51 protein-coding genes (1 of these 51 running past the window's edge) are annotated in these 56,809 nt (G+C 64.1%); 27 read left to right on the top strand and 24 right to left on the bottom strand.

Going from position 1 to position 56,809, the window contains the following annotated elements; all coding sequences use genetic code 11:
- Positions 1 to 218: 218 nt before the first annotated feature.
- The gene (locus B5V03_RS38630) at positions 219 to 1,370 is read left to right on the top strand and encodes a methionine ABC transporter ATP-binding protein (RefSeq protein WP_206736242.1); all 1,152 of its coding nucleotides are present in this window, start codon (positions 219 to 221) and stop codon (positions 1,368 to 1,370) included.
- A complete protein-coding gene (locus B5V03_RS38625) occupies positions 1,360 to 2,025 on the top strand; it encodes a methionine ABC transporter permease (RefSeq protein ID WP_129275641.1) in 666 nt (221 codons plus the stop codon). The genes B5V03_RS38630 and B5V03_RS38625 overlap by 11 nt, the downstream gene beginning before the upstream one ends.
- 6 nt (positions 2,026 to 2,031) lie before the next feature.
- On the opposite strand, the gene B5V03_RS38620 is transcribed toward B5V03_RS38625, so the two are convergent.
- The gene (locus B5V03_RS38620; RefSeq protein WP_129275640.1) at positions 2,032 to 3,015 is read right to left on the bottom strand and encodes a helix-turn-helix domain-containing protein; all 984 of its coding nucleotides are present in this window, start codon (positions 3,013 to 3,015) and stop codon (positions 2,032 to 2,034) included.
- Positions 3,016 to 3,192: 177 nt separating this feature from the next.
- Between B5V03_RS38620 and B5V03_RS38615 the strand changes: the two genes are divergently transcribed.
- Together B5V03_RS38615 and B5V03_RS38610 are read left to right on the top strand one after the other, a co-directional pair.
- The gene (locus B5V03_RS38615) at positions 3,193 to 4,383 is read left to right on the top strand and encodes a serine hydrolase domain-containing protein (RefSeq protein WP_129275639.1); all 1,191 of its coding nucleotides are present in this window, start codon (positions 3,193 to 3,195) and stop codon (positions 4,381 to 4,383) included.
- A gap of 15 nt (positions 4,384 to 4,398) precedes the next feature.
- On the top strand, positions 4,399 to 6,381 hold the full coding sequence (locus tag B5V03_RS38610; protein ID WP_129275638.1) for a primary-amine oxidase: 1,983 nt from the start codon (positions 4,399 to 4,401) through the stop codon (positions 6,379 to 6,381).
- Here B5V03_RS38610 and B5V03_RS38605 read toward each other — a convergent pair.
- Complete coding sequence (locus B5V03_RS38605; RefSeq protein ID WP_164988571.1) at positions 6,378 to 6,803, bottom strand: cupin domain-containing protein; 426 nt, start codon at positions 6,801 to 6,803, stop codon at positions 6,378 to 6,380. The genes B5V03_RS38610 and B5V03_RS38605 overlap by 4 nt on opposite strands.
- Before the next feature lie 506 nt (positions 6,804 to 7,309).
- Between B5V03_RS38605 and B5V03_RS38600 the strand changes: the two genes are divergently transcribed.
- The 3 genes from B5V03_RS38600 to B5V03_RS38590 all read left to right on the top strand — a co-directional run bounded on the left by B5V03_RS38600 (position 7,310) and on the right by B5V03_RS38590 (position 11,501).
- Positions 7,310 to 9,298, top strand: a complete 1,989-nt coding sequence (locus B5V03_RS38600) for a TonB-dependent siderophore receptor (RefSeq protein ID WP_164988570.1) — start codon at positions 7,310 to 7,312, stop codon at positions 9,296 to 9,298.
- Between the two features lie 13 nt (positions 9,299 to 9,311).
- The gene (fsrB, locus tag B5V03_RS38595; RefSeq protein ID WP_129275635.1) at positions 9,312 to 10,604 is read left to right on the top strand and encodes a siderophore utilization protein FsrB; all 1,293 of its coding nucleotides are present in this window, start codon (positions 9,312 to 9,314) and stop codon (positions 10,602 to 10,604) included.
- Positions 10,605 to 10,685: 81 nt separating this feature from the next.
- Complete coding sequence (locus tag B5V03_RS38590; protein WP_129275634.1) at positions 10,686 to 11,501, top strand: hypothetical protein; 816 nt, start codon at positions 10,686 to 10,688, stop codon at positions 11,499 to 11,501.
- On the opposite strand, the gene B5V03_RS38585 is transcribed toward B5V03_RS38590, so the two are convergent.
- The 3 genes from B5V03_RS38585 to B5V03_RS38575 are packed head-to-tail and all read right to left on the bottom strand — an operon-like array spanning position 11,498 to position 14,274.
- Complete coding sequence (locus B5V03_RS38585) at positions 11,498 to 12,394, bottom strand: SMP-30/gluconolactonase/LRE family protein (RefSeq protein ID WP_129275633.1); 897 nt, start codon at positions 12,392 to 12,394, stop codon at positions 11,498 to 11,500. The genes B5V03_RS38590 and B5V03_RS38585 overlap by 4 nt on opposite strands.
- On the bottom strand, positions 12,391 to 13,563 hold the full coding sequence (locus tag B5V03_RS38580; protein WP_129275632.1) for a M24 family metallopeptidase: 1,173 nt from the start codon (positions 13,561 to 13,563) through the stop codon (positions 12,391 to 12,393). Before B5V03_RS38580 ends, B5V03_RS38585 begins: the two co-directional genes overlap by 4 nt.
- Positions 13,564 to 13,614: 51 nt before the next feature.
- Positions 13,615 to 14,274, bottom strand: coding sequence for a GntR family transcriptional regulator (locus tag B5V03_RS38575; RefSeq protein WP_129275631.1), 660 nt, complete (start codon positions 14,272 to 14,274; stop codon positions 13,615 to 13,617).
- A 226-nt stretch (positions 14,275 to 14,500) separates the two neighbouring features.
- On the opposite strand from B5V03_RS38575, the gene B5V03_RS38570 reads away from it, so the two are divergent.
- From B5V03_RS38570 to mdoH, 9 genes are all read left to right on the top strand, one after another.
- Positions 14,501 to 15,520 carry a TRAP transporter substrate-binding protein gene (locus B5V03_RS38570; protein WP_129275630.1) on the top strand — a complete coding sequence of 340 codons (1,020 nt, stop codon included), beginning with the start codon at positions 14,501 to 14,503 and terminating at the stop codon, positions 15,518 to 15,520.
- Positions 15,521 to 15,591: 71 nt separating this feature from the next.
- Positions 15,592 to 16,101 (top strand): TRAP transporter small permease, encoded by a 510-nt coding sequence (locus B5V03_RS38565; protein WP_129275629.1) that lies wholly within the window; start codon positions 15,592 to 15,594, stop codon positions 16,099 to 16,101.
- A 61-nt stretch (positions 16,102 to 16,162) separates the two neighbouring features.
- Complete coding sequence (locus B5V03_RS38560) at positions 16,163 to 17,443, top strand: TRAP transporter large permease (RefSeq protein WP_129275628.1); 1,281 nt, start codon at positions 16,163 to 16,165, stop codon at positions 17,441 to 17,443.
- A 37-nt stretch (positions 17,444 to 17,480) separates the two neighbouring features.
- Positions 17,481 to 17,963 (top strand): type II 3-dehydroquinate dehydratase, encoded by a 483-nt coding sequence (locus B5V03_RS38555; protein ID WP_129275627.1) that lies wholly within the window; start codon positions 17,481 to 17,483, stop codon positions 17,961 to 17,963.
- A 13-nt stretch (positions 17,964 to 17,976) separates the two neighbouring features.
- Entirely contained in the window at positions 17,977 to 18,633 is a 657-nt protein-coding gene (locus tag B5V03_RS38550) for a hypothetical protein (protein WP_129275626.1), read from the top strand.
- On the top strand, positions 18,633 to 19,451 hold the full coding sequence (locus B5V03_RS38545) for a sugar phosphate isomerase/epimerase family protein (protein ID WP_129275625.1): 819 nt from the start codon (positions 18,633 to 18,635) through the stop codon (positions 19,449 to 19,451). Before B5V03_RS38550 ends, B5V03_RS38545 begins: the two co-directional genes overlap by 1 nt.
- Before the next feature lie 18 nt (positions 19,452 to 19,469).
- The gene (locus B5V03_RS38540) at positions 19,470 to 21,194 is read left to right on the top strand and encodes an FAD-dependent oxidoreductase (protein WP_129275624.1); all 1,725 of its coding nucleotides are present in this window, start codon (positions 19,470 to 19,472) and stop codon (positions 21,192 to 21,194) included.
- A gap of 253 nt (positions 21,195 to 21,447) precedes the next feature.
- Positions 21,448 to 22,959 (top strand): glucan biosynthesis protein G, encoded by a 1,512-nt coding sequence (locus B5V03_RS38535; RefSeq protein ID WP_129275758.1) that lies wholly within the window; start codon positions 21,448 to 21,450, stop codon positions 22,957 to 22,959.
- Complete coding sequence (gene mdoH, locus B5V03_RS38530; protein WP_129275623.1) at positions 22,947 to 25,091, top strand: glucans biosynthesis glucosyltransferase MdoH; 2,145 nt, start codon at positions 22,947 to 22,949, stop codon at positions 25,089 to 25,091. Before B5V03_RS38535 ends, mdoH begins: the two co-directional genes overlap by 13 nt.
- Before the next feature lie 89 nt (positions 25,092 to 25,180).
- On the opposite strand, the gene B5V03_RS38525 is transcribed toward mdoH, so the two are convergent.
- Positions 25,181 to 26,377, bottom strand: coding sequence for a M24 family metallopeptidase (locus B5V03_RS38525; protein ID WP_129275622.1), 1,197 nt, complete (start codon positions 26,375 to 26,377; stop codon positions 25,181 to 25,183).
- A gap of 141 nt (positions 26,378 to 26,518) precedes the next feature.
- The gene (locus tag B5V03_RS38520) at positions 26,519 to 27,496 is read right to left on the bottom strand and encodes a LysR family transcriptional regulator (protein WP_129275621.1); all 978 of its coding nucleotides are present in this window, start codon (positions 27,494 to 27,496) and stop codon (positions 26,519 to 26,521) included.
- Positions 27,497 to 27,725: 229 nt separating this feature from the next.
- Between B5V03_RS38520 and B5V03_RS38515 the strand changes: the two genes are divergently transcribed.
- From B5V03_RS38515 to B5V03_RS38490, 6 genes are all read left to right on the top strand, one after another.
- Positions 27,726 to 28,934 carry an ABC transporter substrate-binding protein gene (locus tag B5V03_RS38515; protein WP_129275620.1) on the top strand — a complete coding sequence of 403 codons (1,209 nt, stop codon included), beginning with the start codon at positions 27,726 to 27,728 and terminating at the stop codon, positions 28,932 to 28,934.
- Positions 28,931 to 29,746: a nitroreductase gene (locus B5V03_RS38510; RefSeq protein WP_245502478.1), complete on the top strand. Its 816-nt coding sequence runs from the start codon at positions 28,931 to 28,933 to the stop codon at positions 29,744 to 29,746. Before B5V03_RS38515 ends, B5V03_RS38510 begins: the two co-directional genes overlap by 4 nt.
- Positions 29,670 to 30,209 (top strand): DUF4863 family protein, encoded by a 540-nt coding sequence (locus tag B5V03_RS38505; protein WP_129275619.1) that lies wholly within the window; start codon positions 29,670 to 29,672, stop codon positions 30,207 to 30,209. The genes B5V03_RS38510 and B5V03_RS38505 overlap by 77 nt, the downstream gene beginning before the upstream one ends.
- Positions 30,210 to 30,715: 506 nt before the next feature.
- A complete protein-coding gene (locus B5V03_RS38500) occupies positions 30,716 to 31,747 on the top strand; it encodes a TRAP transporter substrate-binding protein (protein ID WP_129275618.1) in 1,032 nt (343 codons plus the stop codon).
- A 15-nt stretch (positions 31,748 to 31,762) separates the two neighbouring features.
- Positions 31,763 to 33,652 (top strand): TRAP transporter large permease, encoded by a 1,890-nt coding sequence (locus B5V03_RS38495; protein ID WP_129275617.1) that lies wholly within the window; start codon positions 31,763 to 31,765, stop codon positions 33,650 to 33,652.
- 21 nt (positions 33,653 to 33,673) lie between these two features.
- Entirely contained in the window at positions 33,674 to 35,323 is a 1,650-nt protein-coding gene (locus B5V03_RS38490) for an acyl-CoA synthetase (protein ID WP_164988569.1), read from the top strand.
- Positions 35,324 to 35,337: 14 nt separating this feature from the next.
- Here B5V03_RS38490 and B5V03_RS38485 read toward each other — a convergent pair whose 3' ends face one another.
- From B5V03_RS38485 to B5V03_RS38460, 6 genes are read right to left on the bottom strand one after another with little or no spacing between them, the layout of a single operon-like run.
- The gene (locus B5V03_RS38485) at positions 35,338 to 36,135 is read right to left on the bottom strand and encodes an MBL fold metallo-hydrolase (protein WP_129275615.1); all 798 of its coding nucleotides are present in this window, start codon (positions 36,133 to 36,135) and stop codon (positions 35,338 to 35,340) included.
- Between the two features lie 13 nt (positions 36,136 to 36,148).
- Complete coding sequence (locus B5V03_RS38480; RefSeq protein WP_129275614.1) at positions 36,149 to 36,925, bottom strand: TatD family hydrolase; 777 nt, start codon at positions 36,923 to 36,925, stop codon at positions 36,149 to 36,151.
- Positions 36,926 to 36,938: 13 nt separating this feature from the next.
- A complete protein-coding gene (gene metG, locus B5V03_RS38475) occupies positions 36,939 to 38,945 on the bottom strand; it encodes a methionine--tRNA ligase (RefSeq protein ID WP_129275613.1) in 2,007 nt (668 codons plus the stop codon).
- Positions 38,946 to 38,989: 44 nt separating this feature from the next.
- Complete coding sequence (locus B5V03_RS38470; protein WP_129275612.1) at positions 38,990 to 40,036, bottom strand: DNA polymerase III subunit delta'; 1,047 nt, start codon at positions 40,034 to 40,036, stop codon at positions 38,990 to 38,992.
- Positions 40,033 to 40,719: a dTMP kinase gene (tmk, locus tag B5V03_RS38465; RefSeq protein WP_129275611.1), complete on the bottom strand. Its 687-nt coding sequence runs from the start codon at positions 40,717 to 40,719 to the stop codon at positions 40,033 to 40,035. Before tmk ends, B5V03_RS38470 begins: the two co-directional genes overlap by 4 nt.
- Positions 40,720 to 40,721: 2 nt before the next feature.
- Positions 40,722 to 41,984, bottom strand: a complete 1,263-nt coding sequence (locus tag B5V03_RS38460) for a D-alanyl-D-alanine carboxypeptidase family protein (RefSeq protein ID WP_164988568.1) — start codon at positions 41,982 to 41,984, stop codon at positions 40,722 to 40,724.
- 152 nt (positions 41,985 to 42,136) lie between these two features.
- Here B5V03_RS38460 and B5V03_RS38455 point away from each other — a divergent pair, with 152 nt between their 5' ends.
- On the top strand, positions 42,137 to 43,093 hold the full coding sequence (locus B5V03_RS38455) for an alpha/beta fold hydrolase (RefSeq protein ID WP_129275609.1): 957 nt from the start codon (positions 42,137 to 42,139) through the stop codon (positions 43,091 to 43,093).
- Here B5V03_RS38455 and B5V03_RS38450 read toward each other — a convergent pair.
- The 4 genes from B5V03_RS38450 to B5V03_RS38435 all read right to left on the bottom strand — a co-directional run bounded on the left by B5V03_RS38450 (position 43,090) and on the right by B5V03_RS38435 (position 45,398).
- Positions 43,090 to 43,617 carry a GNAT family N-acetyltransferase gene (locus B5V03_RS38450; protein WP_245502476.1) on the bottom strand — a complete coding sequence of 176 codons (528 nt, stop codon included), beginning with the start codon at positions 43,615 to 43,617 and terminating at the stop codon, positions 43,090 to 43,092. The genes B5V03_RS38455 and B5V03_RS38450 overlap by 4 nt on opposite strands.
- Before the next feature lie 10 nt (positions 43,618 to 43,627).
- Positions 43,628 to 44,170 (bottom strand): phage tail protein, encoded by a 543-nt coding sequence (locus tag B5V03_RS38445; protein ID WP_129275608.1) that lies wholly within the window; start codon positions 44,168 to 44,170, stop codon positions 43,628 to 43,630.
- 40 nt (positions 44,171 to 44,210) lie between these two features.
- On the bottom strand, positions 44,211 to 44,738 hold the full coding sequence (locus B5V03_RS38440; protein ID WP_129275607.1) for a phage tail protein: 528 nt from the start codon (positions 44,736 to 44,738) through the stop codon (positions 44,211 to 44,213).
- A 114-nt stretch (positions 44,739 to 44,852) separates the two neighbouring features.
- Positions 44,853 to 45,398, bottom strand: coding sequence for a phage tail protein (locus B5V03_RS38435; RefSeq protein ID WP_129275606.1), 546 nt, complete (start codon positions 45,396 to 45,398; stop codon positions 44,853 to 44,855).
- Between the two features lie 493 nt (positions 45,399 to 45,891).
- On the opposite strand from B5V03_RS38435, the gene B5V03_RS38430 reads away from it, so the two are divergent.
- Positions 45,892 to 51,936 carry an IPT/TIG domain-containing protein gene (locus B5V03_RS38430; RefSeq protein WP_129275605.1) on the top strand — a complete coding sequence of 2,015 codons (6,045 nt, stop codon included), beginning with the start codon at positions 45,892 to 45,894 and terminating at the stop codon, positions 51,934 to 51,936.
- 43 nt (positions 51,937 to 51,979) lie between these two features.
- Here the strand turns inward: B5V03_RS38430 and B5V03_RS38425 are convergent, their stop codons facing one another.
- Entirely contained in the window at positions 51,980 to 52,915 is a 936-nt protein-coding gene (locus B5V03_RS38425; protein WP_129275604.1) for a septal ring lytic transglycosylase RlpA family protein, read from the bottom strand.
- Between the two features lie 804 nt (positions 52,916 to 53,719).
- On the opposite strand from B5V03_RS38425, the gene B5V03_RS42860 reads away from it, so the two are divergent.
- Positions 53,720 to 53,848, top strand: coding sequence for a hypothetical protein (locus tag B5V03_RS42860; RefSeq protein ID WP_283811574.1), 129 nt, complete (start codon positions 53,720 to 53,722; stop codon positions 53,846 to 53,848).
- 33 nt (positions 53,849 to 53,881) lie between these two features.
- On the opposite strand, the gene B5V03_RS38415 is transcribed toward B5V03_RS42860, so the two are convergent.
- A complete protein-coding gene (locus B5V03_RS38415) occupies positions 53,882 to 54,163 on the bottom strand; it encodes a hypothetical protein (protein ID WP_129275603.1) in 282 nt (93 codons plus the stop codon).
- A 162-nt stretch (positions 54,164 to 54,325) separates the two neighbouring features.
- Here B5V03_RS38415 and B5V03_RS38410 point away from each other — a divergent pair, with 162 nt between their 5' ends.
- Complete coding sequence (locus B5V03_RS38410; protein WP_129275602.1) at positions 54,326 to 54,904, top strand: TIGR00645 family protein; 579 nt, start codon at positions 54,326 to 54,328, stop codon at positions 54,902 to 54,904.
- Positions 54,905 to 54,919: 15 nt separating this feature from the next.
- Here the strand turns inward: B5V03_RS38410 and B5V03_RS38405 are convergent, their stop codons facing one another.
- Both B5V03_RS38405 and B5V03_RS42115 read right to left on the bottom strand, forming a co-directional pair.
- A complete protein-coding gene (locus B5V03_RS38405) occupies positions 54,920 to 55,240 on the bottom strand; it encodes a DUF1476 domain-containing protein (RefSeq protein ID WP_164988567.1) in 321 nt (106 codons plus the stop codon).
- A 216-nt stretch (positions 55,241 to 55,456) separates the two neighbouring features.
- Positions 55,457 to 55,603 (bottom strand): hypothetical protein, encoded by a 147-nt coding sequence (locus B5V03_RS42115; protein WP_206736241.1) that lies wholly within the window; start codon positions 55,601 to 55,603, stop codon positions 55,457 to 55,459.
- Here B5V03_RS42115 and B5V03_RS42945 point away from each other — a divergent pair.
- Positions 55,541 to 55,720 (top strand): hypothetical protein, encoded by a 180-nt coding sequence (locus B5V03_RS42945; RefSeq protein WP_349643414.1) that lies wholly within the window; start codon positions 55,541 to 55,543, stop codon positions 55,718 to 55,720. The two genes, B5V03_RS42115 and B5V03_RS42945, sit on opposite strands and share 63 nt — an antisense overlap.
- Before the next feature lie 51 nt (positions 55,721 to 55,771).
- On the opposite strand, the gene B5V03_RS38395 is transcribed toward B5V03_RS42945, so the two are convergent.
- The 3 genes from B5V03_RS38395 to B5V03_RS38385 form a co-directional block, all read right to left on the bottom strand.
- The gene (locus tag B5V03_RS38395; protein ID WP_129275599.1) at positions 55,772 to 55,963 is read right to left on the bottom strand and encodes a hypothetical protein; all 192 of its coding nucleotides are present in this window, start codon (positions 55,961 to 55,963) and stop codon (positions 55,772 to 55,774) included.
- Between the two features lie 119 nt (positions 55,964 to 56,082).
- Complete coding sequence (locus B5V03_RS38390; protein ID WP_129275598.1) at positions 56,083 to 56,730, bottom strand: DJ-1/PfpI family protein; 648 nt, start codon at positions 56,728 to 56,730, stop codon at positions 56,083 to 56,085.
- A 29-nt stretch (positions 56,731 to 56,759) separates the two neighbouring features.
- Positions 56,760 to 56,809, bottom strand: partial view of a multicopper oxidase family protein gene (locus B5V03_RS38385; RefSeq protein WP_129275597.1) — the final stretch only. The gene runs 2,152 nt beyond the window's last position; only the last 50 of its 2,202 coding nucleotides appear in the window; the start codon falls outside the window, past its right edge; it ends in the stop codon at positions 56,760 to 56,762.

The following is a 56,809-nucleotide window of genomic DNA, read 5'->3' as shown; positions in this document are numbered from 1 at the left end:
CCCCGGCGAAGGAATATTCTTCTCTCGCGAGGGATTGGAGAAACTTCGTCCATCCCCTCGCAAATATCTGAAATTGCAACAAAGACTGGAAAAGGCGATGGTGCGTGCTGCGGTGCAGCGCGGTGCCCTCCGAGGCGATTTGTTGCTGCCCCGCCTCCAGTCGCTGATGCGACCCGGCTCTCGTTTGCCTTTTGGGGCGGGCGAGAGAACTATTGTGCATGAAAGCCCTCTCAATGAACGCCCACCAATCGCTTGCCATCGGACAGCCGATCGCGCCGCCCGAAGCGATTTCACCTGCCGCGACTGCGTCGGACGCGATGGTCCGCTTCGAAGCCATCTCAAAAACCTATCCGGCCTATCGCGGCAAGCCCGGCGTCAACGCGCTCGAGAATATCGACTTCGCCATTCCGCGCGGCTCCATCACCGGCGTGATCGGCCGCTCCGGCGCGGGCAAGTCGAGCCTGGTTCGCCTGATCAACGGGCTGGAGAAGCCGACCACCGGACGCGTCATCGTCGATAACAGGGACATCTCCGCGCTCGCAGGCCGCGAGCTGCGGCTGGCGCAGCGCTCGATCGGGATGATCTTCCAGCATTTCAACCTGCTGTCGTCGCGAACCGCCGCCGACAACATCGCGCTGCCACTCGAGATCGCCGGCTGGGCCAAAGCCGACATCAAGGCCCGTGTCGCCGAGCTGCTCGCGCTGGTCGGCATCGCCGACAAGCACGACCGCTATCCATCAGAACTATCAGGCGGCCAGAAGCAGCGCGTCGGCATCGCCCGCGCGCTGGCGACGCGACCGGACGTGCTCTTGTCGGACGAAGCGACCTCCGCGCTCGATCCGCAGACCACGCGCGCCATCCTCGATCTGCTCGCCAACATCAACCGCGAATTGGGCGTCACCATCGTGCTGATTACCCACGAAATGTCCGTGGTGCGTCAGCTCGCCAGGGAAGTCGTGGTGCTCGACGCCGGCCATGTCGTCGAGAGCGGCCACGTCGCCGACATCTTCACCCATCCCAAACATCCGATCACACAGTCCTTCCTGGCCGAGGTGATCGGCGACAGCCTGCCGGTCTCGCTGGCGAGCCGGATCGTGGCGGAGCCTGCTGCGGGCGGGCAGGCCGTGATCCGCGTTCAGGTGCGCGGGGCAGGGGCCGGCGATACGCTGGTGGCGCGGCTCGCCCGCGAACTCGGCCTCGACGTATCGCTGCTGTCGGCCCGCATCGACGAGATCGGCGGCCAGCATGTGGGCTCGCTGACGCTCGGTATTCCTCTCGGAATTTCCGGCGGCGAGGACGCGGTGACGCGCACGCTCGCCTGGCTCTCTCAATATCAATTCCCGGCGGAGCGTCTCGGCTATGTCGCCTGAACTCATCAACCTCATCGTCCAGGCCACCTTCGAGAGCCTGTACATGGTCGGCATCGCGGCGGCTCTCGGCACCGCCTTCGGCCTGCCGCTCGGCGTTTTCCTCGCCACCAGCCGCAAGGGCGAGCTGTTCGCGGCTCCGCTCGTCAATCGCGTGCTCGGCATCGTCGTCAACGCGACCCGCTCGACGCCCTTCATCATCCTGGTTGTCGCCATCATCCCGTTCACCCGGCTCATTGCCGGCACCTCGATCGGCTCGACGGCAGCGATCGTGCCGCTGGTGATCGCATCGACGCCGTTCATCGCGCGCCTGGTCGAGGCTGCGATCCGCGAGGTCGACGGCGGCCTGATCGAGACCGCGTCCTCGTTCGGGGCCTCCCCGATCCAGATCGTGTTCAAGGTGCTGATACCCGAGGCGCTGCCGGGCCTGCTGCTGGCACTGACGCTCGCAGTGGTCAGCCTGCTCGGCTACTCCGCCATGGTCGGCGCGGTCGGCGGCGGCGGTCTCGGCGACCTCGGCATCCGCTACGGCTATCAGCGCTTCATGCCGGAGATGATGCTCGCCGTCGTCGTCGTGCTGATCGCGCTGGTCCAGCTCGTCCAGAGCGCCGGCGATTATCTGGCACGCCGGGTCAACCGCCGGCTGCGGCATCGCTGATAGGCGTCAGGCCACCAGCCTGGCGCGCCGCAGTGTCTCCGAGGGCAGCTCGGAGAAGTGGCGCTTGTAGTCGAGCGAGAACTGGCTGAAGTGCCAGAAGCCGTGTTGCACGGCGACGTCGTAGACCGACGCATCAGCGGCGCGCTTCAGGTCGCGCCGCACCCGGTTCAGCCGCATCGCGCGCCAATAGTACATCGGGCTCGTGCCCAAAACTTCCTGGAAGCAATAGCCGAGCTTGCGCGGGCTCGCGCCGACCGCCTTGCAGACCTCCAACAGCGACAGCGCGCGCTCGCCGCTGCCATGCATCAACTCGCGGGCACGATCGACGGTGCGCTTGCGCGCCGCCGAGCTGCGGCCGGGATCGCAGGGGCGCGCCGTCGGTAGCATATCCATGATCTCGACGAGGAGGGCGTCTTCCAGCGCCTGCCGGGCAATCGGATCGTCGAAGCGCTCGGGCGCGGTCGCGATGGTCTCGTGAATGGCGGCGAGATGGGCGCGCAGCCGCGCGACCGGCGCTTCCGCCGTCTCGATCACCCGCAACTGGTGCCAGACGGCGCGCGGCAGCTCGATATCGAGCCGGGCCGCAAGCTCCGCGATCAACACCGTGCTGGCAACGACGCCGCGCAGCTCGAAGGCCTTTGGCGTACACATGTCGATCTCGGCGTCGATGCTGGCGAGCACGCGGGCTCCGTTGGTACTGGTCCCGTTGCAGCTGAGTTCGCCGTCGCCGTCCCAGGGCAGGCCGATGCCAAAACTGTCGGGGCCGAGCTGGCCGTATTGGCGCACCTGCTGGCTGGTGATCTCGCGGAACACCTCGAGCCGGGGCAAGGAGAGCTGGGTAAAGCTGCCTCGAAAGGCGCCTGCGCTGATCTGGTCATAGCTCAGCCGCCAGCGGCCGAGCGTGGCGCAATGCTCATCGACATCCGTGCTGCTCGCCTGAAGCAGATTGGAAGCCGAGTCTTGAATCGGAAGAGTTGCGCTTAAGGCCATGACCGAACGTCAGAATTTGCCAGCCGAGAACTAGCAAGAGCTACGCCAGACTGGCATGCCCCACGCCCGAGTCCAGCAAAATATTGCCGGATCTCGATAACGCTCAACGCGGCCTTTGTGCAGTCTTCCTCTCCAGTCGTCCCGACACCGGGGTTTGGAATGGCCGGAGGGATCGAGATGCGACCGACCGAGATCATGCGTGGCAGCCCGCCCGCACCCGAGGCCCAGGTGACGCGCGCCAACTGGCGCAGCTTTCCCGCGATACGCTGGGGCTTTACCCACACCCGCGAGGTGTTGCCGACCGCCGAGGTGCGTCGCTCGGCGCAGCCGACGCCCATCAAGAGCGCGCCGCGTGAGCTGGCAAAGCTCAGCTTCACCGCACCTGACGGTAAGCCCACCACGATCGAAACCATGCTCCGCGAAACCTTTGCCGATACCCTCCTCGTGATGCACCGGGGCGCGCTGATCCACGAATGGTACGGCGACGGCATGAGCGTGACCACGCCGCATCTGATCTGCTCGATCAGCAAGGCCATTGCCGGTACGCTCGGTGGCATCCTGGCCGCGCGCGGTTTGCTCGATCCCGAGGCGAGGGTGGTGCGCTACGTGCCGGAGCTGGAGACGTCCGTCTACGGCACCTGCACCGTGCGCAACCTGCTCGACATGGCAGTCGCGATCAAGTTCGAGGAGGATTACGAGGACCCCGCCGGCGACGTCGCGCGCTATCGCTTCTCTTCGGGCTGGGACGTGCCGCCGCCTGGCGTCGAGCCCGGCCACCAGCGTGCCTATCTCACCACGCTGCGTGGCACCGGTAAGCCGCACGGCAAGGTGTTTCATTACGTCTCGCCCAACACCGAAGTGCTTGGCTGGGTCTATGAGCGGGCCTGCGGCATGCCGTACCACCGCATCCTCTCCGAATATCTCTGGCAGCCCTTGGGCGCCGAGGACGACGGCTCCCTCACGCTCGACAGCCACGGCATGGGCCGTATCGCCGGCGGTCTCTCATTCACCGCGCGCGATCTGCTCCGCTTCGGCGAGATGATCCGCTGCCGCGGCGTGGTCGAGGGCCGACAGGTGGTGCCGGGTTGGTGGATCGACGACATCCGCGAGAACGGCGATTCCAAGGCCTGGGCCGACGGCGATCTCGCCGAGTTCTTCCCGGGCGCGCGCTACCGCAGCAAATGGTTCACGATCGATCCAGCACGCAACGCGCTCACCGCGATCGGCATCCACGGTCAGCACCTCTATGTCGATCTCGACGCGGACACCGTCATTGTCAAGCTTGCGACCCAGCCGAAGGCGATGGACGTGCCGATCGACCAGCGCTGGTTCGCCGCCTTCCGCGCCATCACCACGCATCTCGCCTGACTTCTGGACATTCCCATGCTCGATACCGTCAAAGCCAAATCGCACACCGTCGCGCCGCATGCGCTCGATCCGCTGACCGCGGAGGAGATCACGGCGGCCTGCACGCTGGTGCGTGCGGCAGCCAAATCGCCCGAGAATTGCCGCTTCCCGACGGTGCGGCTGGAGGAGCCGACCAAGCAGGAGCTGGCCGCTGATAGAGCAGGGCGCCGCGCCTTCGCGCTGACGCTCGACGTGACGACGGGCGAGGCGATCGAGCACATCGTCGATCTCGGCCGCAACGAGATCGTCACGCGAAAAGTCATTCCGAACCGCGAGGCGCCCTATGGCCAGCCGCCGGTGATGCTGGAAGAGTTCTTCAAATGCGAGGCCGTGGTGAAGGCCGATCCAGGCTGGCGCGCGGCGATGGTCCGGCGCGGGCTCACCGACAGGGATATCGAGCTGATTCAGGTCGATCCGTTTTCCTCGGGCTTCTTCGATTTCGAGTATGAGCGCGGCGCCCGCATCGTGCGCGCCGTCAGCTTCTTCCGCGAGCACCTTCAGGACAACGGCTACGCGCACCCGATCGAGGGCGTAATCGCCGTGGTTGACCTCATCGGCGGCAAGGTCATCGATCTCACCGACGCAGATCCGATCGTGCCGATCCCGCGCAAGAAGCGGAACTATGGCGCCCATGAAGTCGCGAACCCGCGCACCGACATCAGGCCGCTGCATATCGAGCAGCCCGAGGGCGCCAGCTTCAAGGTCGACGGCTGGAAGGTCGACTGGCAGAAATGGAGTTTTCGCGTCGGCTTCACGCCGCGCGAGGGCCTTGTGCTGCATCAGCTCAGCTATCAGGACGGCGAGCGCAAGCGGTCGCTGATCCATCGCGCCAGCGTCACCGAGATGGTGGTGCCTTACGCCGATCCGACCGCAAACCACTTTTGGAAGTCGGCGTTCGATGCCGGCGAATACGGGCTCGGCATGCTAGCGAACGCGCTCGAGCTTGGCTGCGACTGCCTCGGCAATATCCATTATTTCGACGTGCCGGCCGCGGATAACAAAGGGGCACCCTTCGTCATGCAGAACGCCATCTGCATGCACGAAGAAGACTACGGAATAGCCTGGAAACACTACGAATTCCGCAACGGCCTGTTCGAGGTCCGCCGTTCGCGCCGCCTGGTGGTCTCGTTCTTCGCGACCGTCGGCAATTACGACTATGGCTTCTACTGGTATCTCTACCAAGACGGCACGATCCAGCTCGAAACAAAACTCACCGGAATCATCCAGACCGCCGCCGTGCTATCAGGCGAAAAGTACAAATGGGGCGGCATGGTCGACGACAATCTCGGCGGGCCGACGCACCAGCATTTCTTCAACGTGCGTCTGCACATGGATCTCGACGGCGGCGGCAACACGGTGACGGAGCACGACTTCGTGCCGCGGCCCTGGGGTCACGACAATCCGCATGGCAACGCCTTCGACACCACGACGCGCGTGCTGTCGCGTGAGCGCGATGCGGCCGCCATTGCAAACGGCGAGACGGGCCGGTTCTGGAAGATCAGCAATCCCAACGAGACCAATTCGGTCGGCAATGCGCCGGCCTACAAGCTTGTCGTCAATCCGAGCCCGCTGATGCTGGCGCAGGAGGGCAGCTATGTGCGCAAGCGCGGCGGCTTTGCGACCAAGCACGTCTGGGTCACCGCGTTCGATGCGGATGAGAAATACGCCAGCGGCGACTATCCCAACGTCCATGCCGGCGGCGACGGCCTGCCGCGCTACGCAGCCCAGAACCGCAACATCGAGAATACAGACATCGTGCTGTGGCACTCCTTTGGCCACACCCACATCTGCAAGCCCGAGGACTTTCCGATCATGCCGGTCGAATATGCCGGCTTCATGCTGAAGCCGACCGGCTTCTTTTCGGCGAATGCGGCCGGCGACATCCCGCCTGAACGTAACAGCCGTAGCGTCCTTGCGGGCGATGAGGAGGGCGGCGGAAGCTCGTGCTGTAAGAGCTAGGCAGCCGGCGGGTAATAGAGAAATTCGATCATCAGGCAGCCATCGCGGGTGAAGAACGGTCCATGCTCGACATGGGCCGGCCTCACGGCGTAGGTGCCGGGCTCCAGCCGCCGTGCTTCCAGTGACGCGGTGCCGATCGACAGCGTGCCCGAAATCAGGAAGACCTCTTCGCACCATTCATGCGAGACGGGATGCTCCACCGAGGCACCGGCGGCCCAGCGCGACAGTCGCGTCACGGCGCCCGTCCGCGCCGGATGATCGAAGCGGCCAGACAGGATCTTTTCCTCGACACCGACATAGCCGGGGACAGCGCGCCATCCATCATCGGCGAGCGCGTTGAAAAACTCCCTGTGGTCCTTCATGAACCGGCCGAACCCGGACTCCGCCATCATCATCTCCCACACCGATCGAACAGCGCTCATCATAGCTGAGCTTTATTTGAATTAGTCTAGTTCAAAACGTCTGCGAACAGGCGATCGCGCCTGAGCGCATTCGCCGCAGGTGCTGCGCACAGCTCTGGAGAGGTTCTAACGCGGTTCCTATCGCGCTCCGAAAACGCCTGCGTTAGGGCGAGACATCAAAAACGATACCGGCGAAGCCGGCGGTGCGTGGGGCCTCGAACGACGTGACAGACTTCCAACTTCCTTCGCGTTCCGACGCGCGACTTCGACTGATTCAGGTGCTTTTCTTCGGAGCCGCGAGCACCTTCGCTCTCATCGTTCCCATCGGTTCCGCGCGAGCACAAGCGCAGATTCCCTCGGTCGCCGTCGAGGCTCCAGCCCAGCGCATTCGTCCCGCTGCAACGGCTTCATCGCGGCAAACGGCAAGGACACGTGCCGCACGCAGCAGCCGTCACGCTCCGGCGCAACAGGGCGCTCCGACCCAATCCGCGTCGAACGGCCCCACCGGCGAACGCGCCGGCGGACCGGTGCGCGGCTTCGTCGCGACGCGTAGCGGCACCGCCACCAAGACCGATACGCCGCTGATCGAAACGCCGCAGTCGATCTCCGTCATCACCACCGACCAGGTCAGGAACCAGGGCGCGGTCTCGATCGGCGAAGCCCTGCGCTACACCGTCGGCGTCAGCGGCGACGTCAATGGTGGCTCGGACACCCGCTTCGGCGGCCTTCAGATCCGCGGCTTCGACATGACTATGCCGGGCCTCTACATCGACGGCTTGCGGATTCCCTCCAGCAACTACGTGCATTTCAATGGCCTCGATCCCTACGGTGCCGAGCGCCTCGAGGTGCTCAAGGGACCGTCCTCGGCGATGTATGGCGGCAGCGGCACCGGCGGCCTGCTCAACTACGTGACAAAACTGCCGACCGCGCAGCAGTTCGGCGAAGTCTCGGTCTCCGGCGGCAGCTTCAACCGCTATCAGGGCCAGTTCGACATGGGCGGTCCCGCCAACAAGGAAGGCACCGTCCTGTGGCGATTGACCGGCGTGGTTCGCGATGGTGAAACCCAGGTCGACTTCAGCAAGGACAACCGCGTCTTCATCGCGCCCGCCGTCACCTTCAAGCCGAACGAGGACACCACCATCACGTTCCTCGCCAACTACCAGCGCGACCGGGCAGGGTGGGGCCTCCAGTTCCTGCCGGCGTCAGGCACGGTGTGGCCGAACAACGGCCGCACCATCCCGGTCTCGTTCTTCGCGGGCGTGCCGAGCTTCGATGCCTTCAACACAGAGATCGCGACCGCCGGCTACCAGCTCTCGCACGATTTCACCGACAACATCACCTTCCGGCAGAACCTGCGCTACGCCTATCAGCACAACGAGGAGAAGGTGTTTTACGGCGGCGGCTATACCGACGAGGCCGCGGGACAGCTCGCGAGGTACGGAAGCACCAGCAATTCCTACATCAACTCCTTTGCGGTGGATAACCAGCTCCAGGGCAAGTTCGCGACCGGCATCCTCAGCCACACCACGATGGTGGGGATCGACTATCGCAACACCACCTTCCGCGACACTGCTTTCAGCGTCACGACCTCGGCCCCCGAGATCAACGTCTTCAATCCGGTCTACAGCTACGACTGGACCGTCGGCGCCATGAGCGACAACACCGGCGTCAAGCAGTCGCAGGTCGGCCTTTACGCGCAGGACCAGATCAAGCTCGGCCGGCTCTCGTTCCAGCTCGGCGGCCGCCAGGATTTCGTGACGACGCAGGTCGACAGCGGTATCGCCAACACGTCGGTCTTGAAGGATGCCTCGGCTTTCACCGGCCGTGCCGCCGTGATGTACAATTTCGACAATGGCATCGCGCCGTACTTCAGCTACTCGGAATCGTTCCTGCCGGTGCTGGCGACGGGGCCGGGCGGCCAAATGCTCAATCCCGAAACGGGGGTCCAGTACGAGGTCGGCGTCAAATACCAGCCGCTCGGCTGGAACGCGCTGTTCACCTTCGCGGCCTTCGACCTGACGCGCGACAACGTCGTCACCTATGCGCCCGGGTCGGTCTTCGCCGAACAGACCGGACAGGTGAAATCGCGCGGCATCGAGCTCGAGGGCACCATGTCACTCGCCGACGGCTGGAACCTGCGTGCGGCCTACGCCTATGTCGATGCCGTGATCACGCAGGATCCGGTGAATATCGGCAAGGCGCCGGTCACCGTGCCACTCAACCGCGCCTCGCTGTGGAGCGACTACACGCTCCAGAACGGGCCGCTCGCCGGCGTTCAATTCGGTGGTGGCATCCGCCATGTCGGCGCGACCTGGGGCGATGACCCCAATACGTTCAAGGTTGGAGCGTCGACCGTGCTGGATGCGCTGCTCGCCTATAACAGGGATAATTGGCGGCTGTCATTGAACGTCACCAACCTCGCCGACACGCGCTATGTCGCCGCCTGCTACAGCCTCGCGGGCTGCTTCTATGCGGAGGGACGCAAGGCCATCGGCAAGCTGACCTACCGCTGGTAGTGAGATCTGAGCAATGAGAGCGATATTCGGCAGGCTGCATCGCTGGGCGGGACTGCTGACGGCCGGCTTCCTGTTCTTCTCCGGCATCACCGGCGCGATCATCTCCTGGGACCATGAGCTAGACGACGTCCTCAACAGCCACCTGTTCGACGTCTCGACCAAAGGCCCGGCGATCCCCTCGATCGAGCTCGCCAAAATGATCGAGCAGCGAGATCCCCGGGCGCGCGTTGTCTATCTCTTCATGACGCCGGAGGAAGGGCACTCGCTGTGGTTCTTCGTGATGCCGCGGATTGATCCTGCGACCGGCAAGCGCTTTGCGATGGACTACAACCAGGTCTTCCTCGATCCCAATACCGGCATCGAGCTCGGCCGCCGCTACTGGGGCGCCGTGTGGCCGGTCACGCGAGAGAACTTCGTCTCGTTCCTCTACAAGCTGCACTACACCATGCACATCCCTGAATTCTGGGGCAGCGACCGCTGGGGCATGCGCGTGCTCGGCATCATCGCCATCATCTGGACCATCGACTGCTTCGTCGGCTTCTATCTCACGCTGCCGTCCCGGCGCAGCGCCAAGGCCGCGCGGGCGCCTGCCGTCACGCGCCAGCTTGATCGTGGTTTTTGGGCGCGCTGGGCGCCGGCCTGGACCATCAAGACCTCGGGCAGCGCCTACCGGATCAATTTCGACATCCACCGCGCCTTCAGCCTGTGGACCTGGGGCGTGCTGTTCATCATCGCCTTCACGGCGTTCTCGCTAAACCTTTATTTCGAGGTGTTCTCGCCGCTGATGAAGATGGTGTCGAACTACACGCCGACGCCCTATGAGCAGCGGCCCTATCGCGATCTCGACGATCCCATCGAGCCCAGGGTGACCTTCGCCGAGATCGCCGCGCGTGCGGCCGCCGACGGCAGGGCCCGAGGGTGGACCATTCCGGTCGGCGCGCTCAGCTACGGCCCGGCCCATGGCGTCTACGCCGCCGCCTATTTCCATCCCGGCGACGATCACGGCGCCGGCGGCGTCGGCCCGGCGCAGCTTTATTACGACAGCGAGGATGGCCGACCGCTCGGCGAGCGGCTGCCCTGGGTCGGCACCGCCGCCGATATCTTCGTGCAGGCGCAGTTTCCGCTGCATTCGGGCCGCATCGTCGGACTGTTCGGCCGCATCCTGATCTCGATCATGGGGCTGGTGGTAGCCGCGCTCTCGGTCACCGGCGTCGTGATCTGGTGGCGCAAGCGCCGCGCCCGCATCCGCTCGCGCGAGACGGCGGCCGTGCGGCTGAGCCGGCAGCAGCTCACGCCGGCGGAGTAGGGCACCCGACCTCGCGGATGAACCTTCCCGCCCGGCAAGGGCACAAAGACTGGAGATCGCCCCCCGTCGTTCGGACATCGCATGAGATCGCTTGCCTTGCTCTGCCTGCTCGTGTTCGCGACGCCCGCCCACGCGGCTACGCCGGAGCAGCACTATCTCGACCTGCGCGATCGCTACATCGCAAAATTCTCCCAAGCCAAGGAGAGCGACGAGACCTTCAAGCAGCATGATGCCGCACTGAATGAGCTGACGGGCGCGCTGCGCGGCCTGGTGGGACCGGTCACGATCAAGGGGCTGCCGGCGGAGGGCAGGTCGAACGCCGACACGCTGTTCAGGGGCGATTCCGGCTTCGGCCATCTCGACGGCCTCGGCTTTTCCTCCGAAGGCGACAAGCTTCAAGCCGTGGTGACCACCACAGGGCTGCTGAAGCACTGGCTGCGCGAGCACCACGAGGACGGCATGCCGCTGGAGATCGGCGCGGCCTTCAAATCGGACCGCTTCTACTATCAAGCGATCCAGGATTCTGCGTTCGCCAAATATGCCGAGCTGCCGATCGCAAAGCCCGCATTGGCAAGCGCCGCGGTTGCCGTGCTCGGCGTGCGCGGCAATGGCGATCTGAAAGGGCCGCCGCATGAAATCGACGTCGTCGCGATCCAGGGCGACAAGGTCTATTTCCTCGCCAGCAGCGACGCCGTGAAGACCGCCGAGATCCCCGCCTGCGAGCGTGTGTGGAAGCAGATGATGGCGAAGAAGACCCCGCAGGACTCCATGGCCAGGGAAGACCAGGCGATGGACGCCTACACAAAATGTTTCGCCAAGGAAGCGCCGAGCCAGAGCTGGTTTGCGAGTGCGGTGAAGAAGGCGCAGAGCCAGTTGGAGCTGCTGCTGCCGCGCTAACCGAACAGGAAACGGTGCTCCGGCAGCCCCTGCGCGACGCCGTGAATGGCCAGGAGATGACCGGCCTGAGGCTCGATGCCGAGCTGCCGGGGATCCAGGAATTTCCTGGCCGTCGTCACGAACAGCGTCTTGAGGTCGTTTCCTCCAAAGCACAGGCAGGTCGGATTGGTCACGGGCACCGCAATAACCGTATCGATCGTCCCGTCGGGCCGATAGCGCACCAGGCGGCCGCCCGAGAAGAACGCCGTCCATAGCCCGCCATCGACGTCAACGCACGCGCCGTCAGGCCTTTCCCCCGAAGCGCTGTAATCAGCAAACACGCGTCTGTTGCGGATCGTGCCGTCGTCGAGGTCGAAGTCGAACGTCCAGGTGCAGTGTCGTCGCGTGTCCGTGAAATAGAGCGTTCGGTTGTCAGGCGAGAACGCAATCCCGTTTGTGACGATGACGTCGCCGAACAGGCGCGTCACCTGGCCGTCGCCGGTCACGCGGTACAGCGCGCCGTTCGGACGATGCAGCTGGTTGTCCATGGTGCCGATCCAGAGACGACCGCGCGCGTCCACGCGGCCGTCGTTGAGACGGTTGTCGAGGCCGTTTTCGACCTCGCAGAATTCGGCGGGAGGAGCCTGGTCGGAAACGCGACGGGAGAGCCGCAGGTCCTGCGCGAGCAGATGCGAGCCGTCCGCCGTCAGGGCCTGGCTGCCCAGGAATTGGCCATCATGGGAAGTGACGTGATGGGCGCCCGTCGCCGGATCGAAGGATTGATGAAGCCTGCCGTCGATGTCGATCCACCACAGCTTGCGCGAACGGTCGCACCACAAGGGCGTTTCGCCAAGAATATCCGCGCTGGCGACGGCGGTCTCGACTCTGTATGCGGGGATCGAATTGGCGGTCATGCCGGAATCCGGTTCCAGCCGCGGGCGTCGTCGCCAAAAGCCTGATAGCCGGTCGAGGTCACGGCGATCGTATCTTCGAGCTTGATGAAGCCACGGCGCTTGTGGGGCAGCGTGGTTTCGATCGAGAGAACCATGCCGGCCTCCAGCGGCGCATTGGCGTCGTCGGCGGGATAGGGAATAGGGCCGCTCGCCGTCAGGCGCGGCGCTTCGTGGCCGACGATGCCCATGCCATGGGCGACGAAATGCATCTGCTTGCCGTGAGGAGACCGCGCGAGCGCGTCATTCGCAGCGGCGTAGATGTCGCTGCCGACAAGACCCGCCCGGATCGGGGCGCGGGCCGCCTGCTGGATCAGGTCGATTTCCGCGAGCAGATCGACGAGTTCGCCGTCCGGCGCTCCGTGCACGGCCATCCGGCAGAGATCGCCGATGTAGCCTTTGTAATTCCCGCCCGAATCCAGGGACATGATATCGCCCGGCTCGAGACGTTGCTCGGAGGGAGCCCGGTTGAGGCTCGTTCCCATCGTCACCAGGGCGTATTCGAAGATCATGTCGCGGGACAGTTCGGCCCGCCGCAAATGATCGATGATCTCGCGTTTGCTTTGCCCGGGGCGTGCCTGGCTGACCGCGTCCATCATGGATGCGACGACGCGCTCGGACGCCTCGCGAAGAATCTCCAGCTCGGCCGCGGTCTTGATCGACCGCAGTTTCTCCAGCGGGCGCATCGCCTCGACGAGCCCGCAATCGGGGAGCCCCTGACGCAGCACGTCTGCCGCGTTAGCGGGAAGGAAGGACATCTCGACGCCGACACGAAGCGAAGACGTCGCGATGGCCTTCACATGGTTGAGAGCGAGCGTCATCGCCTCGACCGAGGTTGACGATCCGAACACGACCGGCGGCATCCAGTAGCCGGCGCCGGTTCTGTTCTGGACGCTGTCCCGCTCGTTGCGGTTGGCGATATAGGCCGACTTGTCCGGCGCGCCCTTCACGTAGACATAGACGGGCAGATAGCGGCTGATGCCAATCGCTTCCATGTAATCGAACTGGAAGTGATAGTACCCGCCGAGCAGGTACTGGATGTTGTGCTTCGAGGTGACGATCAGGACGTCGATGCCTGAAGCATCGAGCAAGCCGTCAAGCCTCGCCGTCGAGAATGGAATTTTGGAGTCCATCTTATCGTTCTTCTTCGCCGACGACTTGATCTTTTCGGTGGGAGAGTGCGGTCAGCTGTCCTTCCAAGAGGACAGGGCATGCGCGACGCAGCCATTGATATGGTCGGTGAGGACGGCCCTGGCGCCCTTGATGTCGCGCTTCAGGGCGCACTCAAGCAACGCCTTGTGCTGGTTGATCGTCTCCGTGCCCCGATAGCGCAGCGCATAGCGGAAGTACTTATCGAACACGACCGCATGGGTGTGCATCAGCTCGCGCGACCCGCAAGCAGAGATCAGCGCCTGGTGGAATTCGCCGTCGTAGCGCTTGCGCAGCTCGGGATCGTCGCCTTCTTTCAGGACGGTGCGTTCCGTGGCCGCCAGCTTGTGATGCGCCGAGACCACGCGGCCCTCCCACTCGACATCGCCGGCGCGGAACGACTCGGCCATCGCATGATGCTCGAGCAGGATGCGCAGGTCGGCGAGCTCGCGCAAATTCTGGATCGAGATCGGCGCCACCTCGAAGCCACGCTGGCCTTCGGCGACGACAAAACCCTCCGAGGTCAGGCGATTGAGGATCTCGCGCAGCGTCGAGATGCTGACGCCGTAATCTTCCTTCATCGCATCGAGCTTGAGACGTCCGGACGGCGTCAGCACGCCGAAAATGATGTCGGACCGGATGCGCTGATAGCCGCTGTCGCCCGCCGACAGAGGCCGTTCCTCAAGTGCCGTCATGCCGTCTGATCCCGCCTGTCGGACTGCCGGCCGTCCCGGAGGCGGCCGAACCATCAATGTTGCCAGCAATATAGCAGATCACAGTCATCAGACGTCTAGAGAAATCTCATATGAAATTGATATTCTCCTTTGACATAGAAATATATGTATGATGTGTAAATGAACTGAGGGTACGGAAAACAAGCGCTCAAGCCGCCGTTCGTGCCCGGTGAACAGGGAGGACACGATGAGCTTGTTGGTACGGGCGCTGTCTGCGACGGCGATCTGCGTGGCGCTGACGGTCGGCGCATCCGCCGCCGATGACATCCAGGAGCGGACGATCAGGTGGGGGCACCTGAACAACACCGATCACCCCGTCAGCTTCGGCGTGCAGAAGTTTGCGGAGATCCTGCTGGCGAAGAGCGGGGGCAAGATGAAGGTCCGCGAGTTCGCGGCCTCGCAGCTCGGCAACGAGTTGCAGCAGCAATCGGCGTTGCGCGGCGGCACGCAGGAGATGCTGTCGGCCTCGACGACATCGCTCGCAACCGTCGTTCCGGAATTCGGCCTGATCGACTTCCCGTTCCTGTTCAACACGACCGAGCAGGCCGACGCGCTCGCGACCGGCAAATTCGGCACGGCGATGATCGATACGCTGCCGTCGAAGGGGCTGATTGGTCTCGGCTATTGGGGGCTGGGCTTCCGCAACGTCACCAACAGCACCCGCCCGATCACCAAGATCGAGGATTTCAGCGGCCTCAAGCTGCGCGTGATTCCGAATCCGGTCTACCTCGAAAGCTTCAGCGCCTTTAAGGCCAACCCGGTCCCGATGGCTTTTGGTGAGCTGTATTCGGCGCTGGAGACCCGCACGGTCGACGGCCAGGAAAATCCCTACACGGTCATTCTCTCCAACAAATTCTACGAAGTGCAGAAATACGTTTCCGCCACCAATCACACCTTCACCCTGAACATCATCCTGGTGAGCAAGGTGTTCTGGGACAAGCTGTCGCCGACCGAGCAGAAGCTGATGCGCGAGGCTTATGCAGAAAGCCGTGGCTACCAGAAGGAGCAGACGCGCCTTCAGACCGAAAAGGCTTTGGCGGAATTGCAGGCCAAGGGCATGCAGTACAACGCGATCGCTCCTGAAGAGACCGACCGCATGCGCAAGGCGGTTCAGCCGGTCGTGGACAAGATCTCGGCCAATCTGCGCACCGAGACCGTGAAGCTCTTCAACGACGAGGTCGAGCGCATCCGCAAGGACGTGAAGTAACCGACTTCCCCATCACGCAGGGAGCCGGCCAATGGCCGGCTCGTCCTCCTCATTTGCCCCGGACGTCACGCATGGCGCGAGCTCTCGACCTCTATTGCACGTTCCTGAAAGCCGTCATTGCCGCGTGTCTCGCGGTCATGGTGGTCCTGGTCTTCGGCAACGTGATCCTGCGCTACGGCTTCAACTCCGGCATCACGATTTCCGAGGAGCTGTCGCGCTGGCTGCTGGTCTGGCTGACCTTTCTCGGCGCCATCGTCGCGATGCGCGAACACGCCCATCTCGGCGTCGACACCCTGATCCGGATGCTTCCGGCCTCAGGCAAGCGCGTCTGCTTCGTCCTCAACTATGGCCTGATGCTGTTTGCCGATTGGCTGCTGCTCTCCGGCAGCTGGCGCCAGACCATCATCAATCTCGACGATCGCGCGCCGGCGACCGGTCTTTCGATGGGCATCTTCTACGCGGTCGGCGTGATCTTCGGCGTGTCAACAGGGGTGATCCTGCTCTACGACCTTGTCCGCGTGCTCACCGGGCAGGCCAGCGAAGCCGAGATGGTGGCCGTCAAGGAATCGGAAGATCACTGATGTCGCAGCAGCAAATCCTGCCGGCCGGCGCTCACATCCTGCAATCGACCGGGACCACGTCATGACGATCGCGGTCTTCACCTTTTCGCTGCTCGGCGCCATGGCGCTGGGCATGCCGATCGCCTTCGCACTGATCGTCTGCGGCGTCGCGCTGATGAGCACGATCGACATGTTCGACGCCCAGATCGTGGCGCAGAACATCATCAACGGTGCGGACAGTTTTCCGCTGATGGCCATTCCGTTCTTCATGCTCGCCGGTGAGATCATGAACAAGGGCGGTCTGGCCAAGCGTATCGTCAATGTCGCGCTCGTTGCGGTCGGGCATTTCCGCGGCGGGCTCGGCTACGTCACGATCCTGGCATCCTGCATTCTCGCCTCGTTGTCGGGCTCAGCCGCGGCCGACGCCGCGGCGCTTGCGGCGCTGCTGGTGCCGATGATGGTGGCCGCAGGACACAAGAAATCCTATGCGGCGGGGCTCGTCGCCGCGGGCGGCATCATCGCCCCCGTCATTCCGCCCAGCATCGGGTTCGTCATCTTCGGCGTCGCCGCCGGCGTCTCGATCTCAAAGCTGTTTCTGGCAGGCATCGTGCCCGGGTTGATGCTCGGGGCAGGGCTCTGCCTCGCCTGGGCATGGGTGGTGCGCCGGGAGAACCTGACGCCGCCACCGCGGGCCTCATTGTCCGAGATCATGAAGGCCGTTGTCGATGGCTTCTGGGCGCTGATGCTGCCCGTCATCATCGTCGTCGGCCTGCGTTTCGGCATCTTCACGCCCACGGAAGCCGCGGTGGTGGTCGCCGTCTACTCGCTGTTCGTGGCAACCTGCATCTATCGCGAACTGAAGCTGTCGCAGCTCTATGAAATATTCGTCTCCTCTGCGGTGACGACGAGCATCGTGATGTTCCTGGTGGCGGCGGCGCTGGTGTCCTCCTGGCTGATCACGGTGTCCGAGATCTCCGCGCAGGTCGTCACGCTGCTGAAGCCTTTCATGGGCAACAACACGCTGTTGATGCTCGCAATCATGGTCGTGGTGGTGATCGTGGGCACCGCGCTCGACATGACGCCGACGATCCTGATCCTCACGCCGATCCTGATGCCGATCGTCAAGGCGGCGGGCATCGACCCCGTTTATTTCGGCGTCCTGTTCATCATCAACAATTCCATCGGCCTGATCACGCCGCCGGTCGGCATCGTGCTCAACGTCGTCTGTGGCGTCTCCAGGATCAGCATGGAGGACATCATCAAGGGCGTCTGGCCCTTCATGATCGCGCAGCTGATCGTCCTGTTCGCGATGGTACTCTTCCCGGGACTGGTGACGATTCCGGCAAAATGGTTTGGCGGCTAGTCGCATAGCTCAGGCGCAAAGGACACGAGGGACCAAAATGGCCGCAAAGATCATGATCCTGAACGGACCCAATCTGAATTTCCTCGGCATCAGGGAGCCGCACATCTACGGCCGGACGACGCTGAAGGAAATCGAGGCGAGCTGTCAGGCGCTCGCCGACCAGCTTGGCGTCTCGATCTCGTTCCACCAGTCCAACATGGAGGGCGAGCTTGTCGGCTTGATCCAGTCCGCCCACGGCAGTGCGGACGCGATCATCATCAACCCGGCCGGCTACTCCTTCACCTCGATCGCGCTGATCGACGCACTGAAGATTTTCGAAGGAATCAAGATCGAGCTGCACATCTCGAACATCCACGCGCGCGACGAACTGCATCGCCATTCGATCACGTCGGGCGCCTGCACGGCGGTGATCTGCGGCCTGGGCCCGTACGGCTACCTCGCCGCGATGCTGGCGGCCGTCCAGAAGCTCGGACAATTGCCTGACACAATCCCGCCGGCTCTTCACGGGCTCAAGACGTAAGGGGAGAAGCGCGATGCGCGGTGCTGGATTTCTGGCCATCTGGAGCGACGTCGAAGCGCACGATCTGACCGATTACCGGCACTGGCTGACGCGCGAGCACACCACCGAGCGCGTCACCACCAGGGGCTTTCTGGCGTGCCGTGTGTTCCGCGCGGCGACGGACGAGATCAACCGCTTCTTCATCCTCTACGAGCTCGAGACGCCCGAGGTTCTCGATGGCGAGGCCTACATGGCGCGCCTCAACGCGCCGACGCCATGGTCGCAGCGTATCATGCCAAAGCTCGGCAACTTCATGCGGGGCGGGGGCGTCATGGTCGCGCGGGCAGGGCGGGGCGAGGGGGCCACGATCATGGCACTGCGGATCGAGACATTGCCCACAGATCCCCAAAAGCTGGCCGAGGCGCTCGTTGCATGCGACGGGATCGCCGCCGTGCAGATCGGCGCGACCGACGAGGCGCGGACATCGGTGCCGACGGCTGAAAAGGGCATGCGGACGAACGAGGGCTTTTTCGCAGGCCTGCTGTTGATCGAGTCGCTCGATACGGCTTCGCTGCAAGCCGCCTTGCAGCAGGCGCGCGCGATTGCGCCCAATGCTCTTGACCGCGCGAGCGAGCCGGAGGTTTATCAGGGGATGTTTGCGCTCGACGCCCGCATCGCGGATTTCGGCTGATGGCCATGTTCTCGCTCGCCGCACTGACTGTGCTCGATCTCGCGCCGCCCGCGATGATCGAACTGGCGGCGCGCTGCGGCTATGAGAAGGTCGGACTGAGATTATTGCCGGCAACGCCTGGCGGAATTGCCTATCGCCTGATGGAGGATGCGCCAATGATGCGGGAGACGCTGGCGCGGTTGCAGTCGACGGGCGTGACCGTCGCCGATCTCGAAGTCGTTGCGTTCAGACCGGAGACGGACGTCGCTTCGTTCACGCCCTTCTTCGAAGCGGGCGCACGCCTCGGCGCCAAGCATATTCTCGTCGCGGCCTATGATCCGGACCTGGCCTGGTTCTCCGACCGCTACCGGCAGTTTTGCGAAGCCGCAGCCCAGCACGGCCTGACGTCCGATCTCGAATTCATGCCGTGGACCAGCGTGCCGGACCTGAAAACCGCGATGCGGATCGTTGGCGAGGTCGACCATCCCGCGGCCGGCATTCTGGTTGATGCGCTGCATTTCGATCGATCGCAAAGCTCGCTTGCCGATCTCCGCACCATCCCGGCCGAGCGGCTTCACTATTGGCAGCTCTGCGACGGTCCGGCCGAACGCCCGGCGACGACGGAGCAGCTGATCCATGCCGCGCGCGAGGAGCGGATGTTTCCGGGCGAGGGCGGCATTGATCTCGTCGGCCTGACCAAGGCGATGCCAGAGAGCCTGACCATCAGCATCGAGGTTCCCTCCGTTCAACTGGCGAAAACCGTCGATGCCGAAACGCGAGCGCGCCGGGCACTCGCAGCGGGCAGGGCCGTGGTCGAGACGGCGCGCGCTGCTTCGTAACAGAGAAGGGTGGCTCGGATGCTGCAAGCCGATCGCGCCTGGGACGTCGAGACCGATCTGCTGGTCGTTGGCGCAGGCGCGGCCGGCATGACGGCAGCGTTGGTCGGCGCCCTCGAAGGGCTCAACGTCGTCCTGTGCGAAAAGTCGGGCATGGTGGGCGGCACGACCGCGACCTCCGCCGGTACTGTCTGGATCCCCGGCAACAGGCAAGGACAGCTTGCCGGAACGCCCGATACGGTCGAGGCCGCGCGCATCTATCTCGCCGCGATGCTCGGCGAGCACGCGACCGACCAACGCGTGGAGATGTTCCTCAAGGCAGGCCCGATCGTTCTCGACTATCTCGAGCAGAAAACGAGCGTCCGCTTCGTGGCGTCGCCGATACACCCCGACTACAAGAACCTTCCGGGCGCCGCGATCGGCGGCCGCGCACTCGGGGCCGTTCCGTTCGACGGCCGCAAGCTCGGCGACGATTTTACCCGGGTCAGGCCGCCACGCCGCGAATTCATGGTTCTCGGCGGCATGATGGTCGGGAAGGCGGACATTCCGGCGCTGCTGGCGCCCTTCCGCAACTGGACCAATTTTCGGCACGCCGCGGGACTTCTCACCCGGCATGCGCTGGATCGTATCCGCCACAAGCGTGGAACGCGCCTGATCATGGGCAACGCGCTGGTCGCAAGACTGCTCGACAGCGTCCGCCGCGCCGGCGTCGGCTTGCGATTTGAGACCGGACTTCGCGAGATCATTTGCGAAGGCGACGTCGTCGTCGGGGCCGTGCTCACGTCTCCAACCGGAGAGGTGACCATACGTGCCCGCAAGGGCGTGGTGCTTGCGACGGGTGGCATCGGCTGGAGCCGCGAGCTTCGCGAACGGCTGTTTCCAGACGCCGCGCGCCGCTTTTCGCTCGCGCCTTCATCCAACACGGGAGACGGCATCCTGGCGGCCGAGCGCGTCAGCGCCGTCGTCGAGCGTGATCTCGATAGTCCGGCCTTGTGGATGCCGAGCTCGGTCATGACGCAAGCGGACGGCCATTTGTCGGTATTCCCGCACATCATGCTCGATCGCGCCAAGCCGGGACTGCTCGCCGTCAACACATCGGGCCGTCGCTTCGTGAATGAAGCCGATTCCTATCACGATTTCGTCGCGGCAATGCTGCGTTCGAACGCCTCTGCCGCGTCAGCTACGCCGGCCTTCCTGATCTGCGACCGTGCCTTCGTCAGGGATTTTGGCATCGGGCTGGTCCATCCCGGGACCAGAAACCTGACCGAATTCCTGCAAGCCAATTATCTGATCGAGGGTGAAACGATCGCAGAGCTGGCGCGAAAGATCGATGTCGACGGCGACCAGCTTGTTGAAACGGTCGAACGATACAATCGCCATGCCGAAACCGGGATCGACGACGATTTCGGCCGAGGCTCCAGCGAATTGAACCGCTTCAACGGCGATCCCCTAACCGGACCCAATCCCTGCCTGCGGCGGATCGGCCCGGGACCGTATTATGCCGTCGCCGTATGGCCGTCCGATCTTGCCAGCAGCGCCGGCTTGCGCACGGATTCATGCGCCCGCGTATTGTCCAGTGACGGGACGGTACTATCCGGACTGTACGCAATCGGCACCGATTCATCCTCGATCTTCCGCGGTACTTACCCGGGGCCGGGCACGATGATCGGCCCGGCCATGGTCTTCGGCTGGTACGCCGCGATGGAAGCTGCGGGGGCGTTACCCAGGTTTCTCGCATCGGAGTAGGGCATCTCGCAATCCTCCCGGAGGCCGGTCTCACCTAGCCCTACAGCTTTGCTGCGCGCGCCATGGCTCAAGAAGGCGCAATTTGAAATTGGAGATCGTCCTGCAGGCGCAACCCAGTCCGGAGCAGCGCGATGTTGCCCCAAACCCACATCGACGAGGCCGTCGGCACACGGTGCCCGGATTCGGCGGCGCACATGGAACTCGGTCGCGACGAGGGTGTTGCATTGCGGTTGGAACCGAACGGGTAGAACAATTGAATCGCCGACAATTCCTGGAAGCAGCCTCGGCATTGACGCCATTGGCGACATTACTACCTGGCGCAGTCGCTGCGGCATCGGCGGCGGAGTTGCCGTTTGGCCCCTCCTATGTCCGCGACCTTGCCCGCAATTTGGCGAGCAAGCCCTTTGAGCCGCCTGAGGAAAAGGTCCCGGACGCGCTCAAGGATCTCAGCTACGACCAGTACCGGTCAATCCGCTTTCTGCCGGAACGCGCGCTCTGGCGCAGCGAAAAGCTGCCCTTCGAGGTTCAGTTTTTCCACCGCGGTTTTTTCTACAAGAACAGGGTCGACATCTACGAGGTCTCCGGCGGACGAGCCGTACCGATCCGGTACCGGCGCGAGGATTTTGCATTCGGCGACAAAATCGGCCAGGTACCGGACACCGATCTCGGATTTGCCGGCTTTCGCATTCACGCCCCGTTCAATCGGGGCGACTATTACGACGAGGTTTGCGCGTTTCTCGGCGCCAGCTATTTCCGTGCCGTTGCGAAAGGCGAGACCTACGGCCTTTCCGCGCGCGGTCTGTCGATCGATACCGGCGAGAGCAAGGGAGAGGAATTTCCCGTCTTCAAGGCCTTCTGGCTGGAGAAGCCCGCGCCGGGTGCCACATCCGTCGTGGTACATGCGCTGCTTGACAGCAAGAGCGCTACGGCAAGCTATCGCTTCACGATAAAGCCGGGCGCTCCGACGATCTTCGACGTCGAGATGTCGCTCTATCCACGGATCGAGCTGCAACATGCCGGCCTGGCGCCCATGACGAGCATGTTCTTTTTTGGTCCGAACGACCGACACGACGTCGACGATTTCCGCCCTGCCGTGCACGACTCCGACGGGCTCGCGGTGTTCAATGGAAAGGGCGAGCAACTCTGGCGTCCGCTCAACAATCCACGCGATTTGCAGGCCAGCACATTCAATGACCTCAATCCTCGCGGCTTCGGACTGATGCAGCGGGAGAGAAACTTCTTTGCGTACGAGGACATCGAATCACGATTTGAGCGTCGCCCGAGCCTCTGGGTCGAACCGATCGGAGATTGGGGAGAGGGCAGTGTGGTCCTCTTTGAGATCCCAACCAAGGAGGAAGTTCACGACAACATCGCTGCCTTCTGGCGCCCGAAGGCGGCTCTCCAGGCCAAGAGCGAAAACAACTACACCTACCGTCTGCACTGGGGCCCGGACGCGCCGAAGCCAAATTCACTGGCCCGGTTCACCCGCACAGGCGTTGGCGCGCGGGGCGACGACAGCAAATTGTTCGTGCTCGAGCTCGTCGGCGACAGGCTGAAGGAGGTCGATCCTGACAAGGTGAGGGGCGCCGTCAGCGCCGACAAATCCGAGATCAAGAACGTCGTCACGCAGCCAAACCCGGAAACCGGCGGCTGGCGGCTGAGCTTTCAATCTGCCGTGAAGGACGCACCGATCGAGTTGAGGGCGGTCTTGATGCAGGGCGATCAACCCATCTCGGAAGTCTGGGTTTACCGATGGGCGCCCTGACGCCATTGCCCGCGCTTTCGCCTGAACTTGGCATTCGGTATCTTCCCGAGGAAACGCCTCTCCCGATGCGGCCCTGCCGATTGGACGCGACCAATCGTGCCGACGGGGCGCGATTGCGGACCACCCCTGCCGTTGCAGCGCGGCGCCTGTTCATTCTCGGCGGAACGGCCGCGATTACGGCTGCGGGCGCCTTTGAGATGTACGATGTTCTCAAGGTTGGGGGCGTCACGGTCCTCGAAGGCATGGTGTTCGGGCTGTTTCTCGTGCTGCTCGCCTGGATCGCGTTTTCGTTCGTGTCTTCGTTAGCCGGCTTTTTCGTGCTGCTGCGGGGCCGACCGGATGTGCTGCCGATTGACGGCGACGGCCCGCTGCCCGGGATCACCGGCCGAACCGCCATGCTGTTGCCGACCTATAACGAGGATCAGCACCATCTTATGGCGCGACTCCGCGCCATGTACGAGTCGATCGGCGAAACCGGACAGGCCGCGTTGTTCGATTGGTTTCTGCTCAGTGACACGACAGATCCGGACACCTGGATTGCCGAGGAGCTTGCGTTTCTGGAACTGCAGCGCAACTGCGGTTCGGGCCATCTCTACTATCGTCACCGATCCGACAACACCGCCCGCAAGTCAGGCAACATCGCCGAATGGGTGAGGCGGTTCGGGGGCGCCTACGACTACATGATCATTCTCGACGCGGACAGTTTGATGAGCGGAGAGACCATCGTTCGGCTGGCGGCCGCGATGGAAGCGAACCCGCAAGCCGCGCTGATTCAAACGCTTCCGATCGTCGTCAATGCGCGAACCCTGATTAGCCGGCTTCAGCAGTTCTCGGGGCGTTTGTACGGTCCGCTGATCGCGGCCGGGAACGCCTGGTGGCACGCCTCCGAGGGCAACTATTGGGGACATAATGCCATCATCCGGGTGCAGGCTTTTGCGCAAGAGGCGGGCTTGCCCGAATTGCGCGGGAGGAAGCCTTTCGGCGGCCACATCCTCAGCCACGATTTTGTTGAAGCCGCGCTGATGCGGCGGGCGGGGTGGGGGATTTTCATGGCCCCCGGTCTTGGTGGGAGTTTCGAGGAGGTGCCACCGTCGCTGCTCGATTTTGCGGCGAGGGACCGTCGCTGGTGTCAAGGCAACCTCCAGCATCTTGCCGTTCTGCCGGCCCGAGGCCTGCACTGGGTCTCAAGGCTTCACCTGCTGACCGGGATCGGCTCTTACCTGACCGCCCCCCTTTGGCTGCTGTTTCTATTGCTCGGAATCCTGATCTCCTTGCAGGCCTATTTCGTCAAGCCCGAGTACTTTCCCAAGGGCTTTTCGTTGTTTCCAACGTGGCCCGCACAGGATCCCGTGCTCGCCGCCTGGGTCTTTGCGGCGACGATGGGGCTGCTCATCGTGCCCAAATTGCTGGCCTACTTGGTTCTGCTCACCAAGCGTGCAGAACGGCAGGCATTCGGCGGCGGATTTCGCGTGCTGCTGGCCGTGGTCGCCGAGAGCCTGCTTGCCGCCCTGATCGCCCCATCGATGATGATCTTTCAATCGACCGCCGTGGCGGAGATCCTGCTGGGGCGTGACGCCGGCTGGCAAGTGCAACGGCGAAGCGATGGCAGGATCACGCGCGACGAAGTGTATCGCAAATTCACGGTGCCGACCCTCTGCGGTGTGGCAATGGCGGCAAGCGCCTATGCCGTGTCGCTTCCGCTGCTGCTCTGGATGTCGCCGGTGGTCATCGGCCTGGTGTGTGCCATTCCGATCGGTCTCGTCACGTCGACGGCACCACGAATGGCACAGCTGTTTGCGACCCCGGAGGACAATCGCGCGCCGGCACTGCTGCAGAGGGCGAGGGAGCTTGCCAGCCTGGCTCGGATCGAGGCGCACGGGGCTCTGATCGAACTTGGAGAGAACCCTGCGTTGCTGGGACGGCACATGCAGTCCCTCGAAGCGCCGCCACGCAAATCGGGCCAGATCGACATAGACCTCGCGATCGCCCGTGCCAAAATTGAGCAGAGCGACGATTTCGAGGAAGTCGTCAGCAACCTCAGCGCACGCGAGACCCTTGCCGTGCTGAAGCATCGGCACTCGCTTGAGCAAGTCATGCGAATGCCGCGAGCTATCGCTTCCGCGGAAGTCTAGTCAGGTCGTTACAGGTCATGGCGTTGACGACACGGCTGGGCCAGGCCGAGGGCGAAATGTCTCCTGTCAGCGCGGTGGGTGGTGCCCGCCTACAGCGCACTCCCACCCAGATTCCACCCGCGGCCGCCCTCACCAAAAATCTCAAAGCCCGTCGCCGTCACCGCAACCGTATCCTCGAGCTTGATGAAGCCGCGGCTGGGATGCTTCATGGTGGTCTCGATCGACACCACCATGCCGGGCTCGAGCGGCTGGCGCGCGTCGGTGTCGTCGTAGGGGACCGGACCCTTGGCCGTCAGGTGAGGGACCTCGTGGCTGACGAGGCCCATGCCGTGGGCCAGAAAGTCCGTGCAGTCGCGCTGGGTGATCTGGGCGAGTTGCCGCTCGGCCGCGACGTAGATGTCGCCGCCCATCGCGCCCGGCCGGACAGCGGCAAAGGCGGCGCGCTGCACCGCCTCGATCTCGGCGAGGCAATCCTTCAGCTCGCTGTCGGGCTCGCCGAGCACGGCCATGCGCGCGAGGTCGCCGATATAGCCGTGATAATTGCCGCCGGAGTCCAGCGACAGCACGTCGCCTTGCTCCCAGCGCTGCGGTGACGGCGCCCTGTTGTGGCTGCTGCCGCAGGCGAGCAGGCAGTATTCGAAAGTCAGGCCGCGAGTGGTTTCGGCGACGCGCAAGCTATCCGACAATTGCTGCTTGGTGGTGCCCGGGCCGTGCGCGGCGATCACCTCCAGCATCGACGCGATGACCAGCTCGGACGCCGTCTTGAGCTTCGCCAGCTCATCGGCCGACTTGACCGCCCGCAGCCGCTCCAGCACCAGGAGCGCGTCCTTGAGCTCGGCGCCGGGCAGGCCGTCGACGAGCGCCCGGCCCGCATCCATCGGCAGAAACGCCATCTCGACCCCGACCCGCTTCAAGGGCACGCCGGCGCCCCGGATCAGGCCAGCGGCCCGCGTGATCGCATCGACCGAGCCGCTCGATTCGGTCCGCACCTGCGGCACCCACAGCGGCGCCACGGCACGCTGATGGGTCTCTAGGCGATGGCCGATATAGACCGCCTTGTCCGGCGCACCCTTGGGATAGATCAGGACCGGCAGATAACGACTGACGCCCATCGCGTCCATGTAGTCGAAGAAGATCGCGCGCTCGGCACCCAGCAGGTACTGCACATTGTGCTTGGAGGTCGCGACCAGCACGTCGAGGCCGGCGGCCTCCATGAGACGGTCGAGCTTGGCGGTATCGAATGGAATGGCGCGCGAGCGGCCTGCGCGCGTGGTGTTCTCCTGCATGACGAACCTCCCTTGAGCGGCGGTTGAGACCGCCTTGTATCATTGACCTCTTCCAGGACTGCGACGCCCAGTCTAGCACAGCCTCCATCCACCCGCCCCAACTGAACGGCCAAGTGGAATAGGGAACCGAGCCCTCTTTCGCTAGCGTCCGCGCCCGAGGTCCTCCGTCGCACGCCTGAGGATGTCGTGAAGCCAGTCATGCGCCGGCTCACCCTCGATACGTTCGTGCCACAACAGCCGGACCTCGACCGGGGTCGTGGCGTAAGGCAGTTCATAGGTCGTGACGGCATGCGCGCGTTCGAACGCCCGCGCCAATGGCCGCGGAACGATCGCCGCCAATTCGGAGTCCGCGAGCAGGGCGGGCAGGGCCAAAAAATGCGGCAGCGACACAGCTATGCGCGGCGGCCGGTCGCTTTCGGACAAAGCCCGTTCGAGCGCCGCGCGATCATACATTTCCGATCGCCGGGCGAGGCCGCGCTCGGAGATGAAGCCTCCGATCGCGCCCTCCTGTTCGCCGCCGAAGGAGACGACGACCAGCGGCATACGCGCCAGGGCCGCGTTGGTGATCCGGCCAAGCTTCCGTTTTCCGCCCACGATCAGCACATCGTCATATTCGAACAACAGCGAGGTGCGGAAGCGGCTCGGCGGATCCGAGAACACGCCGATCGCAACATCGATGCGACCAAGGTCGATCTGCTCGGCGAGGTCGATCCGCGTCACCGGCTTGATGATCAGGTCGATCGCCGGCGCCTCGCGGCCGAGCAGCTTCAGGAGCGGTGAGGCCAGCACCATCGTGGTGAAATCGTTGGCAGCCAGGGTGAACTGCCTGGTGGAGGCCGCCGGAATGAAGCTCGGCAGCTCGACCGCCGCCTCGAGAGACCGCAGGGCTTCGCGAACCTGCGGCGCCATCGTCAATGCGCGTGCTGTCGGCTGCATGCCGGTTGCCGTGCGCACGAACAAATCGTCTTCCAGCATCTCACGGAGCCGGGCGAGCGAATGGCTCACGGCGGATTGACTGAGCGCGACCCTCTGGCTCGCCCGCAGCACGCTTCGCTCCTCCATGACGGCGTCGAAGACCTTCAGCAGGTTCAGGTCGAGGGTCTTGAAGGAAACAGCCACGAGCAGGACACCGTCTCAAGGCGGATCGCGCGCCCGTTGCTTCACTGCGATCTTTCCCAGTTAAGGCCAACCGCGCAGCCGGCGCAACCGAGCATGGCGCGCGACCGGGACGCCGACCGCGCGCCTCACCAATCTGAAGGCGGTTCAGGATCACTCTGCAAGAGTTTCACTTCCGCAATTGCGCGATCCCGTCATGATCCCGGCGCCGGATTGGGAGGAGAGACGGACAATGAAATCCAGCGGAATGTCGATCGGAGTTCTTGGAGCCGCACTGGCGCTGTTCACGGCGCCAGCCATTGCGCAGGATGGCCCGGTGAAGCTCGGCGTCCTCACCGACATGTCCTCGCTCTACGCCGACAATGGCGGCCAGGGCTCGGTGGTCGCGGCGCAAATGGCCGTCGACGATTTCAACGGTCAGGTGCTCGGACGCGGCATCCAGATCGTCGCTGGAGACCATCAGAACAAGGCTGATGTGGGCGCGACTATCACACGGCGTTGGATCGAAAACGAGAACGTCGAGGTCATTCTCGACGCGCCTAACTCTGCGGTCGCGCTGGCAGTGCAGGGCATTACGCGCGACAAGAAGAAGCTGTTCCTCGCCACCGGCGCAGCCACGTCGCGCCTGACTGGCGACGAATGTTCGCCGACCGGGATTCACTGGACCTACGACACCTATGCGCTGTCGCAGGGAACGACGAAGGCGATCTCGCGTCTCGGCGCAAACTCCTGGTTCTTCATCTCGGTCGACTATTCCCTCGGCGCGCAGCTCGAGGTTGACAGCCGCAAAGTCATCGACGCCATGGGCGGCAAGGTGGTCGGCGCAGTGAAACATCCGATCAACACGCCGGATTTCTCGTCCTTCCTGCTTCAGGCGCAGTCCTCGAAGGCAGACGTTATCGCGCTTGCCGATACCGGCGGCGACTTCATCAACGCCGTGAAGCAGGCCGGCGAATTCGGCATCACGCAGCGGCAGAAACTCGTCGGGCTACTCGTCTTCATAGCCGACATTCACAGTCTTGGACTTCAGAGCGCCGACGGCCTGATGCTGAGTTCGGCATTCTATTGGGACCTGAACGAGGACACGCGCGCGTGGTCGAAGCGTTTCATCGCAAAGACCCAGAAGGTCCCGACCATGATCCACGCCGGCACCTACGGCGCGGTGATGCACTATCTCAAGGCGGTTCAGGCAGCCGGCACGTTGGACGGGCCCACCGTCGCCGCCAAGATGCGCGAAACACCCGTGAACGACTTCATGACGCGAAATGGCCGGATCCGCGAGGACGGCCGGCTGGTCCGCGACATGTATCTGTTTCGCGTCAAGTCCCCCGGGCAGTCCAGATACAAGTTCGACTATTACGAGCTGCTGGCAACGATTCCGGGAGAAGAAGCCTTCCGACCGATGGAGCAAGGCGGATGTCCGCTCCTGAAGCAGCCATGATCGGCGAGGGCACAGCTGTGCAGAGCCGGATCGACGAGATCATCGCGAGCCGTTTTGCATGCCGGGACTTCTCGGGCGAACCGGTCGGGCGAGGGACCGTCGAGCAGATTCTCCGCGTGGCGCGGTTTGCGCCGAGCGGCGCCAACATCCAGCCCTGGCACGTCCACGTGCTGGCGGGCCACGCCAAGGACAGGGTGTCCGCGGCGCTACGCGAGGCGCACGAGACCGCCCGAGACCGGCACACGTCCGAATACAGCTATTACGCCAGCGACCTGCCCGAACCTTACCTGCAACGACGACAGGAGTTCGGCCGGTTGTTCTACGGCTCGCTCGGCATCGCCCAAACCGATATCGAAGCCAGGAGCGGACAAACCGCCAAGAACTATGCGTTCTTCGGCGCGCCCGTCGGGCTGATCGTCACGATCGACCGGCGCCTGGAGGTCGGGAGCTGGCTCGACCTCGGCATGTTCGTCCAGAACGTGCTGCTGGCCGCGGCAGGCCACGGGCTTCAGTCCTGTCCGCAGGAAACGTTCTCCAGATATCACCGGATCCTGCGACCGCTGCTGTCGATTCCGGCGGAGCAGATGGTCGTGTGCGGCATCTCGATCGGCCGCGCCAGGGATGTCGCCAAGGACGGGGCCAAGGGCCGGCTGATGCCGCGCGCTGACGTCGCGGAGTTCGCGTCTTTCGCGGGCTTCGAAGAACAAAATGCAACCAAAATGGAAGGACCAAGCCATGGGAAGCCGAGACGAGCTGATTCAGTGCAGCATTCCGTTTCTGCGCGAGGTCAAGGACATGACGCCGGGCGCTGAGATGGAGCGGTGGCTCAATCAAAAATACGGCGAGGGCAGTCAGCTCTACCAGGACCTGGCGCGTCTGATTAAGCGCGGCGTCGAGGAAGGCTGGGCGGCGAACCAGGAGGTCGACGGTCCGAACTACCGGCGCAGCCGCATCCTGGAACCGATGCCCGAAACGTTCCAGTTCAGCATCACGGCCGTCTACATGAACAGCACCGACCCGCGCCGCTTCAAGGACGAGGACGACCATGACGTGTTCCGTGGGCAATATCACGGCCACCCCTATGGCGAGCTGAACCTGGTCGTGCCCTTGGACAAGGGCGCCGAGCTCAGGGGACTCCAGGGCTGGCAAGGGCCTGGCTGGACCGCGCCCGATCCCGGCAGCCGGCACTATCCCGAGGTCCGCGGCGGCGCCGTCATCGCGCTGTTCTATCTGCCCGCCGGACGTATCTCCTACGACTTCACGGCGCCGTCCTGATAGCCGGCCGGATGACCTCGGGGTGACGCGCCGTTCGCGAACGTCACCGGCTTGAACATAGCGCGGCTCACTTGTGCGGTGATGAGTCGCCACGATCACGGTTGTAACGCGGGCTGGCAGAGCAACGGTGAGGAGGGATTTCGGCGGCCAACGCCGAGCGGTACCCAGCCAGGACAGCCATATCATTGATTCGCATAAGGTATATTATGGAATATCTTTATATACAATTAGATCAGATATTTAGGCGGAATTCCTGCCACCACGCCTTCGTTCCGGCGCGATTTCCAGTCCGCCCCTCGAAGCTTCCGCCAGCTCTCGACGGCTACTGTGCATGGGGTTGTTTTTCACATTTTGAATCCGGCGCATGTGGCGAAAGCCGATATTGCCGTGACGATGTCCGGCTGCAATAAGCGAGGCTTCGCGAGATCGCAGATGACCTTCTGACCGTCCGTCCGTATAGGTTTGCGTCTCACAACAAAAACAAACCTTCCGAGGAAGCAGACCCCATGGTCATTTCAACGCGCTTTTCCCGACGCACGCTTCTCAAGGCCTCCGCCGCGACCGCGGTCCTGGGCGGCATTGGCGCGCCCCATGTGGCCCGCGCCCAGAGCGCCGAGTTCACCTACAAATACGCCAACAACCTGCCGGACACCCATCCGCTCAACGTGCGCGCCAGGGAGATGGCGGCGGCGATCAAGGCCGAGACCAACGGCAAATTCGACCTCCAGATCTTCCCGAACAACCAGCTCGGTTCCGACACCGACATGCTGAGCCAGATCCGTTCCGGCGGCGTCGAGTTCTTCACGCTGTCGGGCCTGATCCTGTCGACCCTGGTGCCGGCGGCGTCGATCAACGGCATCGGCTTCGCGTTCCCGGACTACGCCACGGTCTGGAAGGCCATGGACGGCGATCTCGGCGCCCATGTCCGCGGCGAGATCAAGAAGGCCGGCCTCGAGGTCATGGACAAGATCTGGGACAACGGATTCCGCCAGACCACCGCGTCGAGCAAACCGATCACCGGTCCGGATGATTTCAAGGGCTTCAAGATCCGCGTGCCGGTGTCGCCGCTGTGGACCTCGATGTTCAAGGCGTTCGATGCGGCGCCCGCCTCGATCAATTTCGCCGAGGTCTATTCCGCGCTCCAGACCAGGATCGTCGAGGGCCAGGAGAACCCGCTGGCGATCATCTCGACCGCAAAACTCTACGAGGTCCAGAAGTACTGCTCACTGACCAACCACATGTGGGACGGCTTCTGGTTCCTGGCCAACCGCAAGGCCTGGAGCGCTTTGCCGGAGGACGTGCGCACCATCGTTGCCAAGAACATCAACGCTGCCGCGATCAAGGAGCGTGAGGATACCGCCAAGCTGAACGCCAATCTCCAGCAGGAGCTCGCTGGCAAGGGCCTGACCTTCAACCAGCCCACGGTCGCGCCGTTCCGCGACAAGCTGCGCGCCGCCGGCTTCTATGCCGAGTGGAAAGGCAAGTATGGCGATCAGGCCTGGGACCTGCTGGAAAAGGCCGTCGGCAAGCTGTCGTAACGCGTTGGAGCCGTCATGGCTCATGTCGAGGTCGAGGTGACCGAAGTGGCGGGCGAGGAGGCTGTTCAGCCCCCTCGCCGATCTCAGTTGCTGGCCTCGCTCGAGCGCATCCTCGGCCTCGCCGTCGAGGTCCCGGCGGCGATCCTGGTGGTCGCCGAGATCGTGATCCTGTTCGCCGGTGTGGTCGCGCGCTACGGCGTGCACCGGCCGCTGATCTGGTCGGACGAGCTCGCCTCGATCCTGTTCCTGTGGCTGGCGATGCTGGGCGCTGCGGTCGCATTCCGTCGCTCCGAGCACATGCGCATGACCGCGATTGTCGCCAGCGCCAGGCCGGCGATGCGGGCCTGGCTCGACCTGGTCGCGACCTGCGCGGCGCTGGCGTTCCTGGCGCTGATCGTCTGGCCGTCCGCCGAATACGCCTACGAGGAAAGTTTCATCACCACGCCAGCGCTCCAGATCTCGAACATGTGGCGCGCCGCGGCGCTGCCGGCCGGCATCTGCCTGATGGCGGTGTTCGCGTTGCTGCGGCTGACGCGCGCCGCCGATCTCCGCATGGTGCTGACGGCCGTGATAACAGTTGCCGTGATCGTCGGCCTGTTCTGGCTGGCACAGCCATACTTGCGACCGCTCGGCAATATCAATCTCGTCATCTTCTTCGTCGGCGTCGCCGGCTTCTGCGTCTTTGCCGGCGTTCCCATTGCGTTCGGCTTTGGCCTTGCCATCTTTGGCTATCTGGCGCTGACCACGCGGACGCCTGTGATGGTGCTGATCGGGCGGATGGACGAGGGCATGAGCCACCTCATCCTGCTCTCGGTGCCGCTGTTCGTGTTTTTGGGGCTATTGATCGAGATGACCGGCATGGCGCGGGCCATGGTGGCGTTCCTGGCGAGCCTGCTCGGCCATGTCCGCGGCGGCCTGCATTACGTGCTGGTCGGTGCCATGTATCTGGTCTCCGGCATATCGGGCGCCAAGGCCGCCGACATGGCCGCGGTGGCGCCCGTGCTGTTCCCGGAGATGAAGCAGCGTGGCGCCAAGCCCGGAGACCTCGTCGCGCTGCTTGCCGCAACCGGCGCCCAGACCGAAACTATTCCGCCGAGCCTCGTGCTGATCACGATCGGCTCGGTCACCGGCGTCTCGATCGCGGCGCTGTTCACCGGCGGCCTGTTGCCCGGCGTCGTGCTTGCGATCACGCTCTGCATGCTGGTGTGGTGGCGCTATCGCCACGAGGACATGAGCCATGTCCGCCGCGCCAATACGAGCGAGATCGGCAAGAGCTTCATCGTCGCCCTGCCCGCGCTGGCGCTGCCCTTCGTGATCCGCTACGCCGTGGTCGAGGGCATCGCCACCGCCACCGAAGTCTCCACCATTGGCATCGTCTATGGCGCCGTGGTCGGCCTGCTCGTCTACCGCCGCTTCGAGTGGCGGCGGCTGTTTCCGATGCTGGTCGAGACCGCCGCGCTGTCGGGCGCGATCCTGCTGATCATCGGCACCGCCACCGGCATGGCCTGGGGCCTGACGCAATCCGGCTTCTCGCGCTCGCTGGCGGCGGCCATGACGGGGTTGCCGGGGGGAGCAGCGACCTTCATCGCCGTCTCGATCCTGGCCTTCACCATCCTCGGCAGCGTGCTGGAGGGCATCCCGGCGATCGTGCTGTTCGGGCCGCTGCTGTTTCCGATTGCGCGTGCCGTCGGCGTGCACGAGGTGCACTATGCCATGGTGATCATTCTGGCCATGGGTATCGGTTTATTCGCCCCACCCTTCGGCGTCGGCTATTATGCCGCCTGCGCGATCGGACGCGTCGACCCGGCCGAAGGCATCAGGCCGATCTGGGGCTATCTGCTGGCGCTGCTGGTGGGATTGATCGTCGTCGCGGTCTTTCCCTGGATCTCGATCGGATTTCTTTGAGACGGTTTAAGGAGGGTGTCGATGAGTGAGCGGCAGAACCCGTACAATATCGGCCTCGACAAGACGCAAGCCAATTACGTACCGCTGACGCCGGTGAGTTTCCTCGCGCGCAGCGCCGCGGTCTATCCCGATCATGTCAGCACCGTCTATGAAGGCCGCAGCTTCACGTGGGCGCAGACCTATGAGCGTTGCAAACGCTTTGCGTCGTATCTCGCCGGCAAGGGCATCGGCGTCGGCGACACCGTGGCGGCGATGCTGCCGAACATTCCGGCCATGAACGAGGTGCACTTTGCGGTGCCGATGAGCGGCGCCGTGCTCAACGCGCTCAACATCCGCCTCGACGCGCCCTCGATCGCGTTCCAGCTCGACCATGGCGGCGCCAGGATCATCCTGGTCGATCCGGAATTCTCCGGCGTGATCACCGACGCGCTGGCGCAGATGAGCGGGCCAAAACCGTTCGTGATCGACGTCGACGATGCCGCCTTCAAGGGCGGCAAGCGCATCGGCGAGATCGAGTATGAGGCGGCGCTCGCGCAAGGCGATCCTGACTTCACTGCGATCCCACTGACCGACGAATGGGACGCGATCGCGCTGAGCTACACTTCGGGCACGACCGGCAATCCCAAGGGCGTCGTCACGCATCATCGCGGCGCTTATCTCAATGCCGTCAGCAACATCCTCGCCGGTCAACTCGGCCAGCATCCGGTCTATCTCTGGACGCTGCCGATGTTCCATTGCAACGGCTGGTGCTTCCCCTGGACCATCGCGGCCTCAGCCGGCATCAATGTCTGCCTGCGCAAGGTCGAGCCGACCAAAATCTTCGAGCTGATCAAGCAGCACGGCGTCACCCACATGTGCGGCGCGCCGATCGTCTACAACACGCTGATCAACGCGCCCGACGCGCCGAAAGGCAGTGCTGCCCGCCGCGTCGTCGGCCTGATCGCGGGCGCGGCGCCGCCGGTCGCCGTGCTCGAAGGCGCCGAAAACATCGGCATCAAGCTGACGCATGTGTACGGCCTGACCGAGGTCTATGGCCCCGCCTCCGTCTGCGCCGAGCAGCCCGGCTGGGACGAGTTGCCTGCCGCCGAGCGCGCCAGCATGAAGCGGCGGCAGGGCGTGCCCTACCCGCTCGAGGAAGGCGTCACCGTCCTCAATCCGCAAACCATGCAGGAGGTGCCGCGCGACGGCGAGACCATCGGCGAGGTCATGTTCCGCGGCAACATCGTGATGAAGGGCTATCTGAAGAACGAGAAGGCGACGAAGGAAGCCTTCGAGGGCGGCTGGTTTCACACCGGCGATCTCGGCGTGCTCGACGCGCACGGCTACGTCATCATCAAGGACCGTTCCAAGGACATCATCATCTCCGGCGGCGAGAACATCTCCTCGGTCGAGGTCGAGGACATCCTCTACAAGCACCCGGCCGTGCTGTTTGCCGCCGTGGTCGCAAAGCCCGATCCGAAATGGGGCGAGGTGCCCTGCGCCTTCGTCGAACTGAAGGACGGCGCCAGCGCGACCGAGGCCGAGATCATCGCCTTCTGCCGTTCGCATATGAGCGGCTTCAAGACGCCGAAGGCGGTCATGTTCGGACCGATTCCGAAGACGTCGACAGGCAAGATCCAGAAATTCCTGCTGCGTAACGAGGTGGGATCGGCCAAGGCGATCTCGGCCTGAGCTGATTAGTGCGCTCAGTGCGTCTCCAGCCGCATACCGTCGTAAGCCGGCACAACGCCTGATGGCAGCGATTGCCGGATGACCTCGTAATCGACATCGGCGGTCATGTTGGTGATGACGGCGCGCTTCGGCTTGAAGCGCTCGATCCAGGACAGCGCATCGTTGATGCTGAAATGGCTGGAATGCTGGGTGTAGCGCAAGCCGTCGACGATCCAGAGATCGAGATTTTCCAGCGCACCCCAGCTCTCCCGCGGGATGTCGTTGAGATCGGGCGTGTAGGCGGCGTTGCCGATGCGATAGCCGAGCGCGGGGATCTGGCCGTGCTGGACCAGGAAGGCGGTCATCGAGATGTCCCCACCCTTGCCGCCGATGATCTGCGTCCCTCCGGCTTCGATCGAATGCCGATGCAGGATCGGCGGATAGTCGCTGCCCTCGGGCGAGATGAAGCAATAAGAGAACCGCGCCATGATGTCTTTCGCGGTCGACTGGTTGAAATAGACCGGAATGCGCTTGCGCATGTGGAGCACGACCGAGCGCAAATCGTCCATGCCGTGGGTCTGGTCGGCGTGCTCGTGCGTCAGGAACACCGCATCGATATGATCGACATTGGTGTCGATGAGCTGCTCACGCAGATCGGGCGCGGTGTCGATCACGATGCGCGTGGTGCCGTGGCTTGAGGTCTGTTCGACCATCATCGAGCAGCGGCGACGGCGGTTTTTTGGGTTATTGGGATCGCAGGCGCCCCAGCCGAGTGCCGGGCGCGGCACGCCGGCGGAGGAACCGCAGCCCAGGATCGTCAGCGTCAGCGTCATGCGGATTCCAGTCTCAAGCTTTCACCTTGGAGAACAGGCGGAAGAAGTTGTCGGTGGTCTGGCGTGAGATCTCTTCAAGCGACACGCCGCGGGTTTCGGCAAGCACTTTGGCGACCTCGACCACATAGGCCGGCTCGTTACGTTTGCCCCGAAACTTGCCGGGCGCAAGATAGGGCGAGTCTGTTTCAACCAGAATACGGTCAGACGGCAGCTCCGCCGCGAGCGCACGCAGGGCCTCCGACTTCTTGAAGGTCAGGATGCCCGTGAAACCGATATAGAGCCCGAGCGACACTGCCTTCAGCGCCAGCTCGCGCCCGCCTGTGTAACAATGCAGCACCGCGCGAAACGCTCCCTTGGCCACCTCCTCTTCCAGGATATGGGCGCAGTCTTCGTCCGCCTCGCGGGTGTGGATCACGAGCGGCAGGCCAGTCGCGCGGGCAGCCGCGATATGAGCGCGGAAGCCCCTCGCTTGCGCCTCCGGCGAGCCGTCGTCGTAGAAATAGTCGAGCCCGGCCTCGCCGAGCGCGACGACCTTGGGATGCTGCGTCAGCGCGATCAGTTCGTCCGGCGAGATGCCATCTTCCTCGTCGGCGTTGTGTGGGTGGGTGCCGACCGAACAATAGACATCGTCGAAGCGCTCGGCGATTGCGAGAAGCTGATTGAGTTTGCGCACCCGCGTCGAGATCGTGACCATACGGCCGATGCCGGCCGCACGTGCACGTGAGACGATCCCGTCGAGATCTTCCGCAAAGTCGGGAAAATCCAGATGGCAGTGACTGTCGACCAGCATTGCGCGAACGCCTCTAAGCCGCCGGCTCGATGTAGCGCGGGAACGCCGGCGTCGGCGCCGGCAGCGTCGAGCCGGGCGCGATGCGCTTGTCGCCGCCGAGCGACGCAAAATCGCGCTCGCCCGCGGGGACGCCGAGGCTGTCGAGCAGCAAGCTGGATGCGGTCGGCATCGCCGGCTGGGCCAGGATCGCGATCTGGCGCACGACTTCGGCAGTGACGTAGAGCACCGTCTTCTGCCTGGCAGGATCGGTCTTGGCCAGCGCCCACGGCGCCTCGCCCGCGAAATAGCGGTTGGCCTCCGCGACCACGGCCCACACGGCGTTGAGCCAGTGATGGATCTGCTGCGTCGCCATCGCTTCGCGGCTCGCGGCGATCATGCCGTCAGCCATCGCCAAAATCGCCTTGTCGTTGTCGCTGTACGCGCCCGGCTCCGGCAGCACGCCGCCCAGTTGCTTGGCGATCATCGACAGTGAGCGCTGCGCGAGGTTGCCGAGATCGTTGGCGAGATCGGCATTGATCCGCGCAACGATGGCCTCGTGATTGTAGTTTCCATCCTGGCCATACGAAACCTCGCGCAGGAAGAAATAGCGCATCTGGTCGACGCCATACTGGTCCGCAAGATTGAAGGGATCGACGACATTGCCGACCGACTTCGACATCTTCTCGCCCCTGTTGAACAGGAAGCCATGGGCATAGACCCGCTTCGGCAGTGAAATGCCCGCCGACATCAGGAATGCCGGCCAGTACACCGCGTGGAAGCGGATGATGTCCTTGCCGATGATGTGCACGTCCGCCGGCCAGTAACGCCAGTTCTTGTCGCTCTCGTCGGGGAAGCCGACACCGGTAATGTAGTTGGTCAGCGCATCGACCCAGACATACATCACGTGCTCTTCGTCGCCGGGCACCTTGACGCCCCAGTCGAAGGTGGTGCGCGAGATCGAGAGGTCGCGCAGGCCGCCCTTGACGAAACTCACCACCTCGTTCTTGCGGGAGTCAGGCCCGATGAAATCAGGGCGATCCGCGTAGAGCTTCAGAAGCTTGTCCTGATAGGTCGAGAGGCGGAAGAAGTAGCTCTTCTCCTCGACCCACTCCACTGGCGTGCCCTGCGGCCCGAGGCGCACGCCTTCGTCGTTCAGGCGCGTCTCGTCCTCGGCGTAATAGGCCTCGTCGCGCACCGAATACCAGCCGGCATAGGTGTCGGCATAGATATCGCCGTTGGCTTCCATGCGCCGCCATATCTCCTGGCTGGAGCGATGGTGCTGCTCTTCGGTGGTACGGATGAAGCGGTCGAACGACACGTTCAGGCGCTGGTCCATCTCCCTGAAGCGGTTCGCGTTGCGCTCGGCGAGCTGCGCGGCCGTCAAACCTTCGTTCTGCGCGGTCTGGACCATCTTCTGGCCGTGCTCGTCGGTGCCGGTCAGGAAAAAGACGTCCTTGCCATCGAGCCGCGCAAAGCGCGCCAGCACGTCCGCCGAGATCGCCTCATAGGCGTGGCCAATATGCGGGCTGCCGTTGGGATAGGCGATCGCGGTCGAGATGTAGAAGATATTGTCGCGCGCGGGGGCCGCAACGGGTGCCGCGGCTTGCGGAGCCGCGCCGGGCTTCGGCCCGCGCGCCGCCTCAGGCTTCGACACCTTGGGCAACGACACCTTCGGCTTCACAACCTTCGGCGGCGTGGCGACAGGACGCGGTGCGGCGGTCACGGCAGGCGTGGTCAGTTTCGCTTTCTTGGCGACCTTCTTCGCCGGAGCCTTGTTCTTCGCCGGAGACTTGGCTGCCTTTTTGGCCGCTTTCTTCACCGCCTTTTTGGCGACGACCTGCTTCTTCGCAACCTTCTTGCCGGCCTTCTTTGACGTCTTCGCAGCGCTCTTCTTCACGCCCTTCTTGGCGGCAGCCTTCTCGGACTTCTGGACCTTCTTGGCGGACGCGCGCGTCTTCACAGCCTTTTTCGTGGCTTTCTTGACGACCTTCTTCGCAGCCGTCTTCTTGCCCTTGGCGATTTTCTTAGCTCGTGTTGCCACGACGAATTCCTTTACCGACTTCTCAAATTTGGAAACGAATGCGCCTAGCGCGTTGCGTCCGCCAGCCAGCCGAACACCGAGAAAACCAAGGGCTTTCGCTCCAGATTGTAGGTTTCGGTGTCGCGCGCGGCGCGGACGATCTTTTCCCATACCTCAGCTAGGCGCGCAAGGCGCGGCAGGTTCTGGTTGGCGTTGGCCTCGTCCGCATGCAGGCGTTCCGCGATCCAGCGATCGATGCCGTCGATGAAGGCCGCAAGCGCGACGCGATCGCTGGTCCCCAGCGATTCGCCGAGCGTATGCAATTCGCGCGGATCGACTTGTGGCAGTCGCGCAAGCAGCGACGCCGTGCGCTGCTGGAGTTTCAACGCATCCCCGCCGAGCAGCGTCAGCGCCCGCGCCACGCTGCCCTCGGAGGCCTCCGCCGCTTCGCGCAGGGCGAGGTCGGTCGGAGCGAGATCAGCCGCCGAAGCCGCCGCGCCGATCACCTCATCCGTTTCGAGCGGCCGCAGGCGCAGCTTGCGGCAACGTGACTGAATTGTGGCGAGCACGCGCGCCGGCGCGTGGCTCACCAGCAGGAACAGCGATTGCTGCGGCGGCTCCTCCAGGATCTTCAGCAGCGCGTTGGCCGCATTCGGATTGAGCTCGTCGACAGTATCGACGATACAGACGCGCCAGCCTTCCGCCGCAGCGGTCGAGCCGAAGAAGCCGATCGTCTCGCGGGTCTCGTCCACGGTGATCACGGTGCGCATCACGCCGCGGTCGTTGGCGGTGCGCTCCAGCGTCAAAAGGCCGCCATGCGAGCCGGCCGCGACCTGGCGCGCCACGGCGTCCTCAGGATCGATCGCGAGGTCTTCGGCGCGCTGCACGGCTGGCGCCAGCGGCTGGCCGCGGGCGAGCACGAAACGCGCCATGCGATAGGCCAGCGTCGCCTTGCCGATGCCTTGCGGCCCGCCGATCAGCCAGGCATGCGGGATGCGCCCGCTGCGATAGGCCGTCAGCAGCGCCGTCTCGGCCTCGCGATGGCCGAACAGAAGGCTCGTCTCGCGCGGATGCGGAATCGCGCTCTCGCTCTCGGCCTTGCGCGGGCTCATACGGAAACCACCGAGGCTGGCGTCAGGAGCAGCCGCTCGCGCATTACACTCCAGACGCGCCCAGCCACTGTATCGGGATCGGAATTGGCGTCGATCAGCACGCAGCGCGAAGGCTCGTCCGCCGCGATCTTGCGATAAGCCTCGCGCAGGCCCTGGTGGAAGCTGAGCTTCTCGCCCTCGAACCTGTCGGGCGTGCTGCTGCCGCGGCGCGCGGCGGCGCGCTGGAGGCCGATCTCGACAGGCAAATCGAGGATGATGGTGAGATCAGGCTTGAGATCGCCGATCGTGACCCGCTGCATCGCATTGATGAGACCAATTGGAACGCTGCCGAGGCTGCCCTGATATGCGCGCGTCGAGTCGGCAAAACGGTCGCACAGCACCCAAATGCCCTGCTTGAGCGCGGGCTCGATCACGGTGCGGACGTGGTCGTCACGGGCGGCTGCGAACAGCAGTGTCTCGGCCTCGGGCCCGAGCAGCTTGCCCATCCCCGACAGCACCAGATGGCGCATGATCTCGGCACCAGGCGAGCCACCCGGCTCGCGCGTGACGAGGGTGCGAAGCTTCGCGGCCTTGAGCCGGTCGGCAAGCTTCTTGATCTGGGTCGACTTGCCAGTTCCCTCGCCGCCTTCAAAGGTGATGAAACGTCCGCGTCCGGACCGCCGCTGTCCCGCACTTTCACTCATGATCAGAGCTTCTCGGCGCCCGCGCGGAACATGCCGATCACGAGCTCGCTGGCACCATCGATCGCGCGGCGCACGGTCGAGCCGGTGGCGATCGCATCGGCCGCATAGACCGGCGTCTCCACCGCGATATTGCCGCTACGCCAGACCTTGACCACGCCGACCTTCTGGCCAGCCTCGACAGGCGCCCGCACCGGACCACTATAGACCACGCGCGCGATCAGCTTGTCGCTACCGTTCTTGTGCACCATCACCTTCACGGGATCTTTCGCGACCAGTTTCACCGAGCGGCTCTCGCCGCCGAACACTTTTGCGTAGCCGACCGGCTGGTCGGCCGCGATCAACGTGCGGGTCTCGAAATTGCGAAAGCCCCATTCCAGCATCTTCTTGGCTTCGGTGGCGCGATCCTCGGGGTCTTCGAGCCCGTTGACGACGACGATGAGCCGCGTGCCGTTCTGCACGGCAGAGCCGACCATGCCGTAGCCGCCTTCCTTGGTAAACCCGGTCTTCAGGCCGTCCGCACCTTCCATCGAATTCAGCAACGGATTGCGGTTCGGCTGGCGGATCTTGTTCCAGGTGAATTCCTTCTCGCCGAACAGCTTGTAGAATTCGGGGAAGTCCAGAATGATGTGCCGGGCGAGGATGCCGAGCTCGCGCACGGTCATCTTGTTGCCGGGATCGGGCAGGCCGTTGGAATTGCCAAAGGTCGACTTCGGCATGCCGAGCTCGCGGGCGCGCTTGGTCATGAAATCGGCGGCGAATATCTTCTCGTTGCCGGCGATGCCTTCGGCAAGCGCGATGCAGGCGTCGTTGCCGCTCTGGATGATGGCGCCGTGCAGGAGGTCGTCGACCGAGACCTTGCTGTTGATGGCCGCGAACATGGTCGAGCCGCCCGAGGGCGCGCCACCCTTGCGCCAGGCGTTCTCGCTGATCCGGTATTCGTCGGTCAGCTTCATGTCGCCCTTCTTGATGGCGTTGAAGACAACCTCCGCCGTCATCAGCTTCATCATGCTGGAGGGCGCGCGCAGCTCGTCGGCGTTCTTCTCGAACAGCACGCTGCCGCTGGAGGCCTCGATCAGGATCGCGGTCGGCGCGTCGCCGTCGAAGCCGGCCTCTTCCGCCTTCTTGGCGCCCTGGACGCTCTGGTTGGCGGCGTAGAGCGCCCCGCTCCAGCCGATGCCCGCCACCAGGACAGCAGCGATCAGCCCGCGCACCAGCGCTCCGGTGGTGAACCGGTCGCGACGAAGCGGAGAGAGACGAAATGCCATGGCGAAGCCCTGAGAGCGGCGTTCTAACAGTTGGAATCGGTGCGAACAACACGAGGTTGGCGCCAGCACCCGAGTTTGCACGATTCTCGCCGCGGCCCTATCGTGGCACCTCATCTTTCCTGACCAAACCCCTGAAACAAGGCGGAAAAGCGATGTCCTCCACCCGCGTGATCAAGGCCAACGGGATCGACCTGTTCATCCGCGAAGCCGGCCAGGGCCCGCTGGTGGTGCTGTGCCATGGCTGGCCGGAACTGTCCTATTCCTGGCGCCACCAGATCGTAGCGCTCGCGGACGCCGGCTTCCACGTCGTCGCCCCCGACATGCGCGGCTATGGCCAGAGCGCGGCGCCGTCTGAAGCGAATGCCTATTCGATCTTCGACACGGTCGGTGACATCGTCGGCCTCGTTCAGGCGCTGGGCGAGCCCAAGGCGATGGTGGTCGGCCACGACTGGGGCGCGCCGGTCGCCTGGCATGCGGCGCTGTTCCGGCCCGACATCTTCACAGCGGTCGCGGGCCTCAGCGTGCCGCCGCCGTTCCGCGGTCGCGGCAAGCCGCTCGACCTGCTGCGCCAGGGCGGCGTGACCAATTTCTACTGGCAGTATTTCCAGACCCCGAGCGTCGCCGAGGCCGAGCTCGAGCACGACGTTGCCCGTACCATGCGCATCGTGCTCGGCGGCCGCGGCCTCGCCGATCCCAGCGCCGCCATGTTCGTGCAGGAGGGCAAGGGCTTCCTCGGCCACGCCACTGCCGAGGAGCCGCTGCCCGCCTGGCTCAGCGAGGCCGATCTGGCCATCTTCAACGAGGCCTTCCGCAAGTCCGGCTTCCGCGGCGGGCTGAACTGGTATCGCAACCTCGACCGCAATTGGGAGCTGACGGCGCCCTGGCAGGATGCGCAGATCCACCAGCCCTCCCTCTTCATCGCCGGTTCGAAAGACGCGGTCATCACGGGGCTGATCGGAGCCAAGCGCGTCAACGAGCTGGAGCGCGTGCTGCCCAATCTGACGCGAAAACTCATCATAGAAGGCGCCGGCCATTGGGTGCAGCAGGAGCGGCCCGACGAGGTGAACGCGGCGCTGGTGAAATTTTTGCGCGAGGCGGCGGTGCGTTAGGTCAGGTCCTTTCTCATCGCGATGTGGGCGGCGCCCGCCTGCCCGGTCTCGGCAAATCCGCGCCGCAGGTAGAACCTGTGCGCGGCCACATTGCTCGCGAGCACCGTGAGCGTCAGCGCTTCGACACTCAGCTGCCGTGCGCTCGCTGCGAGAGATTCGATGATCTTCGTCCCGGCGCCGTGACCGCAATCAGCTGGCAGCAGCGCGATATCGACGATGTGCAAGCGCTCGCTTGCGCAATGAAGCAGCAACCGGCCGATCGCGGTGCCGTCTCGTGTCACGATCAGCGATAGCGCGTCGGGAAATTGCGCGGCATACCCGGCCGTCTGGCTGCTGAACTGCTGCGCGATCACCTGATCGAGGATCGGCCCGGACAGGCCCGTGGCGGCGAATTGCCCGGTCCGCACCTCCTCGAAGAGATGGCGGATGAATGGCTCGTCGCTCGGGCCCGCGGGCCGAAGCCGCAGCGCCGGATCGTCCGGGACGATGTCTAGCGCCGCGCCATCAATCATGCCGTCGCGCACTCAAGATGGTTCAGGAGAAGGATGGAAAAATTCCTGCATAGGCGATGCACCAGACGATCGCCTGGGTGGGCTGCATGTTCTCATGAGGAAGGTTCTGCCCGGTGAGCGCGACGGCGTTGGGCGCCAAGGTCAGAGTGCCGGGCGGCGCCGTGAAGCCGTTGAAGCCAGGATCGATCGCCACCGTGCTCCCCGGCGCTCCGGGACCCGGCACAGCACCTTGCGCGCTCTTGTTGCCGAGCTGCAGGACGTGCGTGTGCGTCGCCATGTTGTCGCTGACCAAGCTCACCTGAGCACTGCCGACGACCTCGCCGATGACGCGATTCTGCAATCCCGGACCCTGGCCCTGGCTGATCGCGATCGACCCGTTCAGGTTCGGCAAGGCGAAATTGGTCGTACCGTTGCCGCCGTAAGAGGTGCCGATCAGTGAATACAGAGTGCTGTAGGTCTGAAGGGCGAGAAGCTGGCCGCCGCACGGCAGCCAAATATTGTTGAAGCCGCCGACCGCCCAAGAAAACGGGAAGGCCTGAATTTCTCCGACGTACGGTTCTGACATGGTGTCTTTCCTCGAGACTGAATACGGATGCGCGCGCAGTCTAGCCGGATGAAGGGAAGATGCCTGAGTAGCAGATGCAGTAATTGGCAACGACGGTCGGCATCATGTTGTCGTGCGCGACGCTGTTGCCAGCCGTCGTGACGCAGGCGGCCATGACAGCGTAAGTCCCGGCGTTCGCAGTCGGCGCATAGAGTTCACCCGCTGACGCCGTGGCAAGATGGAGAGTCTGCCCGGGCGTTGCCGCCGTCCCCGTCGCGGTGGAGGACGCCAGCGCATGACTGTGGGCCGGCATTTCGGCCTCGACCAGCGTGTGCTGCTCCTCACCCCCAACCTGCCCCAACACGTAGTTCGGGAAGCCTTGACCCTGTCCCTGTCCGATCGCGACGCGGCCGCGAAGATCGGGAAGGTTGAAGGTGCTGGCACCGTCGCCGCCATAGGTCGTGCCGACCACGGTATAAAGCGTTTCGTATTGTGAAATCGGCAGCGATTGTCCGGCGCACGCCAACCAACCGTTGGGAATACGCGGAAAGCCGAACAGTCGAATCTCGCCGATATACGGATCTGACATCGCCTGTGATCCTTTGCCTGTGCGCTCTACCGCTTCAATTTGAAGGGTGCATGCGTGGAAGTTCGAAGCGTCGGTGTGCAGAATGTCGTTCGCGCAAGTCCCGTTGTGCAGCGGTCAGTTTCGCGACGGATATATCCCCTGCGTCGCAATCAGATAGCTGATCGCGAGATAGGGCTGCAGGTTGTTGTGCGCCTGACCAAGGCCCTCATTCACCAGGTTGGTGCCGATCGCCAAAGGCGTGTCGCCGCCGCCCGGCTCTGCGAAAATCATCGCTGGATTGCCCGGCGGCAGGGAGTTCGTCCCGAAGACATTATTGTTAGGAGGCACGTTTCCACGTCCGGCTCCGGCCGTCGCGGACACTTGAATGAGATGGTTGTGGGCCGGGAGCTGCGACACGATCAAGGGGACCGAATTCGTTCCGCTGACCATGCCGACCGGGTATGAACCACCGCCGCCACTCGAGCCCAGGATCGCGCGACCGCGCAGATCAGGAAGCGCAAATGTCGTCATTCCGTTGCCGCCATAATAGGTACCGAGCAACGAGAACAGCCCGGAATTTTGCTGGATCGACAGCAGCGCACCGTTACACGGCGCCCAGCCTCTGGGAATTATTGCGCCCGCAAAAGGCATAATCTGGCCGAGAACAGGCTCGTACGGCATGACCCCTCCCAAAAAAACAAGTGGTCCGTCGCGCGCAGACCGCGACGACGATCCTTAAATTAAAGAATGAATTTCTTGCGTCACACTCGCCGAGATTGTTAATCAGCCAGCGTTGACAGTCAAGCGCAAGCACAACCATAAATTGGCGTGCGTCGACTGCGACCAAAGCACGCTTTTGTTGCCGCCATGCAACGGTTCGCCGGAAAGTAGTGTCCGCAACTTGGTTTGAGGCTTGCGCGCTTGCGTTGTGCACCGCGTCCCGTCCAAATGCACGCAACAATTTACGCGAATAATTTCACAATCAGGGATTTTAGGCGGCTGCTCCGTCGAGAGCTGCCGCCAAGGGGGGCCGGTGAGTCACGCAATTGCGGTGGCCGTTCCAGACATAATCGGGGAATTGGCGGTCCCGGCACGCGATGGTGGAGCTATCCCGTCGCGGATATTGCGCTCTGTCTGGCGGGCGGCTCAACGCATCTGCATCGCGGCCGTCTTGATGCTCGGCGCGATGGCCGCGGCGAATGCTGCTTGCGATCAAACGACGAATTCCACGTCGGGTGTAACGGTCAACTTCACGTCGGTCGGTCAGACCTACCGCCTGTGCTTAACTGTCGGCACGGCCTCCGCCCCTGCCGACGACTCCGTTGTTTGGGGCCTTTTTTCCGTCTCGGGCACAGATTCATTCTGGAACGCGCCAATCTCCAATTCCAGCGGCACCAATGCGGGCAACCAACAGCTCACCGCCGCTGACTACAATCCGACGACGGCGAAGGCGACCTATACGTTTCATCCAGCAAACCCGAACGGAGCTGGTGTAAGTGCGAATTCCGGTCAGGCCGGGATCGACATCACGCTGAACAGCAAGACGGGCAGCGGACAGGAGACGATCACGCTCTATTACGCGCCGGGCTGCAGCGATTTCACCTCGAGCTGTCCCGGCAGTTCGATCGCGAACACCCCTTTTGTGTTCACGATCAATCTGCCCAGCCCGACGGTGACGGCGATTTCACCGACGTCCGGGCCCTTGGCCGGCGGCACGTCGGTGGTGATCACAGGCACTAATTTTACCGGGACGACCGGCGCGGGCGGCGTCAAGTTCGGCGCCACCAACGCGACCAGCTACACCGTCAATTCCAACACCCAGATCACCGCGACCGCACCGGCAGGGGCCGCCGGGACCGTCGATATCACGGTCACGAACGGCTCGACATCGCCGACGTCGGCGGCAGACCAATACACATATGTTGCCGCGCCGACCGTCACCTCGATCTCGCCGACCTCCGGCCCAACGGGTGGCGGCACGACGGTGATCATCGCCGGTACGAATTTCAGCACGACCACAGGCGCGGCCGGTGTGAAATTCGGCGCGACCAATGCCACGGGCTACACGGTCAACTCCAATACCCAGATCACGGCCACCGCTCCCGCCGGCAGTGCTGGCACCGTCGACGTCACCGTCACGACACCGGGTGGAACATCCGCGACCACGGCCTCCGACCAGTTCACCTATGTGGCCGCGCCCACCGTCACCTCGATCTCGCCGACGTCGGGCCCGGGTGGCGGCGGCACCACCGTGACCATCACCGGCACCAACCTGCTGAATGCGACGGCCGTGACGTTCGGGGCAACGGCTGCGACTGGCTTCACCGTCAATTCGGCGACCCAGATCACCGCGACATCGCCAGCCGGGACCGGCACCGTGGATGTCCGCGTGACGACGGCCGGCGGGACGTCTGCAACATCGGCGGCAGACCAGTTCACCTATATCCCCACACCGACTGTCACCTCGATCTCGCCCACGGCAGGGCCCACGGCGGGCGGCACCACCGTGACCATCACAGGCACCAATTTCACCGGCGTCACCGCCGTGACGTTCGGTGCGACGGCGGCAACCGGCTTCACCTTCAACTCGGCGACCTCGATCACCGCGACCTCGCCGGCAGGCAGCGCCGGCACTGTTGACGTCAGGATCACGACCCCTGGCGGGACGTCGGCAACTTCGGCCGCCGACCAGTTCACCTATGTCGCGCCGCCAACAGTCACCTCGATCTCACCGACGGCCGGCCCGCAGACCGGCGGCACGACGGTCATCATCACCGGCACCAATCTCTCGGGCGCGACGGCGATCTCGTTCGGGGGCACGGCGGCAACGGGCTTCACCGTCAATTCAGCGACCCAGATCACCGCGACATCGCCGGCGCATGCCGCCGGCACCATCGACGTCACGGTCACGACCGCGGGCGGTACGTCGGCAACTTCAGCTGCCGATCAGTTCACCTACGTCCCGGCACCGACCGTCACCTCGATTTCGCCGACATCAGGTCCAGGTGGAGGCGGCACGACGGTGACGATCACCGGCACCAACTTCACGGGCGCGACAGCAGTCGTGTTCGGCGCCACGGCTGCGACGGGCTTTACAGTCGTCTCGGCGACGACGATCACGGCGACCTCGCCGGCAGGCACCGGCACCGTGGATGTCAGGGTCACGACAACGGGCGGCACATCGGCGACTTCGGCGGCTGACCAGTTCACCTACATCCCCGTCCCCACCGTCACCTCGATCTCGCCGACGGCGGGGCCGACAGCGGGCGGCACCACGGTGACGATCACCGGCACCAATTTTACGGGGGTCACCGCCGTGACGTTCGGTGCGACGGCGGCGACCGGCTTCACCTTCAACTCGGCGACCTCGATCACCGCGACCTCGCCGGCCGGGACCGGCGTGGTCGACGTCAGGGTCACGACTCCGGGCGGAACGTCGGCAACCTCCGCAGCTGACCAATTCACCTATGTCGGCCCCCCGACAGTCACGTCGATTTCGCCGACATCCGGCCCGCTGGCCGGCGGCACCACAGTGATCATAACCGGTGCCAATCTGTCCGGGGCGACCACGGTCGTCTTCGGCGCAACGGCCGCGAGCTTCACGGTCAATTCGGCGACACAGATCACCGCAACATCGCCGGCTGGCACCGGGACCGTCGATGTCAGGGTGACGACCACAGGCGGCACATCGGCAACCTCCGCCGCTGATCAATTCACCTACATCGCTGCCCCGACCGTCACTTCGATCTCGCCGACAACAGGCCCCGGCTCAGGGGGCACCACGGTCACGATCACGGGCACGGGATTCTCGACGACGACTGCGGTGACCTTCGGCGCCACCGCGGCATCCGGCTTTACGGTCGTCTCCGCGACCACGATCACCGCGACCTCGCCGGCGGGAGCCGGCACCGTGGACGTCCGTGTGACCAACCCCGGCGGCACGTCGGCGACATCGGCCGCCGATCAATTCACCTATGTTCCATCGCCAACGGTCAGTTCGATCTCGCCGACATCGGGTCCGGCCACCGGCGGCACGACGGTGACGATCACGGGCACCAACTTCACGGGCGCAACCGCGGTGACTTTCGGCCCGAGTGCTGCCACCGGCTTCACCGTCAATTCCGCAACCCAGATCACCGCGACCTCGCCGGCCGGGATCGGCGTCGTGGACGTCAGGGTGACAACGATAGGCGGCACCTCCGCGACATCAGCGGCAGACCAGTTCACCTATTTCGCCGCGCCAACTGTGGCGTCGATCTCGCCGACGGGCGGTCCGCTCGCCGGCGGCACATCGGTGACCGTCACCGGCACCAATTTCACCGGCGCGACCACCGTGAAGTTCGGCGCGACCAGCGCAACGGGATTCACGGTCAATTCGGCAACCTCGATCACGGCAACCTCTCCGGCCGGGACAGGCACGGTGGACGTCACGGTCACGACGCCGGGCGGAACGTCGGCCACCTCAGCTGCGGATCAATTCACCTACGCCGCGGCACCGACGGTAACGTCGGTCGCGCCGAATGCGGGCCCGACGACGGGCGGCACGGTCGTGACGGTCACGGGCACGGGATTCACCGGCACCACCGCGGTGACATTCGGCGCAACCGCCGCAACGAGCTTCACGGTCAATTCGTTAACATCAATCACTGCGACGTCACCCGCCGGCACCGGCACCGTGGACCTCCGCGTGACCAATCTCGGCGGCATCTCGGCAACCTCGGCCGCCGACCAGTTCACCTATGTCGCGACGCCAGCCGTTACGTCAATCTCGCCGACGTCGGGGCCGGCGGCCGGCAGCACGGTGGTGACGATCACGGGCACCAATTTCACCGGCGCGACCGCCGTGACGTTCGGTGCAACCGCGGCGGCGGGCTTCACGGTCAACTCCGCAACCTCGATCACCGCGACATCGCCGGCCGGCACCGGCACCGTCGACGTCAGGGTAACGACCACGGGCGGCACATCGCCGACTTCGGCGGCAGACCAGTTCACCTATTTCGCCGCGCCGACCGTGACCTCGATCTCGCCGACAGGCGGTCCGCTCGCCGGCGGCACATCGGTGACCGTCACCGGCACCAATTTTACCGGTGCGACCGTCGTGAAGTTCGGGACGACGAATGCAACGGGCTTCACGGTCAACTCCGCGACCTCGATCACCGCGACCTCTCCGGCCGGGACCGGCACGGTGGACGTCACGGTCACGACACCTGGCGGAACGACGGCCCCATCCGCGGCGGATCAGTTCACCTACGCCGCGACGCCGGCAGTGACGTCGGTTGCGCCGAATGCAGGCCCGACGACGGGCGGCACGTCGGTGACCATCACCGGCACCGGGCTGTCCGGCGCGACCGCGGTCAAGTTCGGCGCCACCAATGCAACGAGCTTCACCGTGAACTCGGCAACGTCCATCACCGCGACCTCACCGGCAGGCGCCGGCACGGTCGACGTCACCGTGACGACTCCAGGCGGAACATCCGCCACATCGGCATCGGATCAATTCAGCTACACGCCCGCACCGTCCGTCACCTCGATCTCGCCGACCTCCGGATCCGCGATCGGCGGCACGTCCGTGGCGATCACGGGGACCGGATTCACGGGCGCCACCGCGGTGAAATTCGGCGCCAACAATGCGACCAGCTTCACGGTGAACTCGGCAACGTCGATCACGGCCACCTCGCCGCCCGGCGCCGGCACAGTCGACGTCACCGTGACGTCGGTTGGTGGAACGTCGCCGACTTCGGCGGCAGACCGGTTCACCTATCTGTCGGCCACAACCACCACGGAGCTCATCTCGTCGAAGAACCCGAGCAGCTACGGCGAGTCCGTGACGTTCACAGCCACGGTGCGCAGCTCGGGCGGAACGCCGACGGGAACGGTCACTTTCAACGACGGCACAACGCCGATCGGCACGTCGACCCTGTCGGCCGGCGCCGCCACCTTTGCCACGACCACGCTCGCTGTCGGCAATCACTCCATCACGGCGACCTACAACCGCAGTGTGGCCTTCAACGCCTCGACCTCGCCGGCCCTGAACCAGACGGTCGACATTCCCGCCGACAGCGCCAAGCTGCGCGCGCTCCAGCTCAATGTCACCAAGATCGTGGCGCAGGCCTCGGGACAGGCGATCTCCGGTTCGATCGACACGGCGATCTCCGAGGGGTTCAGCGAGGGCGGGCAATACATCACGCCGGGTGCCGGCGGGATGCGCGTCAATTTTGCCGCTGCGCCCGACGGCGATGAGGACGACAAGCCCAAATCGGATCAACAGTCCGCGTCGCAAGGCTCCAACGCTTATGCCGGCGGCCGCGGGCGCGGCCGCGGCGCTTCGCGGATCGATGACGCCTTCGCTGCGATCGATCGGGCGGCGCCGACCAAGGCACCCGCCGCGCGCTTCAAGGAGCAGAAGGACTGGCTGTTCTGGATCGACGTGCGCGGCACCGGAATCGACCGCTGGGGCTCGTCCGGCAACATCGGTCAGGGCGCAACGCAAGCCACGCTCTACGGCCAGCAGATCAACTTGCTGTCGGGACTGACCTACCGGGCGAGGCCCGATTTGCTGGTCGGCGTGGTCGGCGGCTACGAGAATTTCAGCTACACCGAGACCGACATCAACGGAAAGCTGAAGGGCGACGGCTGGACGGTCGGCGCCTATCTCGGCTGGAAGATCATCCCGACGCTGCGCTACGACGCGGCCGTGACCTATTCCGGCATCGGCTATAACGGCGTTGCCGGCACCGCCCAGGGCAGTTTCAACGGCAATCGCTGGATGTTCGCGACCGGCTTCACCGGCAGCTACAGCTGGGCCAATTTCAATATCGAGCCGTCGGCCAAGGTCTACGCGCTGTGGGAGCGTGAAAACGCCTATGTCGACTCGCTCGGCACCCAGCAGGCCCCCCGCACCTTCTCCAGCGGCCGCGCCTCTGCCGGCAGCAGGGTCTCCTACCCCGTGCCGTGGCTCGATAGCGTGCTGCTGCTGCCCTATGCCGGCGTCTATGCCGACTACTATTTCACGCAGGACGATGCGGCCGCGATCGTTGCCGCCGGCGGGATCCCGCTCGCTTCGACGCCATTGCTCCAGGGCTGGTCGGCGCGCGTCACCGGCGGCATCGGCGCAAGGCTGGCAGGCGGCACAACGGTCGGCTTCGGCGCCGAGCTCGGCGGCATCGGCGGCAACACGCAGATCTGGACCTTCACGGGGCGCGCACGCATCCCGTTCTGAACCGGAGCGCAGCGGTGCTGCATCGCTGGCTGGATTTGCCTGCTTAGTAGAGACCGCGGCCGCTCAGGATGCCGCGGGCCTCGGCAGCGCCGTCCGAAGTATAGGCGGCGGACGACGCGCTCTCGGTCTCGTAGCGGCCCTCGCCGTCATAGGACACCTGCCGGGCATTCTGGAGCGCCCGGCCACGGCTGCGGCTCGAGGCCGACATTTCCGAGGTCGCATTGAGCGAGGCCATGTCGGCGGAGGTGTTGCCGAGATTGTAGGGCCGTCCTTCCGGCGTCGGAACCTCGCCGCGGATGGCGCCGCGGTTCGACGACGGCAGCTCCGGCACGAACGGTCTCGCCGAGGCGACCCGGACCATCGAGGGTGACGGCGCCGGGATCCCGGTTCGCAAGGTCGCCATCAACTGGCGGTCGTCGGAGCCTTCGAGCGGCGCCCGGCCGACATATTCGACACGGACCTTGGCGACGCCATTGCCTTTGAATTCAAGGAGTTCGGCGGCTTTGTTCGAGACGTCGATGAGTCGATTGCCGTGATAGGGCCCACGGTCATTGACGCGAACGACCAGCGACTTGCCGTTCGACATGTTGGTGACCCGCGCATAGGACGGCATCGGCAGGGTCGGATGCGCCGCCGTCAGCGAGCCCATGTCGAACACTTCGCCATTGGCGGTCAGGCGGCCGTGGAAATCATCGCCGTACCAGGACGCCATGCCCTCGGCCCGGTAGTTGACATCCTCCTCCGGCACGTAGGTCCGGCCCGCCACCACATAGGGCTTGCCGATGCGGTAGGTGCCGCCGCCCTTCGGAACGGGATCACCGAGGGCCACGACCCGGGGGCTCGAGGACACGCCGTATTTCGGATCGACGCGGCTGGCGAACTTGTTGGAGGATGCGCAATTGGCGAGCACGAGGCAGGTTGCGACCGCCGCAACACCGCGCGCGGCCCGCAAAACCGAATCTGACCGTCGGATCCCCATTCGCCCCAAATACCATCTCGCCGGAGGCGTACCCAACCCGCTTTGGTTACGGGGAAGCGCTGTCCGGTCCTTCAATCCGAGGCGGCCCACCACCGCGTCGGAGCAGTAAGAATAACGCAACCGGAACACGGCGGAAATGGGGAGTCCACAGCGAACACGGCGGGATGGTAAACGGCGCGTTCGTTTCCCCCCGTTGATCTACGGAGCGCAAGCACCTGCTCTGTGCCGCTCCTGGACATTCTGTTGCGCCAAATCCTCACTCCACCCCCATTGTCAGCCCGCTCACTGGAATTCTTTTGACTGTGCAAGGCCGCACGCGTTCTCTCGGATGCAAGGGCGGGATTTGGAATTTAACGATGATCGAGACGGTTTCGGCACTGATGGGTCTGGTAAGCGCGGGGATCTTCCTGGCCCATGCATTTGAAGGTTACCGCACGAGGGCCTGAGGGCATTCGCGCGGACGGCAAGCATCACCTCTTTCAAGACGGCCCGTTCGGACAATTTTAATCGATCCGAGCGAGCATCGAAGACGAGAGCGGCAGGTGTCCCATGCGCAACCATGACCTCGTATCCGACAGCTTCCTGGCATTGACCGCAGGCGGATTGGTCCTGCTCTGCTCGAGCCTTGTGGCGCTGGCCTTCGGCTGAGCGCTACCACCACTTTCCCTTTTTCTAACTACAACTACACCGCGATGCAGCATGCGATCCGTTTTGGATTGCCCTGCTCCCGTTTAGTTGATTGAATTTCTGCATTCGACGCCTCGACTTAATTTCAAGAGGCCATCACCAACGAGGGTGACGCAAATGCTTGCTGAGAAATTCTTTCTCGTTCTGGAATCGCTGATCCGTGGCGACCGCACCTATCCCGACGGAAGCCCCCGGGTCATCAGCACCTCCACGCACGTGCCGATGAAGCTGCCGGGCCAGAAATAGCCCGCGCGTCCCGAACGGCGAATCGCACCCCGCTTAGCGCAGGCCCAGCAGTGAGCGGCGATAGAGGCTGTCGCGGGCCTCGTTCAGGCAGACGAAGCTGCCGTCAAAGCCCTGGCCATATCGCTTCTGCGCCTTGCTGTAATAGACGCCCTTCCTGAAATCGAGCCAGACCACCCGGTCGTGCGGGCAATGACGCTGAGCCTGCGCCTCGTAGCGAAACGGCGTCAGCGGCGTCGCCGACGCCTCGCCGGCGCCAAGCAAGATCACCGCGGCGAGCGCGATCCCCACCTGCCCGTTGCCAAAGCCGCTTCGCACGTCCGATCTCCCGATCCAGGCCGCCCGCGCGACGGCCACGTCCGACGCTAGCACGAAACGGCCCGATCCCTGGAGGGCCGCAATTGCACCGCGCGTCTTCCGCCAGCCATCTTGTCGGGCTACATCAAAGCCAGATCATCTCCCTGCAAGGATCCCTGCTGAATGTCGGTTGAGCCTGAAGCCAGCACCGAAGCCAGCCCGCTCGCGCCGCGCCTGGGGCTGCTGCCGATGATCATCTTCGGCTCACGCTGGCTGCAACTGCCGCTCTATCTCGGATTGATCGTGGCGCAATGCGTTTACATCGTGCTGTTCCTCAAGGAGCTCTGGCACCTCTCCTGGCACGCCATCGACCTCACCGAACAGCAGATCATGATGAGCGTGCTCGCGCTCATCGACGTCGTGATGATCTCCAACCTGCTCGTGATGGTCATCGTCGGCGGCTACGAGACCTTCGTCTCGCGGCTCGACCTCCAGGGCCATCCGGACGAGCCGGAATGGCTCGGCCACGTCAATGCGAGCGTGCTGAAGATCAAGCTTGCCATGGCCATTATCGGCATCTCCTCGATCGCGCTGCTGCGCACCTTCATCGAGGCCGGCAATCTCGGCTCGAACCGCGCCGGCTTCACCGAGACCGGCGTGATGTGGCAGGTGCTGATCCACATCACTTTCATTCTCTCGGCGATCGGCATTGCCTATGTCGACAGGCTCAGCGATTCCGGAATGCGCAAGCACGCCGAGTGAGACGCAAGGCCGGCCTTATTGTTTGTCTGCTTCGAGCTGCTGGACGGCCTGATGCAGGCATTCCTGAAACTTCTGGGCGACCTGCTCGCGCGACACGCCCCTGGCGGCGAGATCGCCCGAGACCTTGCCCACGACATCGTCGATCGTCCGGCTCTGCAGATTGTCCGTCACCAGCGCCGTCGCGTAGCTCGCCGCGGCATCGCCGCTAAGGCCGAGCTGGTCGGCGGCCCAGAGTCCGAGCAGCTTGTTGGTCCGGGCCGTGGCCTTGAACATGAGCTCCTCGTCGTGGGCGAATTTCGCCTCAAAGCCCTGCTCGCGCTTGTCGAACGTGGTCATGGTCAGCTCCATTGCGTTTTCGCTGAGGGAACCGGATTTGCCGGGAGCGAACGTCTCCGTCATTCACGTCAATTGAGGATCATTTGAAGCTTCGTCCCGGAAGGCAAACGCCGTCAAGCCTGCCGCGCGCCGCACGCCCGGTCCGTTCACTGCAGCCGTCAGCTTGGCGCCAGCCAGCTCCGCCAGGCGAAGACGTTTACTGTTCGTTAAGCAGACTCAGCGCCGCATGATGAGGGGGATATCGAGAGCTGACGCATGAACAGAGAGCTGCGCGAGTTTCGACGGCTTGAACGCCTCTGCCTGGAGCAGGCTGCCCTGTCCACGATGGACCTCGCCCGAAGTGGATTGCTCAAGGTCGCCCATGATTGCCGCATCGCAGCCGAAGCGATCGAAGCACAATCACCCCGCGGCGCCCTCGCAGGCGCCGTGCAGGCATTCAAGCTAGCCTTGAGCGCGAAGCGGGCGTCCAATCGGCACTAGGCAAAGTCGCAAGGTCGGATTACGAGAGGTTGGCGCACCGACCGAGGTCGGTCACTCCTTTGCCCCCGCGGCCTCGCGCGCGAGGCGTTCGGCTCTCAGCCGCTCCTTGTTGGCGTAAAACGCCTTCTGCGCTGCTTCATGGTCACGCATGGCCTTTTCGGCCTCGACCCGGCGTGATGCGTCGCGAGCCTGGCGCTGTTCGGGGGTCAGCGGTTTGCGTCGGAAGGAAATGTCTTCGGTCATGCCGGGATAACGCAGACGCAGCGAAAGAGTTCCACAAGCTGAACCGGCCGCCTTCGCGAAACCCAATAAAACATAGCAATATCAATCTTCTATATACGCCTCTCATGGGTCAAGCGGACCTATTGCTTCGGCTCCGGCTGGTTGACGCCGACGAGCGGACATTTCGGCGTCGGCGGAATCGCACTGCGAACAGGCGGGTCCGGATAGTACTGGGTACTCTGCTGAACCTCGCGGGCCAGCTCCGTGCCGCCGAGCAGTGTAATCAACATCAGGGCTTCGTCGAGGCCTGCCGAGATTCCAGCTCCGGTCAGGCGATTGCGATCCAGCACGAAACGCGGGTGACCGTCGGCGACCTTCACCTTCGGAAAGTGCAAGGGGAAGCATTCGAGGAAGGCCCAGTGTGTCGTCGCGAAATGGCCGTCCAGAAGCCCCGAGCCCGCGAGCAGCATCGCGCCCTCGCAGACTGAGCACATGTATTTCGCACCGGCGGCCTGCTTGGTCAGGAAATGAAAGTAGGTCTGGTGCGGGTCGTTGATGATCTCGGTGAGCGCGGCCGGGTCGCCTCCGGGGACCCAGACCGCATCATACTGCGCGCATTCCGCGAAGGACTTCTTGACCTCGAACGGAAATCCCCGGCCGCGAAATCGCTTCATCCCCGGCTTGGCGGCGACGATCTCGACGTCGAAATTCGCCCAGTCGAACATTTCGAAGGGGCCGGCGACGTCGAGCATGTCGACGCCGTCGTAGACGGGGATTCCGATCTTCATCGCGTGCACTCTTCCTGCTCTCGCCGCACTCAATGCTTGTGACCGGCCGGCATCGATGCCGGTGTGGCCGTCGGCTGCT

Source organism: Bradyrhizobium betae (assembly GCF_004123905.1).
In the GTDB taxonomy this organism is placed as follows: Bacteria; Pseudomonadota; Alphaproteobacteria; order Rhizobiales; family Xanthobacteraceae; genus Bradyrhizobium; species Bradyrhizobium betae_A.
This window is presented reverse-complemented; position numbering and strand designations above follow the sequence as displayed.

Excerpts from the sequence above, each read along its gene's own strand:
- B5V03_RS38490 (WP_164988569.1), top strand. The coding sequence starts at position 33,674 with ATGAGTGAGCGGCAGAACCCGTACAATATCGGCCTCGACAAGACGCAA.
- B5V03_RS38550 (WP_129275626.1), top strand. The coding sequence starts at position 17,977 with ATGCGCGGTGCTGGATTTCTGGCCATCTGGAGCGACGTCGAAGCGCAC.
- B5V03_RS38585 (WP_129275633.1), bottom strand. The coding sequence starts at position 12,394 with ATGACCGCCAATTCGATCCCCGCATACAGAGTCGAGACCGCCGTCGCC.
- B5V03_RS38590 (WP_129275634.1), top strand. The coding sequence starts at position 10,686 with ATGAGATCGCTTGCCTTGCTCTGCCTGCTCGTGTTCGCGACGCCCGCC.
- B5V03_RS38545 (WP_129275625.1), top strand. The coding sequence starts at position 18,633 with ATGGCCATGTTCTCGCTCGCCGCACTGACTGTGCTCGATCTCGCGCCG.
- B5V03_RS38560 (WP_129275628.1), top strand. The coding sequence starts at position 16,163 with ATGACGATCGCGGTCTTCACCTTTTCGCTGCTCGGCGCCATGGCGCTG.
- B5V03_RS38555 (WP_129275627.1), top strand. The coding sequence starts at position 17,481 with ATGGCCGCAAAGATCATGATCCTGAACGGACCCAATCTGAATTTCCTC.
- B5V03_RS38580 (WP_129275632.1), bottom strand. The coding sequence starts at position 13,563 with ATGGACTCCAAAATTCCATTCTCGACGGCGAGGCTTGACGGCTTGCTC.
- fsrB (WP_129275635.1), top strand. The coding sequence starts at position 9,312 with ATGAGAGCGATATTCGGCAGGCTGCATCGCTGGGCGGGACTGCTGACG.
- B5V03_RS38395 (WP_129275599.1), bottom strand. The coding sequence starts at position 55,963 with ATGACCGAAGACATTTCCTTCCGACGCAAACCGCTGACCCCCGAACAG.
- B5V03_RS38480 (WP_129275614.1), bottom strand. The coding sequence starts at position 36,925 with ATGCTGGTCGACAGTCACTGCCATCTGGATTTTCCCGACTTTGCGGAA.
- B5V03_RS42860 (WP_283811574.1), top strand. The coding sequence starts at position 53,720 with ATGCTTGCTGAGAAATTCTTTCTCGTTCTGGAATCGCTGATCCGTGGC.
- B5V03_RS38435 (WP_129275606.1), bottom strand. The coding sequence starts at position 45,398 with ATGCCGTACGAGCCTGTTCTCGGCCAGATTATGCCTTTTGCGGGCGCA.
- tmk (WP_129275611.1), bottom strand. The coding sequence starts at position 40,719 with ATGAGTGAAAGTGCGGGACAGCGGCGGTCCGGACGCGGACGTTTCATC.
- B5V03_RS42115 (WP_206736241.1), bottom strand. The coding sequence starts at position 55,603 with ATGGGCGACCTTGAGCAATCCACTTCGGGCGAGGTCCATCGTGGACAG.
- B5V03_RS38610 (WP_129275638.1), top strand. The coding sequence starts at position 4,399 with ATGCTCGATACCGTCAAAGCCAAATCGCACACCGTCGCGCCGCATGCG.
- B5V03_RS38515 (WP_129275620.1), top strand. The coding sequence starts at position 27,726 with ATGAAATCCAGCGGAATGTCGATCGGAGTTCTTGGAGCCGCACTGGCG.
- B5V03_RS38615 (WP_129275639.1), top strand. The coding sequence starts at position 3,193 with ATGCGACCGACCGAGATCATGCGTGGCAGCCCGCCCGCACCCGAGGCC.
- B5V03_RS38625 (WP_129275641.1), top strand. The coding sequence starts at position 1,360 with ATGTCGCCTGAACTCATCAACCTCATCGTCCAGGCCACCTTCGAGAGC.
- B5V03_RS38455 (WP_129275609.1), top strand. The coding sequence starts at position 42,137 with ATGTCCTCCACCCGCGTGATCAAGGCCAACGGGATCGACCTGTTCATC.
- B5V03_RS38575 (WP_129275631.1), bottom strand. The coding sequence starts at position 14,274 with ATGACGGCACTTGAGGAACGGCCTCTGTCGGCGGGCGACAGCGGCTAT.
- B5V03_RS38425 (WP_129275604.1), bottom strand. The coding sequence starts at position 52,915 with ATGGGGATCCGACGGTCAGATTCGGTTTTGCGGGCCGCGCGCGGTGTT.
- mdoH (WP_129275623.1), top strand. The coding sequence starts at position 22,947 with ATGGGCGCCCTGACGCCATTGCCCGCGCTTTCGCCTGAACTTGGCATT.
- B5V03_RS38485 (WP_129275615.1), bottom strand. The coding sequence starts at position 36,135 with ATGACGCTGACGCTGACGATCCTGGGCTGCGGTTCCTCCGCCGGCGTG.
- B5V03_RS38430 (WP_129275605.1), top strand. The coding sequence starts at position 45,892 with ATGCTCGGCGCGATGGCCGCGGCGAATGCTGCTTGCGATCAAACGACG.
- B5V03_RS38570 (WP_129275630.1), top strand. The coding sequence starts at position 14,501 with ATGAGCTTGTTGGTACGGGCGCTGTCTGCGACGGCGATCTGCGTGGCG.
- B5V03_RS38495 (WP_129275617.1), top strand. The coding sequence starts at position 31,763 with ATGGCTCATGTCGAGGTCGAGGTGACCGAAGTGGCGGGCGAGGAGGCT.
- B5V03_RS38630 (WP_206736242.1), top strand. The coding sequence starts at position 219 with ATGAAAGCCCTCTCAATGAACGCCCACCAATCGCTTGCCATCGGACAG.
- B5V03_RS38620 (WP_129275640.1), bottom strand. The coding sequence starts at position 3,015 with ATGGCCTTAAGCGCAACTCTTCCGATTCAAGACTCGGCTTCCAATCTG.
- B5V03_RS38500 (WP_129275618.1), top strand. The coding sequence starts at position 30,716 with ATGGTCATTTCAACGCGCTTTTCCCGACGCACGCTTCTCAAGGCCTCC.
- B5V03_RS38605 (WP_164988571.1), bottom strand. The coding sequence starts at position 6,803 with ATGAGCGCTGTTCGATCGGTGTGGGAGATGATGATGGCGGAGTCCGGG.
- B5V03_RS38460 (WP_164988568.1), bottom strand. The coding sequence starts at position 41,984 with ATGGCATTTCGTCTCTCTCCGCTTCGTCGCGACCGGTTCACCACCGGA.
- B5V03_RS38540 (WP_129275624.1), top strand. The coding sequence starts at position 19,470 with ATGCTGCAAGCCGATCGCGCCTGGGACGTCGAGACCGATCTGCTGGTC.
- B5V03_RS38445 (WP_129275608.1), bottom strand. The coding sequence starts at position 44,170 with ATGTCAGAACCGTACGTCGGAGAAATTCAGGCCTTCCCGTTTTCTTGG.
- B5V03_RS38410 (WP_129275602.1), top strand. The coding sequence starts at position 54,326 with ATGTCGGTTGAGCCTGAAGCCAGCACCGAAGCCAGCCCGCTCGCGCCG.
- B5V03_RS38390 (WP_129275598.1), bottom strand. The coding sequence starts at position 56,730 with ATGAAGATCGGAATCCCCGTCTACGACGGCGTCGACATGCTCGACGTC.
- B5V03_RS38470 (WP_129275612.1), bottom strand. The coding sequence starts at position 40,036 with ATGAGCCCGCGCAAGGCCGAGAGCGAGAGCGCGATTCCGCATCCGCGC.
- B5V03_RS38565 (WP_129275629.1), top strand. The coding sequence starts at position 15,592 with ATGGCGCGAGCTCTCGACCTCTATTGCACGTTCCTGAAAGCCGTCATT.
- B5V03_RS38440 (WP_129275607.1), bottom strand. The coding sequence starts at position 44,738 with ATGTCAGATCCGTATATCGGCGAGATTCGACTGTTCGGCTTTCCGCGT.
- B5V03_RS38525 (WP_129275622.1), bottom strand. The coding sequence starts at position 26,377 with ATGCAGGAGAACACCACGCGCGCAGGCCGCTCGCGCGCCATTCCATTC.
- B5V03_RS38510 (WP_245502478.1), top strand. The coding sequence starts at position 28,931 with ATGATCGGCGAGGGCACAGCTGTGCAGAGCCGGATCGACGAGATCATC.
- B5V03_RS38505 (WP_129275619.1), top strand. The coding sequence starts at position 29,670 with ATGGGAAGCCGAGACGAGCTGATTCAGTGCAGCATTCCGTTTCTGCGC.
- B5V03_RS38405 (WP_164988567.1), bottom strand. The coding sequence starts at position 55,240 with ATGACCACGTTCGACAAGCGCGAGCAGGGCTTTGAGGCGAAATTCGCC.